We start from the raw sequence: 54597 nt of genomic DNA, 5'->3' as shown, positions 1-54597 counted from the left end.
CGGTACCCACCTGGGTGGTGCTCCTGGAGGCCGCCTCCGAGGCCGACCGGGACGCGCTGGAGCAGCTGGCGGCCGACGCCGGCTTCGCCGCGGAGGACTGGTCGTCGTCGGTGCGGCTGCTGTGCCGCACGTGCTCCGAGAGCCGGATGCCCAGCGACGAGGGCGACGGCGAGCACCTGGACCCGCACGACCACAGCGAGCCGGGCCACCCCGGGCCGCTGGGCCACCGCACGGCGGGCTCCGGCTCGCTGTGGGTCCCCGAGCGCGAGTGCGGCATCGCGGCGCCCGCGGCCCTGGTGCGCGGGCTGCTGGACGGCTGGGTCGCGGACAGCCCGGACACCCGGGAATGGCGTGATCTTGAAGAGGTCTGCTGAGCGGTGACCGCGTCCCCCCGTAGGCTGTAGGGCGTTCCCCGAGGGTTTTGCAGGAAGGCGTACGGCGGAGATGGCCCAGCAGGACAGTGATCAGCAGGAGAGCGTCGAGTTCATCGACGACGTCACGGACGCCAAGGAACGCGAGGCGGCCCACCGGGAGCGCGGCACCTCCCGTCCGATCACCGTGGTCGGCAACCCGGTCCTCCACAAGGAGTGCAAGGACGTCACCGCGTTCGACGACGAGCTGGCGCAGCTGATCGACGACATGTTCGCCAGCCAGCGCACCGCCGAGGGCGTCGGCCTGGCCGCGAACCAGATCGGCGTGGACCTCAAGGTCTTCGTCTACGACTGCCTGGACGACGAGGGCGTCCGGCACGTCGGCGCGGTGTGCAACCCCGTCCTGGACGAGCTGCCCGCCGGCCGTCGGGTGCTGGACGACTCCAACGAGGGCTGCCTGTCCGTCCCCGGCGCGTACGCCGAGCTGCCCCGCCCGGACTACGCGGTGGTCCGTGGCCAGGACGCCAAGGGCGAGCCGATCGTGGTCCAGGGCACCGGCTACTTCGCGCGCTGCCTCCAGCACGAGACCGACCACCTCTACGGCTACCTCTACATCGACCGGCTCTCCAAGCGGGACCGCAAGGACGCGCTGAAGCAGATGGCCGAGCGGGAGCCCCGCTACCCCGTCGTCCCCAACGACTGAGACGACGGCGCGACGGGGCTCCGGCCCCGATCCACCGGACCGGCCCTATGCGACGTTCTGGTAGGCGGCCCAGACCTGGGGCGGGAGCGAGGTGCCCAGCCCGGTGTCGGGGCCGCCGACGCCGTTCAGCGGCAGCAGCTGGGGCGCGCCCGGTTTGTTGCGGAAGAGAGTGATGGCGGTGGTGGGCTCGCCACCGTCCCCCTGACCGGAGGCCCGGTCGGCGCGGACACCGGCCCCGCCGGGACCCGACCCGGCCCACCCCGCGCCCCAGTCGGCGGCGCCGGCCGGCGGCGGGGAGCCGACGAACCACGCCGACTTCATCCGGTCCTTGGCCTCGCTGACCGCGGCCGCGACCGGCTGCCGCACCGGCTTCCCGCCCGGCACGCCCAGCGCCCGCCAGCCCAGCCCCGACAGCGTGTTGGTCATCTCCTGCGCGACCGCCGGGGTGACCACCCGCTGCGGCTCGGTGCGCTCGAACCCGGTCACGGCCCTGCCCTGGTGACTCATCTTCGCCACCGCGTACGGCTCGGCGTGCAGCCCGCCGTTGGCGAAGGTGGTGTACGCGCTGGCCAGCCGGACGGCACTGGGTGCCGAGGTGCCCAGCGGGAAGGTCTGCTCCAGCTGCGCCAGGCTCTCCTTGCGCAGCCCGAGGCCGAGCGTCAGGTCCCGGATCCGCTCCAGCCCGAGCTGCTTCCCGGCCTGCACGAACGGGATGTTGTCGCCCCGCATCAGGGCGCCGCGCAGCTCCTCGGCCCGGCTGGGGGCGTCCACCGGGCGCGGCTGGTCGCCGTACTGCTCGGCCTCCTGCTGGAGGGCGGTGGCCAGCACGAACGGCTTGAAGGCGGAGCCGGCCGGCACCGCCGTGGTGTCGGCGTTGTTGCTGAAGTGCCGGGTGGCGTCGGCGCCGCCGTAGAGCGCGACGATCGCGCCGTCGCCGGGGCGCACCGAGGCCGCGCCGAACTCCACGAAGGTGTCCGCGGCGCGCTTCTTCGGATCGAGGCTCTTCGTCCGGACGCCGTCGACCGCCTGTTCCAGCCGGAGGGTGCGCTGTTTGTCGAACGTGGTGTGGATGCGGTAGCCGCCGCGGGCCAGGTCCTTGTCGGTCAGCCCGGTGGCGCTCTTGACGAACTTGTTGGCGACGTCGACGAGATAGCCGATCTGGCCGGCCTGGCTGGTGGGCTTGGCCACCGGGTGCGGCTCGGGGAAGTCGCGGTACTGCGCCCGCTCCTCCTGGCTCATCGCGCCGGTGGCGACCAGCCGGTCGAGGATCCACTTCCAACGGGCCACCGCCCGGGCGTGGTTGGCCTTGCTCAGCCCCGGGTCGTACTGCTCGGAGCCCTTCAGCACGGCGGCCAGCAGGGCGCCCTGGCTGGGATCGAGGTCCTTGGCGTCGATGCCGTAATAGGCGTGTGCCGCGGCCTGTATGCCGTTCGAACCGCGGCCGAACCAACTGGTGTTGAGATAGCCCCGCAGGATCTCCGGCTTGGACTTCCGGTTGTTGACCTTCAGCGCGATGATGAATTCCTTCACCTTGCGGGCGGCGGTCTGGTCCGGCGAGAGATAGGTGTTCTTCACGTACTGCTGGGTGATGGTCGAACCGCCCTGGGTGTCCCCGCCGGAGAGCATGTTCACCACGGCCCGGCCGATGCCGGTGAGGGAGACCCCGTGGTCCTCGTAGAAGGTGGCGTTCTCCGCCGCTATCACCGCGTTCTGGACGTGCTTGGGCACCTTGTCGAGGGTGACGTTCTGCCGGTTGACGGCGCCGACGCTGACCATCTGGCTGCCGTCCGCCCAGTAGTAGACGGTGGCCTCGCGGGCGGCCAGCGCGTTCTCGTTGGGGATGTCGATCTTCGCGTAGACGAACGCGAACAGCCCCGCCAGACAGGCGAGGACGAAGGTGAACGTGCCCAGCCACAGGCGCCACGACGGCAGCCAGCGGCGCACCCCCTTGCGGCCGAGACGGGGGTAGTCGATGTATCGGCGACTTTTCTTCCTGCCCTCCATATCTGCGTAGATGTGGTGGCACGGGCTCCGGTTGCCGCTCCGGCCACCCGCTAATCGAACGCTCACATTCGGCGGGTGGCCGGACGACAGGTCGGGCGGCCGGGATCAGAAGTCGTCGTCGAACGAGACCGAGCCCTCGACGGCGACCTGGTAGGCCGAGGCGCGCCGCTCGAAGAAGTTGGTCAGCTCCTGGACGTTCTGCAGCTCCATGAAGGAGAACGGGTTCTCCGAGCCGTACACCGGGGCGAAGCCCAGGCGTTGCAGCCGCTGGTCGGCCACGCACTGGAGGTACTCGCGCATCGAGTCGGTGTTCATGCCCGGCAGGCCGTCGCCGCACAGGTCGCGGGCGAACTGCAGCTCCGCCTCCACGGCCTCCTTGAGCATGTCGGTGACCTGCTGCTGGAGCGCGTCGTCGAAGAGGTCGGGCTCCTCCTCGCGGACGGTGTCCACCACCGAGAACGCGAAGTCCATGTGCATGGTCTCGTCGCGGAAGACCCAGTTGGTGCCGGTGGCCAGGCCGTGCAGCAGGCCGCGCGAGCGGAACCAGTACACGTACGCGAACGCGCCGTAGAAGAACAGGCCCTCGATGCACGCCGCGAAGCAGATCAGGTTCAGCAGGAAGCGGCGGCGGTCGGCCTTGCTCTCCAGCTGGTCCAGCTGCTCGACGTGGTCCATCCACCGGAAGCAGAACTCCGCCTTCTCGCGGATGGACGGGATGTTCTCCACCGCGGCGAAGGCGGCGGCCCGGTCGTCCGGGTCGGGGAGGTAGGTGTCCAGCAGCGTCAGATAGAACTGGACGTGCACCGCCTCCTCGAAGAGCTGACGGCTCAGGTAGAGCCGCGCCTCGGGGGAGTTGATGTGCTTGTACAGCGTCAGGACGAGGTTGTTGGCCACGATCGAGTCGCCGGTGGCGAAGAACGCCACCAGACGGCCGATGAGGTGCTGCTCGCCCGGGGAGAGCTTGGCGAGGTCGGCGACGTCGGAGTGGAGGTCGACCTCCTCCACGGTCCAGGTGTTCTTGATCGCGTCCCGGTAGCGGTCGTAGAAGTCCGGGTAGCGCATGGGGCGCAGGGTCAGCTCGAACCCCGGGTCGAGGAGGTTCTTGCGGCCGCCGGTGGTGACGGTGTGGGCGGCGCCGGCGTTCTTCTCGGGTGCAGTGGTCATGATTACTGGCATGCCTCGCAGGACTCGGGGTTTTCCAGGGAGCAGGCGACCGCCTCGGGGTCGGCCACCGGCAGCTGTGCGGGGACGGACGCGGCGCGGGCCGACTGGGCGATCCGGGTCGCCGGCCGCGAGCGCAGGTAGTACGTGGTCTTGATGCCGCGCTTCCAGGCGTAGGCGTACATCGAGCTGAGCTTGCCGATGGTCGGCGACGCCATGAAGAGGTTGAGCGACTGGCTCTGGTCCAGGTACGGCGTGCGGTCCGCGGCCATGTCGATCAGGGCGCGCTGGGGGATCTCCCAGGCCGTGCGGTAGCGGTACCGGACGTCCTCGGGGATCCAGGCCAGCTCCTGGACGGAGCCGTTGGCCTCCCGCAGCGCGTCCCGGGTCCGCGCGTCCCACAGGCCCAACTCCTTGAGCTCCTCGATCAGGTACGTGTTGACCTGGAGGAACTCACCGGACAGCGTCTCGCGCTTGAAGAGGTTGGAGACCTGCGGCTCGATGCACTCGTAGACGCCGGCGATGGAGGCGATGGTGGCGGTCGGCGCGATGGCCAGCAGCAGCGAGTTGCGCATCCCGGTCGCGGCGATCCGGGTGCGCAGCGCCGTCCAGCGGTCCGCCCAGCGCGGCTCTGCGTTCGGGTAGTGGTCCGGGTGCAGCACGCCGCGCGCCGTACGGGTCGCGGACCAGGCCGCGTGCGGGCCGTGCCGCTCGGCGAGGTCGGCGGACGCCTCGTAGGCGGCCAGCATGATCCGCTCGGAGATGCGGGTGGACAGCTCCCGGGCCTCGGCCGAGTCGAACGGCAGCCGCAGCCGGAAGAAGACGTCCTGCAGGCCCATCAGGCCCAGACCGACCGGCCGCCAGCGGGAGTTGGAGGCGGCGGCCTGCTCGGTCGGGTAGAAGTTGATGTCCACGACCCGGTCGAGGAAGGTCACGGCGGTGCGGACGGTGGCGTCCAGCCGCTCCCAGTCCATCTCGCCCTCGGCGCCCAGGTGGGCCGCGAGGTTGACCGACCCCAGGTTGCAGACCGCGGTCTCGCCGTCGTCGGTGACCTCCAGGATCTCGGTGCACAGGTTGGAGGAGTGCACGACCCGGCCGGGCTCGGCGGTCTGGTTGGCGGTGCGGTTGGCGGCGTCCTTGAACGTCATCCAGCCGTTGCCGGTCTGCGCCAGGGTGCGCATCATCCGGGAGTACAGCACCCTGGCCGGCACCTGCTTGAGGGCCTTGCCCGCGGCCTCCGCCGCCCGGTAGGCGGTGTCGAACTCCTCGCCCCACAGGTCGACGAGCTCGGGCACGTCCGAGGGGGAGAACAGCGACCAGTCCGCGTCCGCCTCCACCCGGCGCATGAACTCGTCCGGGATCCAGTGCGCGATGTTGAGGTTGTGGGTCCGGCGGGCCTCCTCGCCGGTGTTGTCCCGCAGCTCCAGGAATTCCTCGATGTCGGCGTGCCAGCTCTCCAGGTAGACGCAGGCCGCGCCCTTGCGGCGGCCGCCCTGGTTGACCGCGGCCACCGACGCGTCCAGGGTGCGCAGGAACGGCACGATGCCGTTGGAGTGCCCGTTGGTGCCGCGGATCAGCGAACCGCGGGCGCGGATCCGGGAGTACGACAGGCCGATCCCGCCGGCGTGCTTCGAGAGCCGGGCCACCTGGTGGTAGCGGTCGTAGATGGAGTCCAGCTCGTCCAGCGGGGAGTCCAGCAGATAGCAGGAGGACATCTGCGGGTGGCGGGTGCCGGAGTTGAAGAGCGTGGGGGAGGACGGTAGGTAGGAGAGCGTGCTGGTCATCCGGTACAGCTCGGCGACGTCCGCGAGCGCCCGCGCCGAGTCGTCCTCGGCGAGCCCGCAGGCCACCCGCAGCAGGAAGTGCTGGGGCGTCTCGATCACCTTGCGGGTGGTGGGGTGCCGCAGCAGATAGCGCGAGTGCAGGGTGCGCAGCCCGAAGTACCCGAACCGGTCGTCGGCGCCGGCCTCCAGTGCCCTGTCGACCAGCGCGTCCAGCCGCTCGGCGTGGGTGTCGACGAACGCGGCGGTGACGTCCGCGATCAGCCCCTCCTGGTGGCCGACCGCGATCGACGCCGAGAAGGAGGTGGCGCCCTGACCGGCGGCCTCCTCGGCGACGGCGAGGGTGAGCAGCCGCGCGGCGAGCTTGGAGTACTGCGGCTCGTCGGCGATCAGCCCGGCCGCGGCCTCGGTGGCCAGCGCCCGCAACTCGGCCTCGTCGGACCCGGGGTGCCGGCCGCGCAGCGCGGCGGCGGCCACCTTGCCGGGGTCGGTCGCGGTCAGGTCCGCGGTCAGCTCGGTCAGCGTCCGCAGCAGGGCGGTGCCCGGCCCGTCCGCGTGCGCGGGAGGCGCGGCCACCACGGGCTGCACGACCTCGGCGTCTGACGCTGGCTCCGTTGGCGCGATGGTCACCTGATGCTCTCCCTCACTCGGCGGGGGCCGGGAGGGGTGGCGGCATGACGGGAGCCGTGCGGGCAGGGGGCACCCCGCGGCGAACCGGGGGTGCGCGGGTCGGCCGCGCGGCGTCCATCTGCCCATCCCTCGGGGCCCGGACGTATCGACGCCGCACCGATGGCGGTGCGGGCGTACCGTCGGCAGGTCCTCGGACTCGGGAGCGCTCGACCGGCCCTTGGGGAAAGGGCCGTGGTCCGCGCTCGCACACCGTTGCGGGACAGTTCCGGATTCGCACCGGATTCCCCTGCGGCGACAGCGAGGACGAGCATACATCTTGTGTCGCTCCCCGCACGCACCCCCACATCTTGTGTCGCCGCCTCATACCATTCCCCCAGGTGTACGAAGCGCCGACTCGCCCGGATCCCCTCCGAAACGCCTCGGAACCCCGCCGAAATCCCGCCGGCGGCCCGCCCGAAGGCGGCTCGGAGCCCGCCGGAACGCCGCTCAGGTCAGCTCGCGGGCGAACGCCCACAGCGTGAGACCGGGCACCGGGGCCCAGTCCCGCTCGGCCGCCCGCGCGAACCCCAGCCGCCGGTAGAGCCGGTGCGCCGGCAGCAGGTGCTGCTGGCTCGACAGCACCATCCCGCGCAGCCCCAGCGCCCGCGCCCGCGTCAGACAGGCCCGCACCAGGGCCTCCCCGATGCCGCGCCCGCGCCCCTCGGGCCGCACCGCCAGCATCCGGAACTCGCCCTCCCCGGGCCCGGCCAACTCCGCGTACGGGCTGCCGTGCGCCGCGAACGTCACCGCGCCCAGCACCGCCCCGTCCACCCCGTCCGCGGCCACCAGCACCTCGGCGTGCTCCGCGCGGTGCGCCACCTTCCGCAGCTCCGCCGCGTACGGATCGTGCGCCCCGCCGTGCAGCAACCCCTCGGCCAGATACACCTCCGCCACGAGCTCCCCGACCGTCTCGAACTCCGCCTGGCGTACGGGTCTGATCGTGATGTCCATGGGGCCAGTGTGACCGAGCCAACGGGCGTGTGCGGCCGGGTCGTTGAGTGCGGTCGTCACTGTCAGTGGCCGTCGTTATGGTCGGTGTCAGAGGTCTCCGCTCCGCCACTCCGCAGCTCTCCGGAAGGAGAAGGTTCCATGACCCCGCCCGGCGATCCGCTCTCCCTCCCGTCACCGGTGGGCAGGGCGTTCGACACCCGGCGGCTGACGGACTGCCCCCTCGGCCGCGTGCGTCCCCTGCACGGCGGAGGGCCGCCGCGCCCCTGGGGGAGCGCGGCGGCCCTCGACCGTAGGTGTCGGCGCGCCTCAGTGCCCCGCCGGCGCACCCGTCGTCGCCGGCGGCAGGTCGGCGACGACGCCCTTGTCGCCGAGGTCGGCGGTGTAGTCGTCGGGGGAGGTCTCGTCGGTGCCCTCAGGGGCCTTGAGGGCCTTGAGGACGACCGTCAGGACGACCGTCACCACCACGTTCAGCACGAACGCGGTGAGGCCGATGTAGCCGATCTCGCCGATCCCGGGGATCTCCGCGCTGGAGCCGCCGAAGTGCTTCTGGGTCGGGCTGGCCACCCCGTACGCGGCGAGGGTGCCGTAGACCATGCCGATCGCCCAGCCGGCCAGCAGCGCCCAGCGGTGGAACCACCGGGTGAAGAGGCCGCCGACCAGCGCCGGCATGGTCTGCAGGATCCAGATGCCGCCCAGCAGCTGGAAGTTGATCGCGACGGTCTTGTCCATGGTGAGGACGAAGACCAGCGCTCCGACCTTGACCAGCAGGGAGACCAGCTTGGCGACCTTGTGCTCCTGCTCGGGCGTGGCGGTGGGCTTGAGGAAGTCCTTGTAGACGTTCCGGGTGAAGAGGTTGGCGGCGGCGATCGACATGATCGCCGCGGGCACCAGCGCGCCGATGCCGATCGCGGCGAACGCCACCCCGGCGAACCAGCTGGGGAACATGTCCGCGAAGAGCTGCGGGATCGCCAACTGCGCATTGCCCCGGGTGTCCGTGCCGGCCTTGATCGCCATGAAGCCGAGCAGCGCGAGGAGGCCCAGCATCAGGGAGTAGAGCGGCAGGATCGTGGTGTTGCGGCGGATGACGTTGCGGCTGCGCGAGGAGAGCGTCGCGGTGATCGAGTGCGGGTACATGAACAGCGCCAGCGCCGAGCCGAGCGCGAGCGTCGCGTACGCCCACTGCGCGTTGGGGCCGCTGGCCAGTTCACCGCGCGGTTTGCCGGTCGGCCCGTGCACGGCGAGCGTTTCCTTGGCCGAGTGGAAGATCTCGCCGAAGCCGCCCAGCTTGATCGGGATGTAGATGATCGCCACCACGATGACGAGGTAGATCAGCCCGTCCTTGACGAACGCGATCAGCGCGGGCGCCCGCAGGCCCGAGGAGTAGGTGTACGCGGCCAGCACGGCGAACGCGATCAGCAGCGGCAGGTCCTTGACGAACCAGTTGGCGTGCTCGCCGCCGCCGACCCCCATCACGTCCAGCACGGCCTGGATGCCGACGAGTTGGAGCGCGATGTAGGGCATCGTGGCGAGCAGGCCGGTGAGCGCCACCGCCAGCGACAGGCCCTTGGAGCCGAAGCGGCCGCGGACGAAGTCGGAGGTGGTGACGTACCCGTGCCGGTGCGAGACCGACCAGAGCCGGGGCAGGAAGGTGAAGATCAGCGGGTAGACCAGGATGGTGTACGGGACGGCGAAGAAGCCGGCGGCGCCGGCCGTGTAGATCGCCGCCGGCACGGCCACGAACGTGTACGCGGTGTACAGGTCGCCGCCCAGCAGGAACCAGGTGATCCAGGTGCCGAAGCTCCGCCCGCCCAGGCCCCATTCGTCGAGGCTGGCGGACTGCTCGGCCCTGCGCCAGCGCGCGGCCAGGAAGCCCATGACCGTGACGGCGAGGAAGAAGAAGACGAAGACGGCGAGCGCCACGCCGTTGACGCCATGGGAGGCGGCGGCGAGCGTCGTGACAGGGGTCGTCATCGGTCCGCACCACCCTTACGGGCGCGCTGCTCACGCTGAACCAGCTTGTAGGCCACGGCGGTCAGCGCCGTCGAGATCAGCACCCACGCCATCTGGTACCAGTAGAAGAACGGGATCCCGATCAGCGTCGGCTCGATCCTGGCGTACGAACTCACCCACAACATCGCGACGAACGGGGCGAGCAGGCACAGTCCGGCCACCACACGCGTGGGGGTGACGACCGGTCTGCGGTCCGGTGGTGCGGCTTTCTCGGCCATGACCGTGGCTCCCGTCCCTGGTGAACTCCTGTGTGATCGGCTGGAAATCTAAGCCAGGGACGTGGCACGCGTCACTAGCTGTCCGCATATCGGTATGCGGCGGTTATCGCGGGGGAGTTGGGCGGAGCAGGCGCCGGGACGGCCCTCGTGGCGTGACGCGGTGGACGGGCGGCGGTGCGGTCGGGGCCCGTACGGCCCGGCCCGGTGCGGCATGCGCGGACGGGTTCAGTCCGTCGGGCGCTGGAGGCGGGCGACGAACTTGTAGCGGTCGCCGCGGTAGACCGAGCGCACCCACTCCACCGGCTGCCCGTGGGCGTCCAGGGAGTGCCGGGAGAGCATCAGCATCGGCAGGCCGACGTCGGTGCCCAGCAGCCCGGCCTCGCGCGGGGTGGCCAGCGAGGTCTCGATGGTCTCCTCGGCCTCCGCCAGCCGGACGTCGTAGACCTCGGCCAGCGCGGTGTAGAGCGACGTGTACTTGACGAGGTTGCGGCGGAGCGCCGGGAACCGCTTGGCCGACAGGTGGGTGGTCTCGATGGCCATCGGCTCGCCGCTGGCCAGCCGCAGCCGCTCGATGCGCAGCACCCTGCCGCCGGGGACGATGTCCAGCAGCCCGGCCAGCCGGTCGTCGGCGGTGACGTAGCCGATGTCCAGCAGCTGGGAGGTCGGCTCCAGGCCCTGGGCCCGCATGTCCTCCGTGTAGGAGGTCAGTTGCAGCGCCTGGGAGACCTTGGGCTTGGCGACGAAGGTGCCCTTGCCCTGGATGCGCTCCAGACGGCCCTCGACGACCAGCTCCTGGAGGGCCTGGCGGACGGTGGTGCGGGAGGTGTCGAACTCCGCGGCGAGGGTGCGCTCGGGCGGCACCGGGGTGCCCGGCGGCAGGGTCTCGGTGATCTCCAGCAAATGCCGCTTGAGGCGGTAGTACTTGGGCACCCGGGCGGTGCGTGTGGCGCTGCCGCCGCTCTCGGCGCTGCCCGCCTCGGTGTCCATGACCCGCCTCTCCGATGCCTGTCGTGCTGCCGTCACCGGCTCCTCCGTACGTAGCGGCTCACATCGTGGCACGGACGGGGTGTCCGGGGGGCCACGCGGGTCCCGCCCCGTCAGATGTCGGTCCGGTAACGGACCTGACAGCGACTCTTATACACCCTTGACACCCCTAAAGGTCTAGGCCAAGCTGCGGGAACTGGTCTAAACCATTAAAGCCAAACCCGTCCTTGAGGGGGAGAGCGCGATGAAGCGTGGGCTCATAGCGGCGACCGCGGTCGCGGGAATGCTGGTGAGTGTCGCTGCCTGTGGGTCGAGCGGCGGAAATGCGGGTGCCGACGGCTTCAAGGGACAGAAGCTGACCGTATGGGTGATGTCCGGCTCCAATCCGGACCAATGGACCAAGCAGGTGTCCGAGCAATTCAAGAAGAAGACCGGCGCCACTGTGGAATTCAAGGTCCAGCAGTGGAACGGAATTCAGCAGAAACTGAGCACCGCGCTTTCCGAGGACACCCCGCCGGACGTCGTCGAGATCGGCAACACCCAGACCGCCGCCTACGCCAAGGCCGGCGCCCTGGTCGACCTCGGCGATCTGAAGAAGGAGATCGGCGCCGACTGGAACGACGCCTTCAACAAGGCCGCGATGGTGGACGGGAAGCAGTACGCCCTGCCGTGGTTCGCCGGCAACCGCGTGGTGATGTACAACAAGAAGATCTGGGCCCAGGCCGGGATCACCAAGCTCCCCACCACCCGCGCCGAGCTCTTCCACGACCTCGATGCCGTCAAGCGGAAGACCGACGCCGAGCCGCTCTACCTGCCCGGCCAGAACTGGTACTTCCTCGACGGCCTGACCATCGGCACCGGTGCGCAACTGGTGAAGAAGGAGGGCGACAAATGGGTCTCGAATTTCTCTGACCCCAAGGTCGCCAAGGCGATGGACATCTACAAGCAGTACCAGGCGTTCAGCACCGCCCCCAAGAATAAGGACGAGGCCACCCCGCAGCAGGGCGAGATCTTCGCCAAGGGGAAGACCGGCGCCATCATCGCCATGGGTTACGAGGCGGCCACCGCCATCAAGGCCAACCCGAAGATCAAGGACGACATCGGATTCTTCACCATTCCGGGGGAGAGTGCCGCCAAGCCCGAGGGTGTTTTCCTCGGCGGCTCCAACTTCGCCGTCGCCGGAATGAGCAAGAACCAGGAACTCGCCAAGGAATTCCTCAAGGTCGCCCTCTCCAAGGACAACGACGCCCAGATGGTCAAGGAATCCGGCTGGACGCCCAAGTCGCCGGCCCTGGCCGGCGCCGCCAAGGACAACCCGGCCGCCGCGGCCGCCGCCCCGGCCGCCGAGAAGTCCGGCGGCACCACCCCGCTGATCCCGCAGTGGGCCGCGGTCGAGAATGTGCCGAACCCGATCAAGAACTACATGACCGCGGTCCTGAACGGTAAGGCCCCGACCGACGCCGCCAAGGACATCGAGTCCGAGCTGAACGCACGGCTCGCCAAGCAGTAGCCGGCCACCGGACGCGTACGGGCCGGGCGTCCCTGCCGCCCCGCCCGTACGCCCGGGACAGCGACCGCGGCCGCCGCCACCGCGCCGGGCCGGCCCCCGCGGGACCGGCGGCCGCCGCCACGGGCACCACAGGCGCATCCACGGGAACGAGGGGACCACACGCTCATGGCAGTGCAGCTCGACGAAGCGGCGGGGAGGACCGTGCCGCGGACCGGCAAGGGCGGCGCACCGCCGGCCCGGAGCGGCGCCGGCGGCCGGCGGGCCGCCCCCTACCTCCTGCTGCTCCCCGCCCTGCTCGCCACCGCGGTCTTCCTGGGCTGGCCGCTCGTCCGCAACCTGGTGCTCTCCTTCCAGAACCTCAACATGAAGGAGCTGATCCAGCACCTCACCGACTGGCGGGGGCTGGGCAACTACCAGGAGGTCCTGGGCAGCGAGCAGTTCTGGCGGGTCACCGTCCGCACCGTCGTCTTCACCGCCGTCAACGTCGTCCTGATCATGGTGCTGGGCACCCTGCTCGGACTGCTGCTGGCCCGGCTGGGCAAGAAGATGCGGCTGACGCTGTCGGTGGCGCTGGTGCTGGCCTGGGCGATGCCGTCGATCGCCGCCACCACCGTCTTCCAGTGGCTCTTCGACTCCCGCTACGGCGTCGTCAACTGGGTGCTGGACCACCTCGGTTGGCACTCCATGGCTCGCTACGACTGGGTCGGCACCCAGCTGTCCACCTTCTTCGTCATCACCGTCCTGATCGTCTGGCAGTCGCTGCCCTTCGTGGCCCTCAACCTCTACGCCGCCACCACGACGATCCCCAAGGAGCTCTACGAAGCGGCCCGGATGGACGGCGCCGGCACCTGGAAGATCTTCACCTCCGTCACCTTCCCCTTCCTGCGCCCCTTCTTCATGGCCACGACGTTCCTCGAAGTCATCTGGGTCTTCAAGGCGTTCCCGCAGATCTTCGCGATCAACCAGGGCGGCCCCGACCGGCTCACCGAGACGCTGCCGATCTACGCCTTCACCGAGGGCGTCGGCAACCTCCACTTCGGGATGGGCGCCGCGATCTCCGTGCTGACCATCGTGGTGCTGCTCGCCCTCACCGCGTACTACCTGCGCCTGACGCTCAAGCAAGAGGAGGACGCGCTGTGAAGCGCTCACTCGCCGGCCGGATCTGGCCCAACGCGACAGCCGCCGTCCTCGCGCTCGTCTTCGCCTTCCCCGTGTACTGGATGTTCGCCACGGCCTTCAAGCCGACCCAGGACATCCTCAGCGAGGACCCGGTGTGGTTCCCGTTCCACGGCACCTTCTCGCACTTCGTGACGGCCGTGGCCGCCCCGAACTTCTGGCGGCTGGCCGGGAATTCCGTCCTGGTGACCGTGGTCGCCGTCGGGCTGTCGCTGGTGATCGGATTGTGCGGCTCGTTCGCCATCGCCCGGATGCGGTTCAAGGGCCGCAAGGGCATCCTGCTGACCTTCATGGTCGCCCAGATGGCGCCCTGGGAGGTCATGGTGATCTCGATCTACATGATCGTCCGGGACGCGGACCTGCTGAACAGCCTGCTGCCGCTCACCTTCTTCTACATGCTGATGGTGCTGCCCTTCACCCTCCTGACGCTGCGCGGCTATGTCGCCGCGGTGCCCAAGGAGTTGGAGGAGTCCGCGATGGTGGACGGCTGCTCGCGCCGCCAGGCGTTCGTCAAGGTCGTCCTGCCGCTGCTGGCCCCCGGCCTGATGGCCACCTCCCTCTTCGGCTTCATCACCGCCTGGAACGAGTTCCCGCTCGTGCTGGTGCTCAACAAGGAGCCCGGCGCCGGCACCCTGCCGTTGTGGCTGTCCCAGTTCCAGACCCAGTTCGGCAACGACTGGGGCGCCACGATGGCCGCCGCCTCCCTCTTCGCCCTCCCGATCCTCGTCCTCTTCCTGTTCCTGCAACGCAAGGCCGTCGGCGGTCTGACCTCCGGCGCGGTGAAGGGATAGCCATGGCCACCGTCACCCGCTCCATCGACACCCTCACCCGGGACGCGCTCGCCGTCCTCCAGCCCGGCTTCACCGGCACCACCGCGCCGGACTGGCTGCTGCGCCGCCTCGACGAGGGCCTCGCGACCGTCGCCCTCTTCGGTCGCAACGTGCACGGCCCCGAACAACTCGCCGCCCTCTCCGGCCGGTTGCGCGACGTCCGCGGTGACCTGCTGATCGCCATCGACGAGGAGGGCGGCGACGTCACCCGCCTCGAAGTGCGCGGCGGCTCCTCCTTCCCGGGCAACCTCGCGCTCGGCGCCGTCGACGACACCGAGCTGACCCGCGCCGTCGCCCGCGAACTCGGCCGCCGCCTGGCCGACTGCGGCATCAACGTCAACTGGGCCCCCTCCGCCGACGTCAACTCCAACCCCGCCAACCCCGTCATCGGGGTCCGCTCCTTCGGCGCCGCCCCCGACCTCGTCGCCCGGCACACCGCCGCCTACATCGAGGGGTTGCAGTCCGCCGGTGTCGCCGCCTGCACCAAGCACTTCCCCGGCCACGGCGACACCGCCACCGACTCCCACCACGACCTCCCCCGCATCACCGCCGATCTGGCGACACTTCAGGAACGCGAACTGGTGCCGTTCCGCGCCGCGGTGGCCGCCGGCACCCGCGCCGTGATGAGCGCCCACATCCTGCTGCCCGCCCTGGACGCCGAACGCCCCGCCACGCTCAGCCCCGCCGCCCTGCACGGCCTGCTGCGCGCACCCGCCACCGAAGGCGGCCTCGGCTTCGACGGCCTGATCGTCACCGACGGCATCGAGATGCGGGCCATCTCCGCCACCTACGGCATCGAACGCGGCAGCGTCCTGGCGCTCGCGGCCGGGGCCGACGCGATCTGCGTCGGCGGCGGACTCGCCGACGAGGACACCGTGCTGCGGCTCCGCGACGCGCTGGTCCGCGCCGTCCGGGAGGGCGAACTGCCCGAGGAGCGGCTCGCCGACGCCGCGGCGCGGGTCCGCGCCCTGGCGCACTGGACCACGGGTGCGGGCGCGGGGGAGGGGATCGCGCCCGCACCCGGGATCGGCCTGACCGCCGCCCGCCGCGCCCTCCGCCTGACCTCCGCCACCCCCTGCCCGCCGCTGACCGGCCCCGCCTACGTCGCCTCCTTCACTCCCCTCGCCAACATCGCCGTCGGCGACGAAACCCCCTGGGGCGTCGCCGCCGAACTCTCCCGGCTCCTCCCCGGCACCGAGACCGCCGCCTACGCCGCAGAGGACGCCGCGGCCGGCACCCGTGCCCTCGTCGACGCCCTGCTCACCGCTGCCGGCGAACGCCCTGTCGTGGCCGTCGTCCGCGACCTGCACCGTCACCCGTGGATGGCCGACGCGCTGCACGCCCTGCTGACCGCCCGTCCCCACACCGCCGTCGTCGAGATGGGCGTCCCCCAGGCACCACCCCAGGGCACCCCCCACCTCGCCACCCACGGCGCCGCCCGCGTCTGCGCGCAGGCCGCGGCCGAGGCCCTCACCGGCCGACGGCCCAACTGACCGGCCCTGACGTCAGCCTCCCTGACGGGTGAGCCGCACCACGCGGCACACCCCTGACGTCAGCGGCCCCGAGGGCGCGCACCCCCTGACGGGTCGTGCGCCCTCCCCGGCGGCCCCTCCCCGACGGGCGGACACGCCCGGGCGGGGGCAGCCGCCAGGCGGGGCGACCGCGTGGGGCGCGTCGCCCCGCCCCGCGACACGCGCAGGGCCCGTACCCGCGCCGGCCTATCGGGGCCCGGCACCGGTACGGGCCCTCGGGCCGCCGGTGGGTTCTTCTAGAGCCCCTGCCACTCCGGCTTGGCGGCGTAGGTCGCGCGGAAGTAGTCGGCCAGCTTCAGCTTCGACGCCGCGGCCTCGTCGACGACCACCGTGGCATGCCGGTGGAGCTGGAGCGCCGAGGCCGGCACCAGCGCGGCGACCGGCCCCTCGACGGCCTGCGCCACGGCGTCGGCCTTGCCCTCGCCGGTGGCGAGCAGCACCAGGTGACGGGCCTCCAGGATGGTGCCGATGCCCTGGGTGATGACGTGGTGCGGGACCTCGTCCAGGCTGTCGAAGAAGCGGGCGTTGTCCTCCCGGGTCTGCTGGGTGAGGGTCTTGATACGGGTACGGGAAGCCAACGACGAGCAGGGCTCGTTGAAGCCGATGTGCCCGTCGGTGCCGATGCCGAGCAGTTGGAGGTCCACCCCGCCGGCGTCGCGCAGCGCCTTGTCGTACGCCTCGCAGGCGGCCTGGACGTCCTCCGCCGTGCCGTCCGGCCCCATGAACGCGCTCTCGTCGAGCCCCAGCGGCTCCACCACCTCGCGCAGCACCACCGAGCGGTACGACTCGGGGTGCCCGGCGGGCAGGCCCACATACTCGTCGAGTTGGCAGATCCGGGCCCGTGAGGCGTCCACCGCACCGGCCCGGACCTTCGTCGCCAGCGCCTCGTAGATGGGCAACGGGGTCGAGCCGGTGGCCACACCGAGCAGCGCCTCGGGCTTGCGGCGCACCAGGGTGGCGATGGCCTCCGCGATGAGCTCGCCGCCTGCCACGGCATCCGGGACGATGACAACTTCCACGCTTGGCCTGCCGTTCTGGAGAGTGGGCTATGTGGTATAGACCAATCTAGCAGAGGCGGGCCAACGCGACCCCGTGGCGCCGCTGAACAAAAGCGCACGTTTTCCCCACTTCTCCCCCTCGCCCCGGCGACCGGCCCGAGGCCCTGAGTCCGGGCACCGAATCCGGTATACGGTCCGGAACCGGCGTACGGGTGGGAGCGACGGGTGGGAACGGGCATGTGGGCAGGATCGGGCGCGTCGATCGGTGTGCCCGGCCGGAGCACGCGCTCGGGGCGCGGCGATTGCGCGGGGCAGCGGGGTCGCGGGGAGGTCGATCCGTCACCCGCCCCCGGCGCCCGTCCCCTGGTGCCCGTCGCCCGGTGCCCGTCGCCCGGTGCCCGTCGCCCGTCGCCCGTCGCCCGTCGCCCGTCAGAGCATGGCGCCGCCGGTGGCGTCTATCCACTGGCCCGTCACCCACCGGCTGTCGTTCGAGGCGAGGAACCCCACGAGGTCGCCGATGTCGGTGGGGTCCGCCACCCGCCCCAGCGGTGAGCGCGCCCCGGTCGCCGTGCGCGCCGCGGCGTTCCCCTCGCCGCGCAGCCAGGCGGCGTTCATGTCCGTGTCGACCGCGCCGGGTGCCACCGCGTTGACCGTGATGCCGCGGGGGCCGAGCTCCCGTGCCAGCGAGCTGGTCAGTATGTCGATCGGGCCCTTGGACATCGCATAGGCGATCAGGTCGGACTTGGCGGCGCCGCGCGTCAGCCCCGTGGAGACGTTGATGATCCGTCCACCGTCCCGCAGGCGGGACAGCCCCTCCTGGATCACGAAGAACGGCGCGGTGGCGTTGACCGCGAAGAGGTGCTCGATATCGCCGCGCGTGATCGCCTCGAACGGGCGCAGGGTGCCGTCCAACGCCTTGTTGATCCCTGCGTTGTTGACCAGGATGTCCAGCCCGTCGGCCTGTGCGTCGAACGCGGCCCACAGTGCCTCGGCGTCCCCCGGCACCCCCAGCTCGGCGCGCACGGTGAACGCCTCGCCGTCCGCCGCCTCGATCGCCGCGACCGTCTCCTTCGCGGCCGTCTCATCGCTTGCGTAGTGCACGCCGACCCGCGCGCCGTCCCGCCCCAGTCGCTCCGAGATCGCCCGGCCGATGCCCCGGCCGCCGCCCGTCACCAGTGCCGTCTTCCCGCTGAGTGCACCCATCTCGGGCCCTCCCCTTCGTCTTCCGTGCCCGTGCGTGTCGTCCGCACGGGCGACAGGCCGTCCGGCGAGCCCTTTCTGTAGTGCTCGCTACACAAAAACCGTAGCACGCATTTCTTATCGACCGCTATAGAATTCACTCCATGGTGGCCAAGGAGACCAAGCAGCGTGGCCGGCCCAGGTCGTTCGACCGGGACACGGCCCTGGAGAAGGCGCTCCGTTCGTTCTGGGAGCACGGATACGAATCGACGTCCATCTCCGACCTCACCCGCGAGATGGGGATCAGCGCCCCCAGCCTCTACGCCGCCTTCGGCGACAAGCGGGCCCTGTTCGACGAGGCGATCGCCGTCTACGGACAGCTGTACGGCGGCTTCATCTCCCGCGCGCTGGCCGAGGAGTCGACCGCCCGCCGCGGCGTCGAGCGGGCGCTGCGCGAGGCCGCCGCCGAGTACACCGTTCCGGACCGCCCGCGCGGCTGCATGGTCATCAGCGCCGCGCTGAACACCGCACCCGCCTCCGCCGAGGTCGCCGCGTCCCTCCGGGAGAAGCGGCAGACGAACGTCCGGGAGATCGAGCGGGCGATCCGGGCCGACATCGCCATCGGCGAGGTCCCCTCCGGCACGGACGCCAACGCGCTGGCCGAGTATGTGAGCGCGATCCTCGCCGGGATGTCGCAGTCGGCGCGGGACGGCACGGACCGGGCGACGCTGGAGGCGGTCGCCGGGCTGGCGATGAACGCCTGGCCGCGCGAGGGGGAGCGGGGCTAGGGCGCTTCTGATGGATCTCCGCGGCGTCGCGGCGCCTGCCACGCACGCTCGCGGCGTTGCCGAAATGCCCCCATAGCTCCGCTATGAAGACATCCCGGCGCCTTGCGATCGCACGCACCAGGCGCCGCTCCTTCTTCCACGGAGATCCATCAGAAGCGCCCTAGGGCGCCGGCCCCGAAAGCACCCGCGGGCCGCGGCGCCGGGACAGGACCCTCAACCTGTCCGGCACCGCAGCCCGGAGCTGACATCGGCCGGCCCCGTACTACGGACAGGAGGCGCCCCCAGTGCGGTAGGGGGCGCGGCCCCGTCCCGGGACCGGTCGATCGGAGGCCCGGGCGCAGTCAGGGCAGAGAGCGCCGTGGGCCTCGATCCGCCCTCCTGTGCGGGGAGAGCGGAAGTTCCAGCGGTCCGGGGTTTCCCCCGGTGTGCCGCACCGCACATTCTGGACTAGACCATTCTGCCGTGTCCATGGCCGTGCAGGCACAACACATACCGTACGCCGGTAGGCTCCAAGGTGTGCCCTCGATGAACGATCTCGTACGCCAGCACACCGCTCTGAGCGACTCCGACCTGGAGTGGCTGCACCTGCTGGTCTCGGAGTGGCAGCTGCTCTCCGACCTCTCCTTCGCCGACCTCGTCCTGTGGGTTCCCACCCTCGACGGCACGCGTTACGTGTCGGTCGCCCAGATGAGGCCCAACACCGGACCGACCTCCTACCAGGACGACATGGTCGGCCATCTCGTTCCCCGGGGCCGCCGCCCGATGCTGGACTCCGCCCTGGACGAGGGCCGCATCGTGCGCGAGGGCGACCCGGAGTGGCGCGAGGAGGTGCCGGTGCGGGTCGAGTCCATCCCGGTCCGCCGGGAGGGCCGGGTGCTCGGGGTGATCGCCCGGAACACCAACCTGCTGACCGTGCGGACCCCCAGCCGGCTGGAGCTCACCTACCTCCAAAGCGCCTCCGACCTGGCCCAGATGATCGCTGCTGGAACGTTTCCCTTCCCTGAGCAGCAGGTCGACATGGACGCCTCGCCGCGCGCCGGCGACGGACTGATCCGCCTCGACGCCGACGGCGTGGTCCAGTACGCCAGCCCCAACGCGCTCTCCGCCTACCACCGGCTCGGTCTCGCCGCCGACCTGGTGGGCCACCACCTCGGCCAGGCCACCGCCGAACTCGCCCCGGCCCGTGGCCCGGTGGACGAGGCGCTGGTCAAACTGGCCAGCGGCTGGGCCCCGCGGGAATTCGAGGTCGAGGGCAACGACGGAGTGATCCAATTGCGGGCCATTCCCCTCAAACCCAAGGGCACGCACATCGGTTCGCTGGTCCTGCTGCGTGATGTGACCGAACTCCGGCGCCGCGAACGGGAACTGATCACGAAAGACGCGACCATTCGGGAAATCCACCACCGGGTGAAGAACAATCTCCAGACCGTCGCCGCCCTGCTGCGGTTGCAGTCCCGCCGGATGGAATCGGAGCAGGGCCGCGAGGCACTCGACGAGGCCGTACGCCGGGTCGGTTCGATCGCGATCGTCCACGAGACGCTTTCCCAGACGCTCGACGAGCGGGTGGAATTCGACGAGATCGCCGACCGGGTGCTGGCCATGGTCGCCGAGATCGCCCCGGGCAAGGTGACCACCCGCCGCACCGGACGCTTCGGTGTCCTGGACGCCGAGGTGGCCACCCCGCTGTCGATGGTGCTCACCGAGGTGCTCCAGAACGCCCTGGAACACGCCTTCGACCAGGAGCAGCACGGCACGGTCGAGGTCACCGCGGTCCGTGGCGGCAGCCGCACCGAACCCCGACTGCTGGTCACCGTCCAGGACAACGGTCGCGGACTGCCCGAGGGATTCGACCCGCACCGTGCCGGAAACCTGGGGCTGCAGATCGTACGGACTCTGGTGGAAGGGGAGTTGGGCGGCACGTTCGACATGGTCCGCCGACCCGAGGGCGGCACCCAGGTGCTCCTCGACATCCCCGTGCGCGCAGAGAAGCAGCACTAGGGCTGTCCGATGGGTCATGGCCCCCCGGGGCGCGGCATGCACTCTCGCCGCATCGGGTGAACGAGCATCGGGTGAACGACGGGACGTCGCGGACCCGGTCCAGGGCCTGACGGCGGATCGGGGCCGGTTTCACCGGAGAGGTCCGGAATCCGGCCGGCCCCTGGAAGGCAGGCCCTCAACAGCAACAAGCCCCGGACCGAAATCGGTCCGGGGCTCAAAGCTGTAGCGATGCGATAACGACCGGGTCTCAGCTCCGGGTAGGCATCGAAGGTACTGCGCGCTGCGGCTCGGGGGCCACGGGGAGGCTGGCTCAGGCGCTGGCGTTGCGCGCCCGGTTGCGAGCTGCACGGCGCTTCATCGCGCGGCGCTCGTCCTCGCTCAGACCACCCCAGACGCCGGAGTCCTGGCCGGACTCAAGCGCCCACTGCAGGCACTGCTCCATGACGGGGCAGCGGCGGCAGACGGCCTTGGCTTCCTCGATCTGCAGCAGCGCGGGACCGGTGTTGCCGATGGGGAAGAAGAGCTCGGGGTCTTCTTCGCGGCAAACGGCGCGGTGACGCCAGTCCATGGCTGCTCCATCTCCTCGTGTGACGGGAACGTTGCTTGTGAATGTGAACGCTTTCACGAATCCCTCCACAAGGGAAGGGCCGGAGGCCAGTCAACGACTGGTGCGGTCCTGTGGGATGAGGAGGAGGATTCGGGCTCTCAAGGGGGCCGGTAGAGCGGCCGTCCCGATCGCCATGAAGAGACTCGCAAACCTCGGCGACGGATACAACCCCTTCCGGAAACTTTTTTTTGATTCCTTGGTGTCGCCTAGCTCACAGCCGTCATTCCAGGGGGTGGAAGCCAGCCTAAACGTTCGAGTGAAAGGACTTTAGGCTCTACTGCTCACACAATCACACGCAGTGCACGGCGAACGCCTGTGAACGTCACACTCGTCCGCAGTCCCAAGTGGTCACCGTCCATCTGAAACGGCAGGGGAACCTGCGAATGCAAGGTGAAGTCGGTGAGGTCGTGGAGCGAGAGAACGTGCTTGCCCCGTGGGCCGCGATCCGGTGTGGAGGCGAGGAGTTGGGACGCATAACGGGTCACCGCGGGCACCGAGAACTTGTCCAGTGCGAAGAGGTCCAGGGCGGTGTCGAAGGACGCCTCGGGGGAGGGGTAGATCGGGCGATTGCCCAGGTAGGACCAGGGCGCGGTGTTGCAGATTATGGACATCGTGAGGTTCTCGATGACCTCAGTGGTGCCCGGCTTCCCGCCCGGTCGCTCCAGCGTGATGGTGCCGCGCCGGCGATTGGCCTCGCCCATGAACTGCCGGACGACCTGGCGCACGTACAGCGCGTGGGTTGACCGCTTGCCGCGCTCGCGCTGCTGTTCGACCCGGCCGACCACGCCCGCGTCGAAGCCGAAGCCGGCGCAGAACGTGAACCAGCGGGCCGGCACCCCCTCGTCCGGGCTGCCCGGTGTGCCCGCGGCCAGGCCCAGGCCCACCGTGCGCTCGCTGCGGTCGCGCAGCGCGTCCAGCAGGGCGCCGGTGGCCTCCACGACGTCGTTGGGCAACCCCAGGGCGCGGGCGAAGACGTTGGTGGAGCCGCCGGGGACCACGGCGAGCCGGGGGTGCGAGTCCGGGTCGGGACCCGTCGTCAGCAGGCCGTTGACGACCTCGTTGACCGTGCCGTCGCCGCCGAGCGCCACCACCAGGTCGGTCTCCCCACCCTCGGCGGCCTCCCGGGCCAGGTCGCGGGCGTGCCCGCGGTACCGCGTCTCGGCGACCTCCAGCTTGAGGTCGCTGGCCAGTGCGTGGGTGAGAACCTCACGGGTGCGGGCACTGGTGGTGGTTGCTGCGGGATTGACCACGAGAAGTGCGCGCATATGCAGCAGCGTACCTACCTGCCGGTACTCCTCTCACTCCTGTCCGGGGTGCGGGCGGGCCCGATCCGGCAGGGGCCCGACGCTACCCTGCTGAGGTGACCAGTCAGCAGAAGCAGTCCCCGAAGCGAGCCGCCGGTACCCCCGCGGTACCCGAGCCGGACGGCCCGCGGCCCACCCGGCTGAGCGCCGCCGCGGCACTCACCGGCATCGAGGGGCTGGCCCTGGCCGCCCTCGGTGCGTACATGCTGATCAACGGCCTGGTCGGGGCGCCGGACAGTCCGCAGCAGGCGGAGATGGGCGGGGCGACGATCCTGGCGCTGGCGGTGCTGCCGCTGGTCGCCGCGCGGGGACTGTGGCTGCGTCGGCGGTGGAGCCGGGGGCCGTCGCTGATCACCCAGATCGTGGCGCTGCCGGTCGCCTGGACGCTCGTCAAGGGCGGCGGTCTGCTGATCGCCGCCGGGGCCGCGCTGGCGGTGGCGGCGCTGGTCGTGCTCGTCCTGCTGGTCAATCCGACGGCGACCGAGGCGCTGGGCATCGGTCCGCGCGAGGCGCCGTAGCCCGCGAGCGGCGGAGTGCGCGGGGCGGCCCGTGGCGAGAGGGGCCCGAAACGACGCGAGGCCCCGTAGGGGAGGGGCGAACGGATCCCGTAGGGGATGCCGGCGCCCCCTGCGGAGCCACAACGGGATGGGGCGGGGTGGGATTCCCGCCCCATCGGGGTTTTCGGGGAGAGGCCGGACTCGACCGGGATTTTTCGGGGAGAGACCGGGCTCGACGGATTGCGAGGCGGATTCCGAGAGGATCCGGGAGGCGGTCCGAGGGGCCCGAGGGGCGGTCCGAGGGGGTCTGAGGGGCGCCGGGCTCTGCGGGTGCGGAGTTCGACGAGTGCGGGGGTCGACGGGGTCGTAGGTGTCGACGGATGCGGAGTTCCAGGGCCCCGGGGGACCGGGGGCCTGGGTTCCGGGCCGGGGGTGGCCGGTTATTCCTCCACGAGGAGCTTGTCGCGCAGTTGGGCCAGGGTGCGGGCCAGCAGGCGGGAGACGTGCATCTGGGAGATGCCGACCTCCTGGGCGATCTGCGACTGGGTCATGTTGCCGAAGAACCGCAGCAGCAGGATCTTCTTCTCGCGCGGCGGCAGGTCCTCCAGCAGCGGCTTGAGGGACTCGCGGTACTCCACGCCCTCCAGCGCCTCGTCCTCCGCGCCGAGGGTGTCGGCGACCGCCGGGGACTCGTCGTCGGTGTCCGGGACGTCCAGCGAGAGGGTGCTGTAGGCGTTCGCCGACTCCAGACCCTCCAGGACCTCCTCCTCGGAGATCCCCAGGTGCTCGGCCAGCTCGTGGACCGTGGGCGCCCGGCCGTGCCGCTGGGACAGCTCGGCGGTCGCCGTGGTCAGCGACAGCCGCAGCTCCTGGAGACGGCGCGGGACCCGGACCGCCCAGCCCTTGTCGCGGAAGTGCCGCTTGATCTCCCCGACGACGGTGGGCGTGGCGTACGTGGAGAACTCCACCCCGCGCTCCGGGTCGAACCGGTCGACCGACTTGATCAGGCCGATGGTGGCGACCTGGGTCAGGTCGTCGAGCGGCTCGCCGCGGTTGCGGAACCGCCGGGCCAGGTGCTCGACCAGCGGCAGGTGCATGCGCACGAGGGTGTTGCGCAGCTCCGCGCGCTCCGGGGAGCCGTCCGGGAGCTTGCGCAGCTCGTAGAACATCGCCCGGGCGCCGCCGCGGTCGTGCGGATCCTCCCCTGCCGGGGAATGCCGCTCCTGGGGCCGGCCGCCGGTGGCCGGCGCTTCCTGCCGGTCCGCCCGTCGGCCCTGCTGCTCGCTGTGGTCCATGTGGTCCGCCCGCTCTGCCTGCTCCGCCGCGGCCAGCCGGCCGCCGTGGTCGTCCGCTCCCACCGGGTGCGGCCGGGCATGCTGCCCGGGGATGACCGCGCCCGCCGCCATCCTCGCGCCGCGTTCGAGATCTTTCACGGGGCCCCCTGTTCGGTCATGACGGTCCGGGACCGGCGCCGCGCTCCTTGTACAGACTGATGGTGACCGTACGGTCCTCGGCGACGGTGGAGTCGACCTTGCCGGCCAGTGCGGAGAGCACCGTCCAGGAGAACGTGTCGCGCTCGGGAGCGCGGCCGTCGGTCGTCGGGGCCGACACCGTCACCTGCAGCGCGTCGTCGATGAGCTGGAAGACGCAGCTGAGCACGCTGCCGGGGACGGCCTGTTGCAGCAGGATCGCGCAGGCTTCGTCGACCGCGATGCGCAGATCCTCGATTTCGTCGAGGGTGAAGTCCAAGCGGGCTGCGAGCCCGGCCGTGGCGGTACGCAGCACGGACAGGTAGGCACCCGCAGCGGGCAGACGGACTTCCACGAAGTCCTGAGTCCCGGGCTCGCCTGCGATCTGGGACACCCTCACCTCCAAGGTGGCACAAGCTGGTAGAGCTGGAATGCGTGATGAAGCTCTTGCGGTTCGCGTTTTTCGCGTACTTCGGGGCATCCGTGCCGGGCGGCTCTCCCGCCAGGTGCTAAGGAGAACGATCCGGCGCGGCTCGTGGTTCGGCTGTGACGCTATCGCGATCCGCGGGCCGGTGTCGCCCAGAAGGAGCAGGGCAGCCGTCCGGAAGGCGACGGACGGCTCGCGGCGGAGCGTCTGTTACAGAGTGTAAAACCTCGGGCACGGACGGTGGTAGGGGTCTGGGGCGCCAAATCGAGGCCGATTACGCTCCGTTGGCAGGTGCCGTATCCGCCAGTGAGTGCAGCGCATCTCCAGTGAGCCGGAAGACCGTCCATTCGTCCATGGGCTCGGCGCCGATGGATCGGTAAAAACCAATGGTCGGTTCGTTCCAGTCCAGGACCGACCACTCGAAACGTTCGTAGCCGCGCGCCACGCAGATCTGTGCGAGGGCCGCCAGCAATGCCTTGCCGTGACCGCCGCCGCGTGCCTCGGGGCGGACGTACAGGTCCTCCAGGTAGACACCGTGCGTGCCCGTCCACGTCGAGAAGTTCCGGAACCACAGGGCGAAGCCGACCGGCTTCCCGGCGTCCTCGGCGATCAGTGCGAAGGCGGCCGGCTGCGGACCGAACAGCGCCTCCTTCAGCTGCGGTTCGGTGGCCCGCGCGGCCTCGGGGACGCGCTCGTAGGCGGCCAGTTCGCCGATCATGGCGAGGATGACGGGGACATCGTCGGGCAGCGCTTCGCGGATCATGCCGCAAGGCTAGACCGGCGCCCCGGAACGCTCCGAGGGGGTCCGCCGCACTCCCCGGCCGGCCTCAGACCAGCACCTCGTCGACGAAGCACCAGCGCCACGACGCGCCCGGTTCGAACGACCGCATCACCGGGTGGCCGGTCTCCTGGAAGTGCCCGGTGGCATGGCGGTACGGCGAGGAGTCGCAGCAGCCGACGTGCCCGCACTGCAGGCAGAGCCGCAGCTGTACCGGGTGGCTGCCGACGGCCAGGCACTCCAGGCAGGTCTCGCTCAGCGGCACCGGTTCGGCGCGCGGGGATTCGGGAACATGCGTGCACTCGCTCATGATGGCCAGGTTAGATCGCCGGGACGGCCGGCGGGGGATGAGTGTGGGGACGGTGCGGGCGTGGACGTGATGCCGCTGTTGCTGCTGGTCGCGTGCAGCGCGGGGGTCGCCGGGCTGGCGCGGCGCACCCCGGTGCCGGCGCCGCTGCTGCTGGTCGCCGTGGGGCTCGGGGCCTCGTACGTCCCCGGCGTCCCGGACTACACCCTCGACCCGCACATCGTGCTGCCGCTCCTGCTGCCCCCGCTGCTGCACACCGCCGCCCTGGACAGCTCCTACCTGGACCTGCGGGCCAATCTGCGGCCGGTGGCGCTGCTCTCCATCGGCTATGTGCTGTTCGCGACGCTGGCCGTCGGGTACGTGGCGTACCTGGTCGTCCCGGACCTGCCGCTGACCGCCGCGCTGGTCCTGGGCGCCGTCGTCGCCCCGCCGGACGCCGTCGCGGCCACCGCGATCGCCCGCAGACTGGGCCTGCCGCACCGGATCACGACGATCCTCCAGGGCGAGTCGCTGGTCAACGACGCCACCGCGATCACCGCGTACAAGGTCGCGCTGGGCGCCGCCGTGGGAGCCAGCGCTTCCTGGGGCGCCGGCCTCAAGGAGTTCGCCGTGGCGTCCCTGGGCGGCATCGGGATCGGCCTGGTGCTGATGGTGCCGCTGCACTGGCTGCGCTGCCGGCTGCGGGAATCGCCGCTCCTGGAGAACACCCTCTCCCTGCTCATCCCGTTCACCGCGTACGCCGCGGCCGAACAGGTCGGGGCCTCCGGGGTGCTGGCCGTCGTGGTCGTCGGCCTCTACCTGGGCCACCGCTCCTGGCAGGTCGACTTCGAGACCCGGCTCCAGGAGGAGGCGGTCTGGAAGATGGTCTCCTTCGTGCTGGAGTCCGCGGTCTTCGCGCTGATCGGACTCCAACTGCCGGTCGTGCTGCGCGGCCTGGGGGAGTTCAGCACCGCCCAGGCCCTCGGGTACGCGGCGATCGTGTTCGGCGCCGTGGTGCTGGCGCGCTATGTGTGGGTCTTCCCCGCGACGTACCTGCCGCGGCTGCTGTCGGCCCGGATCCGGACCCGCGAACCGGACACCACCTGGAACGCGCCGGTCATCGTCGGCTGGGCCGGGATGCGCGGGGTGGTCTCGCTGGCCATCGCCTTCTCCATCCCCGCGACGGTCCTGGACGGCGGCCCCTTCCCGGCCCGCAACCTGGTGCTGTTCCTGACCTTCACCACCGTGATCGGCACGCTGGTCATCCAGGGACTGACGCTGCCGCCGCTGATCCGGGCGCTGCGGCTGCCCGGCCGGGACGCCCAGGCCGAGACGCTCGCCGAGGGGCAGGCCCAGAGCGAGGCGTCGCGGGCCGCCGAGGCCCGGCTCGACGCCCTGCTCCAGGACGAGCGGAACGCCCTGCCGGGGCCGCTGGCCGACCGGCTGCGCACGGTCATGGAACGCCGCCGCAACGCGGTCTGGGAGCGGCTGGGCGCCGTCAACGAGCTGACCGGGGAGTCCGCCGACGACACCTATCGGCGACTGGCCCGGGAGATGATCGAGACCGAGCGGCGGGTCTTCGTCGAGCTGCGGGACGCCCGGCGCATCGACGACGAGATGATGCGGACGCTGTTGCGGCGGCTGGACCTGGAGGAGGCGGCGGCCTACCGGGAGACCGAGGGCTGAGGCCGAGGGCCGGGGCCGGTCGGCGCGTCGGGCCGGGCCCCGCCGGGCGGGCCTCAGGCGGTGCCGGTGACGACGGCGGCGACGGTGCTGCCGGGCGGGAAGGCGCCCCGCTCGGTCAGGGTGGTCAGGGCGAGCAGCAGCTTGGCGACGTAGACCCGCTCGACGGGCAGGCCGTGCCGCTCCTCGAAGGCGTCGGCGAACGCGTCGAGTTCGGGGGTGCGGCGGGCGTAGCCGCCGCAGTGGAATTCCTCCGCCAGCGTCCAGTCGCCGCGGACCTCGCCGAAGGCTGCGCGCTGGAGGTCGGCGACCGTCCCGTGGAGGAAGTGCGGGCTGCCGCCCTTGAGGACCGGTATGCCCAGCGCGCGCTGGCCGGGGCCGAGGCCGGCGGCGAGCCCGGCCAGGGTGCCGCCGGTGCCGCAGGCCACCGCGACCGTGTCGGCCTGCCCGCGCAGCTCCCGGCCCAACTCCGTGCAGCCCTGTGCGGCGAGGGCGTTGCTGCCGCCCTCGGGTATGAGGCGGAAGGCGCCGAACCGCTCGTGGAGGGCGGCGAGCACCTCCGGGTCGGACGCGCGGCGGTAGGTGGCGCGGTCGACGAAGTGCAGTTCCATCCCGTCCGCGACGCAGCGCGCCAGGGACCAGTTGAGCGGGGCGCCGGCGAGCTCGTCGCCGCGGACCACCCCGATGGTCGTGAAGCCGAGCAGCCGGCCCGCGGCGGCCGTGGCGCGCAGGTGGTTGGAGTACGCACCGCCGAAGGTGAGCAGCGCGCGGTCGCCGGCCTCGGTCGCGGCCCGGAGGTTGGGGGCCAGCTTGCGCCACTTGTTGCCCGGCAGGGCGGGGTGGATGAGGTCGTCGCGCTTGAGCACCAGCCGGACGCCGCGGCGGGTGAACCGCTCGTCGTCGACGGGTTGGAGGGGGGAGGGGAGGCGGGGGCGGAGGGCCTGGGGATCGGGGCTGGTCACGGGAGCGGGGAGGGGGATGGGGAAGGGAAGGGAAGGGGGACGGGGGTGCGGTGGTGGTGTGGCGTCAGCCGTGCAGGAAGCCGTCGCCGTGGGCGCTGATGTGGGCTTCGAGGGCGGTGAGGGCGCTCTGGGTGGCATCGGGGGTGCCACTGCCGCGGCGCTCCGCGTAATAGGCCGCGCCGAGCTTCCTCAGGAGGTCGTTGCCCGTGCGCTGCTGCTGCAACTCGTCGACCTTCTGCTTGCCCTGGGCCAGTCCCTGCTTGGCCTGCTCCTTGGCGCGGTCGAGAAACCCTGACATTGCTGCCTCCCTGGCGTACGGGCCGGTGCGACCCGGTCGGTGTCGGTTTCGTAAGGGATCAACGGCGGGGACGGCCGTACGGTTCCCGTGCCAGGCTGGGGGATGTGGGCGAGGAGCGCGACATGGGTGAGCCGGTTGGTGCAGCGGGGGCGGACACCGGCCGGACCGCCCGGGGGACTTACCGGGAGCGGGCGTCGCGGCTGCCGGGGGCGGTGCTGTGGAGCACCACCACGCTGCCCGGGGCGGGGCCGGTGCTGCCCGACGGGTGCACGGACCTGATCTGGAGCGCGGGGCGGCTGCTGGTGGCCGGGCCGGACACCGGGCCGCAGCGCGTGGACGCCGCGGTGCCGGACGGGACGCGCTGGGTGGGGCTGCGGTTCGCGCCGGGGCAGGGGCCGGCGGTCTTCGGGGTGCCGGCCCATGAACTGCGCGACCGACGGGTGCCGTTGGAGGACCTGTGGGGCGCCCGGCGGGCCCGTGAACTGGCGGAGCGGGCGGCGGCCGACGGACCGGGGGCGGTGCTGGAGGAGGCCGCGCGGGACCGGCTGCGGGCGGCCGGGCGGTGGGCCGCCGGGGCCGGTGCGCGCGGTGAGCTGCCGGGGCGGGACGGGCGGACCGCGGCGCTGGTGACCGCGCTCGGGCGCGGCCGACCGGTGGCGGAGGCCGCCCGATTGGCCGGGCTGGGCGAACGGCAGCTGCACCGGCACAGCCTGGCGGTGTTCGGGTACGGACCGAAGACGCTGAGCCGGGTGCTGCGGCTGGTGCGGGCGCTGGACCTGGCCCGCGCCGGCGTCCCGTACGCCGAGGTCGCGGCGCGCGCCGGATACGCGGACCAGGCCCATTTGGCGCGCGAGGTGAAGTCTCTTGCGGGGGCTCCTATGGGAGCGGTCCTCGGCGCGGGTTAGCGTGTCCGCTATGGACTACCAGGCCGTTCTTGAGGAGGTAGCGGCCTATGCGAGGCCGTTCGTGGGGCGCGGGCACGTCGCCGACTACATTCCGGCGTTGGCGGAGGTGTCCCCGGACCGCTTCGGTATCGCGGTAGCGGACATCAACGGCGAGGTGTACGGGACCGGTGACTGGCAGGTCCCGTTCTCCGTGCAGTCGATCTCCAAGGCGTTCTCGCTGGCGCTGGTGATGGCCGGTTCCCATGGGGACGACGACATCTGGCAGCGGGTCGGGCGGGAGCCCTCGGGGACGCCGTTCAACTCCCTGGTGCAGCTGGAGTGGGAGAACGGGATTCCGAGGAATCCTTTCATCAACGCGGGCGCCCTGGTGGTGACGGACCGCCTGCTGACCATGACCGGTGACGCCAGCACCTCGATGCTGGAGTTCCTCCAGGCCGAGAGCGGCAATACGGAGCTGGCGTTCGACCAGGCGGTGGCCGGTTCCGAGGCCGACCACGGGGACCGCAACGCGGCCCTGGCGCACTTCATGGCGTCGTTCGGGAATCTGGAGAACCCCGTGCCGAGCGTCATCGAGCACTACTTCTGGCAGTGCTCGATCGAGATGTCCTGCCGGGACCTGGCTGTGGCCGGCGGGTTCCTGGCCCGGCACGGGCTGCGGGCCGACGGGAGCCGGCTGCTGGAGGCGCGCGAGGCCAAGCGCATCAACGCGGTGATGCTGACCTGCGGCACGTACGACGCCGCCGGGGAGTTCGCCTACCGGGTGGGCCTGCCGGCGAAGAGCGGGGTGGGCGGCGGCATCGTGGCCGTGGTGCCGGGGCGGTGCACGCTGTGCGTGTGGAGCCCGGGGCTGGACGCGCGGGGGAACTCCGTGGCCGGCATGGCGGCGCTGGACCAGTTCACCACGCTCACCGGCTGGTCGGTCTTCTAGGCCGATGGCCGCCCGCCCGGGTGGGCTGGCGTTGTGGGGGCGGGAGCGGCGGCGCATGGTGGGCGGTAGGAGGTGCACCTGCCATGGAGCATGAGATGCGCGCGGAGTATGCGGAGGGCGTGCTGCCGCACGAGGACACGCCGGTCAAGAAGTGGCACATGACCAGGGTGGGCGCGACCATCGCGATGTGCGGCCAGCCGCTGGCCCCGGCCGCCGTCACCCAATCGGCCGGCAAGTGGGGGACGGCCGAGGCGCAGCCGTTCTGCCGCACCTGCGGCGTGATGTACCTGGAGGAGCATCCGCAGGACACCGAATGATCGGCCCGGCCGGCCGGGCCGTCCCTAGGGCAGCGGGGCGAAGAGGTCCACCCCGTGGCCGTCCGGGTCCTGGACGACGGCGTAGCGCTGGCCCCAGTCGGCGTCCCAGGGAGCCTTCCCGCCCCGGTAGCCGGCGGCGGTGAGGTCCGTGTACACGGCGTCGACGTGGGCGGCGTCCGCGCAGGCGAAGGCCAGGCCGGTGGGGGCGCCGGCCGGGAGCGGCGTCCAGTCGGGGTCGAGTGAGCGGGCGGTCTCGTGGGTGTCCCACATCAGGCGGAGGCCCCCGGGGAGCCGTGCCTCGGCGTGCGGGGCGGTGTCGCTGCCGTCGGGGACGGTGAGGCCGAGCCGGCGGTAGAACGCCAGGGAGGCGGCCATGTCGGCCACCACCAGGCCGATCGCGTCGAGGCGGGGTACGGGTGGGGTGTTCATGGCCGCGAGCGTAGGAGCGGCGGCGGGGCGCCGTCTTGAAGGAATCGGACGCCGCCGGGCCGGGGCCGTCAGGGGATGTGGACGACCTGGCCGGCGTAGGAGAGGTTGCCGCCGAAGGCGAAGAGCAGCACCGGGGCGCCGGCCGGGACCTCGCGGCGCTCGACCAGCTTGGCCAGGGCGAGCGGGACCGAGGCGGCCGAGGTGTTGCCGGAGTCGACGACGTCCCGGGCGACGACGGCGTTGACCGCGCCGATGCGCTCCGCGACCGGCTCGATGATCCGCAGGTTGGCCTGGTGGAGGACGACGCCGGCCAGTTCCTCGGGGCGCAGGCCGGCCCGGTCGCAGACCTTGCGGGCGATGGCCGGGAGCTGGGTGGTGGCCCAGCGGTAGACGGTCTGGCCCTCCTGGGAGAACCGGGCCGGGGTGCCCTCGATGCGGACGGCGTTGCCCATCTCCGGGACCGACCCCCACAGCACCGGGCTGATGCCGGGCTCGGGGGAGGCGGTGACCACCGCGGCCGCGGCGCCGTCGCCGACCAGGACACAGGTGGAGCGGTCGGTCCAGTCCACCACGTCGGTGAACTTCTCCGCGCCGATGACCAGGGCGTTCGTCGCCGAGCCGGCCCGGATCGCGTGGTCGGCGGTGGCCAGCGCGTGGGTGAAGCCGGCACAGACGACGTTGATGTCCATCGTGGCCGGCGCGGCCAGGCCCAGGCGGGCCGCGACCCGGGCCGCGGTGTTGGGGCTGCGGTCGGTGGCGGTGCAGGTGGCGACCAGCACCAGGTCGATGTCCTTGGTGGCCAGGCCGGCGGAGGCCAGGGCCTTCTCGGCGGCCGCGGCGGCCATCGCGTCCACCGTCTCCTCCGGCGCCGCGACGTGCCGGGTGCGGATGCCGACGCGGCTGCGGATCCAGGCGTCGTCGGTGTCGACCATGCCGGCGAGCTCGTCGTTGGTCAGCACACGGGAGGGCTGGTAGTGGCCGAGGGCCAGGATGCGCGACCCGATCATGAGGTCCCCTGCGGTACGTGGAGCGGGCGGTACCCGCACAGTCTCGCCGCTCGTCGACGCCGGAAGGATGTGCGAACCGCCAACGTTCGGCGCCGAGAACTGGAGGCTTCCGACGCGTCCCGGCCCCGGCGGCGCGATGCGCGGCCGGGGCCGGGACGGCCCTCGGGGGCTCAGGCCAGGGCGCGGAACCGCCGCAGGCGCAGGCTGTTGCCGACCACGAAGACCGAGGAGAAGGCCATCGCGGCGCCGGCGATCATGGGGTTGAGCAGGCCCGCCGCGGCCAGCGGCAGCGCGGCCACGTTGTAGCCGAACGCCCAGAAGAGGTTGGCGCGGATGGTGCCGAGGGTGGCCCGGGCGAGCCGGATGGCGTCCGCCGCGGCGCGCAGGTCGCCGCGGACGAGGGTGAGGTCGCCGGCCTCGATGGCGGCGTCGGTGCCGGTGCCCATCGCCAGACCGAGGTCGGCGCGGGCCAGCGCCGCGGCGTCGTTGACGCCGTCGCCGACCATGGCGACTGAGCGGCCCTCGGCCTGGAGGCGCTCGACGACGGCCACCTTGTCCTCGGGCAGGACCTCGGCGATCACCTCGTCGATGCCGACCTCCGCGGCGACCGACTCGGCGACCGCCCGGTTGTCACCGGTCAGCAGGACCGGGGTCAGGCCCAGCGCGCGCAGCCGGCGGACCGCTTCGGCGCTGGTGGGCTTGACCGCGTCGGAGACCACCAGCACGGCGCGGGCCGCGCCGTCCCAGCCGACCACGACCGCGGTGTGCCCGGCCCGCTCGGCGGCGTCCTTGGCGGCGGCCAGCGCGGACGGCAGCTGCTGGCCGCGGTCGTTGAGCAGGCGTTCCCGGCCGACCAGGACGGAGTGCCCCTCGACGGAGCCGCGGACGCCGAGGCCGGGGACGTTGGTGAAGCCCTCGGGGGCCGGCAGGGTGCCGGTCGGCTCGGCCTCCTGGGCGGCGGTGGCCAGGGCGCGGGCGATCGGGTGCTCGGAGGAGTGCTCCAGGGCGCCGGCCAGCCGCAGCGCCTGCGTGCGGGTCACCCCGTCGGCGAGGTGGACGCCGGTCAGGGCCATCACGCCGGTGGTGACGGTGCCGGTCTTGTCCAGGACGACGGTGTCGACGGCGCGGGTGGTCTCCAGCACCTCCGGCCCCTTGAGCAGGATGCCGAGCTGGGCGCCGCGGCCGGTGCCGACCATCAGCGCGGTCGGCGTGGCGAGCCCCAGGGCGCACGGGCAGGCGATGATCAGCACCGCGACCGCGGCGGTGAACGCGGCGACCGCGCCGTGGCCGGTGCCGAGCCAGAAGCCGAGGGTGGCCAGGGCGAGTGCGATGACGATCGGGACGAAGACGGCGGAGATCCTGTCGGCGAGCCGCTGGGCCGCCGCCTTGCCGTTCTGGGCGTCCTCCACCAGCCTGGCCATCCGGGCGAGCTGGGTGTCCGCGCCGATCCGGGTGGCCTCGACGACCAGCCGGCCGCCCGCGTTGACGGTGGCGCCGGTGACGGTGTCGCCGGGGGCGACCTCCACGGGGACGGACTCGCCGGTGAGCATCGAGGCGTCCACGGCGGAGGAGCCCTCCACCACCCGGCCGTCGGTGGCGATCTTCTCTCCGGGCCGGAGCACGAACCGGTCGCCCACCCGCAGCTCGCCGACGGGGATCCGGACCTCCTTGCCGGCGCGGAGCACCGCGACGTCCTTGGCGCCCAGTTCCAGCAGGGCCCGCAGGGCCGCGCCGGCCTTCCGCTTGGCGCGGGCCTCGAAGTACCGGCCGGCCAGGATGAAGGTGGTGACGCCGGCCGCGGCCTCCAGGTAGATGGCGCCGCTGCCGTCGGTGCGGGCGATGGTCAGCTCGAAGGGGTGGGTCATGCCGGGCATCCCGGCCGTACCGAAGAACAGTGCCCACAGCGACCAGCCGAAGGCGGCGAGGGTGCCCATGGAGATCAGGGTGTCCATGGTGGCCGCCCCGTGCCGCAGGTTGGTCCAGGCGGCCCGGTGGAACGGCCACGCCCCGTAGGCCACCACGGGGGCGGCCAGGGTGAGCGACAGCCACTGCCAGTTGGTGAACTGGAGCGCCGGGACCATCGCCATCAGGATCACCGGCACGGAGAGCGCCAGGGAGACGAGCAGCCGCTGCCGCAGCGCGGCGAGCGGGCCGTCGGCCTCCTCCGCCGCCGGGCAGGGCTCGGCGCCGTCGGCGGGCGGTTCCGGGGCGGGCGGCGCGGGGACCGCGGCGGTGTAGCCGGTCTTCTCCACGGTGGCGATCAGGTCGGCGGTGCCCACGCCGCTGTCCTCCGCGAGCGTCACCTGCGCCTTCTCGGTGGCGTAGTTGACGGTGGCGGTGACCCCGTCCATGCGGTTGAGCTTCTTCTCGATGCGGGCCGCGCACGAGGCGCAGGTCATACCGCCGATCTCCAGCTCGACCACGGGCCCATCGATCGCGGTGGTCATGACGGCTGCTCCTCCTCCTGTTCGTGGGGCCGTGCGGCACCGGTGGCGGCCGGCGTCCCGTCCACCTTCCGCCGACCCCACCGACACTTTACCCCCCTGGGGTATTCTCGGAAGAGGGTTCCGGCGTGGCGTCGGTCTCGGTGGCGCCGCCCGCCCGCATCATCCGGCCACCCATCTCCCGTACATATCCGGCCAGCTCGGCCGGCTCGTGCACGGTGAACTCCCGGCCCAGCAGCGCCAGCCGCAGCGCCAGCCACTCCAGCGAGTCGGGCGCGCTGTGCCAGCGGCAGCTGCCCTCGTCGAGCGGCTCGACCCGGCCCGCCGCCGGGCCGCCGAGCCGGGCCGCCACCTCCTCGGCCGGCCCGTGGACCGTAGCCACCGCCCGATAGGTCGCCGTCATCCCCGCCATGCCGCGCATCCGCTCACGGACGTACGCTCCGGCGTCGGCGGCCGGCAGCTCGCGCGGCGCGGTCCGCGCACCGGTGGCGAACGGCTCGCTCAGCCGGTCCACCCGGAAGATCCGCCAGTCGTCGCGGTCGTTGTCGAACGCCACCAGGTACCAGCGGCGGCCCGCCGCCACCAGCCGGTGCGGCTCCACCAGGCGCCGGCTGAGGTCGCCCGCGCCGGCGCGGTAGCGGAAGCGCACCCGCTCGTGGTTGGCGATCGCGGCGGCCAGCACCGCCAGGTGCTCCGGGTCGACGGTGGGGCCGTCGCCGGACGGCATCGGGACGGTCGCCGTGCCGAGCGTGGCCACCCGCCGCCGCAGCCGGGTCGGCAGCACCTGCTCCAGTTTGGCCAGCGCCCGGACCGACGCCTCCTCGATGCCCGCGATGGTGTGCCCCGCCGTCGAGCGCAGGCCCACCGCGATGGCCACCGCCTCCTCGTCGTCCAGCAGCAGTGGCGGCATGGCGGTGCCCGCGGCCAGCCGGTAGCCGCCCTCGGCGCCCATCGTGGCGTGCACCGGATAGCCCAGCTCGCGCAGCCGCTCGATGTCGCGGCGGATGGTCCGGGTGGTCACCCGCAGCCGGTCGGCGAGCTCCCGCCCCGGCCATTCCCGGGGCGTCTGGAGCAGCGACAACAGGTTCAGCAGACGTGCCGATGTCTCACTCATGGGGACGATGATGACCGAGGAAGTAGGACGGGAGCTGTCCTAGACGGCGCCTAGTGTCGGGGATGTCCGGGGCGGTACGCGCCGTCAGCGCAGCGCGTGCCGCCCCGGACGTCCCCTTTCCGCTCGCCCACGGCACCACCAGGAGTCCCCGCATGACCCCGTCCGACCCGACCCCCGCCGCACCGGTGGGCGACGCGCCCGCGTCCGCCGACCGCAGGCGGTGGATAGCCCTCGCCGTCGTCCTGACCGCGAGCTTCATGGATTTGGTCGACGCGACGATCGTCAACATCGCGCTGCCCAACATCCAGCAGGACACCGGCGCCGGCTTCGGCGCCCTGCAATGGATCACTGCCGGATACGCGCTGGCCTTCGCCATCGGCCTGATCACCGGCGGCCGGCTCGGCGACATCCACGGCCGTAAGAAGTTCTTCCTGATCGGCATGGGCGGCTTCACCGTCGCCTCGGCACTGTGCGGCCTGGCCGCGGACCCGGCGATGCTGGTCGCCGCGCGGGTGCTCCAGGGCGCGATGGCGGCGCTGATGGTGCCGCAGGTGCTGGCGATCATCCACGTCAGCTTCCCGGCCCACGAGCGCGGCAAGGTCTTCGGGATGTTCGGCGCGGTGGTCGGCCTGGGCGCGGTCTGCGGCCCGCTGATCGGCGCGCTGCTCACCCAGGGGAACCTCTTCGGCCTGGAGTGGCGGCCGATCTTCCTGATCAACCTCCCGGTCGGCCTGGTCGGGATCCTGCTCGGCCGCCGCTTCCTCACCGAGTCACGGTCGGACACCGCGCTCCGCCTCGACCTGGTCGGCACCGCGCTGCTCACCGTCGGGCTGCTGCTGGTGCTCTACCCGCTCACCCACGGCCGCGAGGCCGGCTGGCCCGTCTGGGGCTTCGTCGCCATGGCGGCCGGTCCGCTGGTCCTCGCCGGCTTCGTCCGCTACGAGCGGCACAAGGCCCGCAAGGACGGCTCGCCGCTGGTCGAGCTCTCGCTGTTCCGGATCAGGACCTTCGCGGCGGGCGTCGGCGTCCAGCTCCTCTTCGGCGCGGTCAGCGGACTGTTCTTCCTGATCTGGACGCTCTACATGCAGCTCGGGCTGGGCTGGGGGCCGCTGCACGCCGGGCTGACCGGTCTGCCGTTCTCGCTGGCCTGCTCCGCCGCGGCCGGCCTGTCGGTGCAGAAGCTGGTGCCCCGGTTCGGCCGCGCGGTGCTCCAGGCCGGTGCGCTGATCATGCTCGTCGGCGCCCTGCTCTACCTCTGGCAGGCCGACCACTACGGCACCGCCATGCAGTCCTGGCAGATGGTCCCGGCGATGGTCCTGATGGGCGCCGGCATGGGGCTGATCGTCGCGCCGATCACCGACGCGGTGCTCTCCGAGGTGCCGGTCCGGCACTCCGGCTCGGCCTCCGGCATCTTCAACACCACCGGCCAGGTGGGCATGGCGCTGGGCCTGGCGCTGTCGTCGGTGGCGTTCTTCGGCGCGGTGGACGGGCCGGGGCGCGCGGGCTTCGTGGCCGCCACCACGCACGCCCTGTGGTGGATCGCCGGCGGGCTGGTGCTCGTCCTCGGCCTGCTGTTCCGGCTGCCCCGGCGAGCTCGTGCCGGCGGCCCGGCCCAGGAGGAGCCGGGGGCGCCCGCCGCGGCGGCGTCGGCCCCGGTCGCGGCCGACCAGCCGGCGCTCGTCCCCTGACGGACGCGCGGGGCGCACGCCCGGGGCGTGCGGGCAAACGGACGGCACGGCGCGGCCCACGACCGGGTGCGGAGTCCGCAAAATCGAGCCCCGGCCGTACCGTCCGCGCGCCCCTACGGGCGATACTTGCCGGGTGTCGATGATCAGCAACCTCCGCAAAGCCGCCCGGCTGCCGCAGCCGCGACAGGGCGGGGTGGACCTCAGCCACCCGGCCCGCTCGCCGCTCGGTACGGCCGTGGTGAACTGCGCGGTCTATGTGGCGGGCGCGCGCCAGGACGGCCACCAGCCGGCGCACGAGGCGATCCGGCAGGTCCGGGAGTCCGGTGACGGCTTTGTGTGGATCGGTCTGCACGAGCCGTCCGAGGTGGAGTTCGCCGGCATCGTCGAGCTGTTCGGGCTGCACCCGCTCGCCGTCGAGGACGCCGTCCACGCCCACCAGCGCCCCAAGCTGGAGCACTACGACGACTCGCTGTTCACCGTCTTCAAGACCGTCCGCTACGTCGAACACGACCAGCTCACCGACACCAGCGAGGTCGTCGACACCGGCGAGATCATGGTCTTCACCGGCGTCGACTTCGTGATCACGGTGCGGCACGGCGGTCACGGTTCGCTGGGCCCGCTGCGCGAGCAGCTGGAGCGCGACCCGGAGCAGCTCGCGCTCGGTCCGTCCGCGGTGCTGCACGCCATCGCCGACCTCGTCGTGGACGACTACCTCGACGTCGCCGCCGCCGTCCAGGACGACATCGACGACGTCGAGAGCGAGGTCTTCTCGGTCCGCGGCAGCCGCGGCGCCGACCGGATCTACCAGCTCAAGCGCGAACTGCTGGAGTTCAAGCGGGCGGTGACCCCGCTGGACCGCCCCCTCCAGGAGCTGGCGACCCGCTCGCTGCAGTTCATCGACCCCCGGATCAAGACCTACTTCCGGGACGTCGCGGACCACCTCGACCAGGTCCGCGAGCGGATCACCGGCTTCGACGAACTGCTCAACTCGATACTCCAGGCACACCTCGCCCAGGTCGCCAACGCCCAGAACGACGCGATGCGTCGGATGTCCGCCTGGGCGGCGATCCTGGCCGTCCCCACCATGGTCACCGGCGTCTACGGCATGAACTTCGAGTACATGCCGGAGAAGAGCTGGACCTTCGGCTATCCGCTGGTGATGGTCGTGATGGTGGCGATCTGCGCGCTGATGCACCGCGGATTCAAGCGGAACGGCTGGCTGTAACACCGTTACGGGGCCGGGTGCGGGGCGCTGTGACGGGCGCTCACCGCTCCCCGACGTGCCCTGGCCGGGCGGCCCCGAACCCCGCCGCCACCTGCGGCACCAACAGCACCAGCAGCACCGCCAGCGGCACCGCCCAGGTGCCCGAGGTGTCGTGGACGGCGCCCAGCACCGCCGGGCCGGTGGCGGCCAGGACGTAGCCGAAGCACTGGGCCATGCTGGAGAGTTGGGCGGTGCGCCGGGCGTCCGGGGCGCGCTGGACGATGAACAGCAGCGCCAGGCTGATCGCCGCACCCTGGCCCAGGCCCAGCAGCGTCATCCACAGGTACGCGCCGCCGACCGGCGCCGCCCAGACCCCGGCGAAGCCCGCCGCGCACAGCACCGCGCCCAGCGCGGCCAGCGTCCCGGCCCGCAGCCGGCGGCCGACGATCACCGGCGCCAGGAACGACCCCGCGATCCCCGACAGCGAGGAGAACGACAGCATCCAGCCGGCGTCGCCCGCGCTCATCCCGGCGTCCTTGAGGATGGTCGGCAGCCAGGCGGCGGCCGCGTAGTAGCTCAGCGACTGGAGCCCCATGTAGGCCGTGACCTGCCAGGCCAGCGGGGAGCGCCACAGGCCGCGGACGGGGTGCGCGGCCTGCCGGGCGGCGGCCTCCGTCACCGCGGCGCGGGAGCGGACCTGCGGCAGCCAGGCGACCAGCGCGAGCACCGCCAGCGCGCCCCAACAGGCCAGCGTGGCCTGCCAGGAGAGCCCGGCGGCCTGCCGCACCGGGACGGTGACGCCGGCCGCCAGCGCCGCGCCGCCGAACAGCGACATCGAGTAGAGCCCGGTCATCAGGCCCGCCTTCGCCGGGAAGTCCCGCTTGATCAGGCCGGGCAGCAGGACGTTGGCGACGGCGATGCCGGCGCCGATCACGACGGTCCCGGCGAACAGCGCCACCACCGAGTCCAGCAGCCGCAGCCCGGTGCCCAGGCAGATCAGCACCATGGTGCCGAGCAGCGACCGCTCCGTGCCGAAGCGCCGGCCCAGCCGCGGCGCCACCGGCGCCAGCAGCCCGAAGCAGAGCAGCGGCAGCGCGGTCAGCAGGCTGGTGGCGGCCGCCGACATCCCGCTGTCGGCGCGGATGGTGTCGGCCAGCGGGGAGACCGCGACCAGCGCCGGGCGCAGGTTCAGCGCCAGCAGGACGACGCCGGCGCCGAGGTGGAGGGCCCGCCGGCCGGTGGCGCCGGCGGGCGCGGGGGCGTCCCCGGCCGGGGCCGTCGTCCCGCCGGCCGGCTGCGGCCCGGCCTTGGATATGGCCGATGCCGGTCCGTGTGTCATGACCGGTCTTCCTCCTGTGTCGCGTCGTTACTGTCCGTGCCCGTGCCCGTGCCCGTGCCCGTGCCCGTGTCCGTGCCCGTGCCTTCAGTGCCGTCGTCCGCCGGTCGCGCCGGCGGCTCGCGCAGGGCGTCGGCGGCCTCCGCGAGGTGCGCCAGCGCGGCCCGCTCGGCGGCGTCCGGATCGCGGGCCTCGATGGCGTCGACGATCGCGGCGTGCGCGTCGAACTGGTGGCGGACCGCGTCGGGCAGCAGCGGGGTGTCGACCACGGCCGCCAGCGCCTCCCGCAGGGCGTCGCCGAACTGCTCGTACAGCTCGGCCAGCAGGCTGTTGTGCGCGGCGGCCGCGACCGCCCGGTGGAAGCGCACGTCCGCCTCCACGAACCGGGGCACGTCGCCGGCCTCCCAGGCCCGGCCGCGCACCGCCAGCGCCTCCCGCAGCGCGGCCAGGTCCTCGTCCGTGCGGCGCTCGGCCGCATACCGCGCGGCGTCCCGTTCCAGGCAGGAACGGACCTCGTACGCCTCCAAGTTGGCGGCCCGGCGCAGTCGGCGCTGGACGGCGGCACCGAAACCGCTGCGGGCGCGGACGTAGGTCCCGTCGCCCTGCCGCGGCTCCAGCATCCCGGTGTGCACCAGGGCCCGGACCGCCTCGCGGACGGTGTTCCGGCCGACGTCCAACTGCTCCACGAGCACCGGCTCGGCCGGGATCTTCGCGCCGACCGGCCACTCGCCGTCGGCGATCAGCCGCTCCATCTGCTCGATGACCAGCGCGACGAGGCTGGTGCGGGCGGTGCTGCGCAGCGGCATCGGCGTCGTCCTCTCGTCCGCGTTCCGCGGGTCCGCTCACGGCGGATGCCCGTCGTCAGGGCACCCGATTCCACCGGTGATGGGAACATCCCATGTTTAGCGGTGTCAAATGATCAGGCTTAACCTGGGGGCGGCGGTGGCCCGCCGGACACAGACAGGGAGACCCACGGATCCATGGACGAGCGAGCCCGCCGGCCGTTGCCCTGGCAGGGCGAGTGGCCGGTGATCGGCGTGGTGGCCGTCGGCGGTGCCCTCGGCGCCTCGGCCCGCTACGCCGCCGGCCTGCTCTGGCCGACCCCCGGGGCCGCCTTCCCCTGGACCACGCTCGTGGTCAACGTGGTCGGCTGCGCGCTGATGGGCATCCTGATGGTGCTGATCACCGAGGTGTGGACGGCCCACCGGCTGCTCCGCCCGTTCCTGGGCACCGGCATCCTCGGCGGCTTCACCACCTTCTCCACCTACGCGGTGGACATCGAGCGCCTGGTGGCCGCCGGGCGGCTGCCGCTCGCCCTGGCCTACCTCGCCGGCACCCTGCTCGCCGCGCTGTCCGCGGTGGCGCTGGCCGGCACCGCCACCCGGGCGCTCCTCGGACTGCGGCGGCGACCGGCATGACGGACCACGCGGCGCCCGGTCCGGCGCCTTCGGTCGGGAGCCCGGCGCTGCGGCTGACCGTCGTCGTCGGCGAGCAGGACGCCTGGCACCACCGGCCGCTCTACGCGGAGATCGTGCACCGCGCCCGCGCCGCGGGCCTCGCCGGGGCGAGCGCCTTCCGAGGCGTCGAGGGCTTCGGGGCGACCTCGCTCATCCACACCCAGCGGCTGCTGTCGCTCAGCGAGGAACTGCCGGTGGCGGTGGTCGTGGTGGACACCGAGGAGCGGGTGCGGGCGTTCCTGCCGCAGCTGACCGAACTCCTGGCGGGCGGGGGCCTGGTGACCCTCGACCCGTGCGAGATGATCGCGTTCCGGGGCCGGGCGGACGGGACCGCCGGCGGGGAGGGCACACACGGGTGAACTGGCTGCTGGTGGTGGCCGGTGCCATGGTCGGGGCACCGCTGCGCTTCCTCACCGACCGCTTCGTCCAGGCCCGGCACGACTCCGTCTTCCCCTGGGGGACGTGGGCCGTCAACGCCGTCGGCAGCCTGATCCTCGGCCTGCTGACCGGCGCGGTCGCCACCGGCGCCGCCGGGCCGCACGCCCAACTGCTGCTCGGCACCGGCCTGTGCGGGGCGCTGACGACCTATTCGACGTTCTCCTACGAGACCCTGCGGCTGGCCACCGACGGGGCGCGCCGGTACGCCGCGCTCAACGTCGTGCTGAGCTTGGCGGCCGGACTGACCGCCGCCGGCGCCGGGATGGCCCTCGCCCACGCCCTGTGGTCCTGACCCCGGGGGCCGGTCCGCCCGACTGCCCGCACACACGGAAGCGGTGGGGCTCGACGAGGAGCCCCACCGCGTGGGCGGACGTACGGGGTGCGAGGGCTGGTGGGGGGTACGGAGCCGGCCGCCAGGTACCGGCCCCGTCAGCCCGGGCCCGTCGTCCTCCCGACCACCGTCAGCCCGGCCGGGGGACGGCGGACCGACCGCCGTGCCGCGTCCGGGGACGGCCGGGTGGGTCAGCCGCCGAAGCGGATCCCGGCCAGGCCGTTCGCCCAGAGCTGGTCGACCTGGGCGCGCTCGTTGGCGTCCGGCTGGGTGTTCTGGCAGGACGGGCCGGGCCCGCCACCGGACATCAGCTCGCTGCACGGACCCTCGTAGTGGTCCGGCAGGCCCAGCACGTGGCCGGTCTCGTGCGCCACGATGCGGGTGCGGTTGTACTGCTGGGCCTGGCTGTAGTCGATGAAGACGAAGCCCTTGCCGTGGCCGTCGGTGCTGGCGTACGAACCGCGCGGGTCGTTGCCCTCCTTGTACTGGAAGTCGCCGCCGCTGCCCGATTGCAGCTTGACGTTCTGCACCGCGCTGTTCCAGATCGAGGCGCTCTGGGATATCTCGTTCGCGAAGGTCGGAGCGGCGCTCGCGTCGTAGGTGACGGTGACCGACTTCAGGTGCGGGTTGGCCTTCAGCTTGGCCTGGGCCGACTTCATGACGGCCTGGAAGAACGCCTTGGTGTCCGCCTTCTCGGCCGCCGAGCCGGTGTAGGCGGCGATCGAGGCGGGGGTGCTGTGGTGGGAGGCGGGGTGCGCGGCGGGGGAAGTCGCCGACACCGGGGCGGCCGCGGCGAACGCGGCGGCGAGGCCCAGACCGAGCGCAGCCGACAGCGCCGTCTTGGGAGATCTCATGTGGGGGGCTCCTTAATTTCCGAGAGGCCGTACGGCCGCCGTGTGGGGCGGCGGCCGGGGCCCTGCGGATTTCTTGGTGCCGTTGAGTGTGGACGGAGTTCACCCGTGGGGCGGAGATGCCAGGTGGCGATAGCGCGAGTCAATACCCTTGATGGCCATGGACCAACGCGCTGGTGAAGCCCCGGAGTTCGGACCGCCCTGAGAGTCTGGTGTGAGCCGCGCCTGCGCGTTTATGCTCCGGGCGTGGAGCTTGAGGTAAGGCATCTTCGCGCCCTGTGCGCCATCGCCGACACCGGCAGCGTGCGCAAGGCGGCCCGACAGCTGGGGATGACGCAGCCTTCCTTGACGACCCAGCTCCACCGCATCGAGAAGGCCCTCGGCGGCCAGCTCTTCTTCCGGGAGCCGACCGGTAGCCGGCCCACCCCGCTCGGGCATTCCGTGCTCTGTCGCGCCCGGCCGATAGTGGCCGAGATGCGGGCGCTTGTCGAGGACATCGCCTCGGTCTCGGTCAGGGAGGAGGGCACCCGGCTGCGGATCGGCAGCACCAACAGCCCGGCCGTCGCGGGCTGGTTGCGCCGGCTGCGCGCCCGACTGCCGGAGACCGACACCACGATACGTACCGATGTGTCCGCCAATGCCCTGCTGCACATGGTGGCGATGGGGCAGCTCGACGCGGCCTTCGTGCACGAGGTCGAGGGCGCCCCGCTGCGCGTCCCCGACGGCCTGGTGGAGCGTGAACTGCTCGCCAGGGAACCGCAGTTCATCGCCCTCGCGGAGAGCCACCCGGCGGCCGGGCGGACCGTCGTCCGGGTCGCCGACCTGGCCACCGACCAGTGGATGGTCGATCCGACGGTGGACGGCGAGTGGGCCGGACTGCGCCGGATCTGGTCGGCGGCCGGCATCAACCCCCGGGTGGTGCACGGCGATTACCTCACCGCCGTGGACCTCGTCATCGCCGGCGAGGTGGTCACCCCCTGCCAACCCACCGCCCGCTCCCGCCCCGGCATGGCCATCCGCCCGCTGCACTGCGACCCGCTGGCGGTCCGGCTCTTCATGGCCTGCCGCGCGGACGGCCCGCCGGCCGGCTCCGCCGACGAGCTGTTCGCCGACCTGACCGCCGCGTACACGGAGATCGCCTGGGCCAGCGAGGCATACCACGACTGGCTGGTCCGGCACGGCGGCGTGCTGGCGCCCGGCCACTAGGGCGTCAGGGGCTTATAGGGCAGGGCTATCACCCACCCGTGGCCGGCGGATCCGCCTCTCCCGCCCCGAAGGCGGCGCCCTCGCGCACCCGACCGCGAACGACCGCAACCGACCGCGAACGACCGCACCCGGCCCGCCAGGGCCGCCGGATTGCGGCGGTTCGCGGACCGGGTGCGGTCAGGGGACCAGACGGTCGGGGAGACCGCCGGCCGAAGGGGGTGAGCCGGGCTCAGCCCTTCTTCGTCTCCCAGAAGATCTTGTCGATCTCGGCGATGAGCTCCAGGGCCTTCGTGCCCGTCTTCGGGTCGTTCGAAGCCTTGGCCGCGCTGAGGGCCTTGAGCGTGTCGTTGACCAGCTGGTGGAGCTGCGGGTACTTCTCGAAGTGCGGGGGCTTGAAGTAGTCGCTCCACAGCACCGAGATGTGGTGCTTGGCCAGCTCGGCCCGCTGCTCCTTGATCAGGACGGCGCGGGTGCGGAAGTCCGCGTCCTCGTTGGCCTGGTACTTCTCCTGTACGGCCTTGACCGACTCGGCCTCGATGCGGGCCTGGGCCGGGTCGTACACGCCGCAGGGCAGGTCGCAGTGCGCGCTGACCTTGACCTTGGGGGCGAACAGGCGGGAAAGCATGTTCAGTCCTTCCTCGTGATCGTCTTCTCACGTGCGAGATTACTCGGTGCGGGAAGGCTTTTCTCGGGTGCCCCGGGGGTCTTAGGGCAAAAGTCCGGTGGCGGGCCGGGACTGATGGAGGATGGTCTGGTGAAGGTCGCACGGGGGCTGGACCGGGAGGTACGAATGCCGGAGCGGGTGCGCGAGCCGGAGCAGGACAGCGGCGGCGGCGCGGGGCCGGTGCGGGGCGGGCCGCTGCGGTCGTTCGGGTTGGCGGAGGTCTACAACCCGTCGATGGTGCCGACGCTCCGGCCGGGGGACCATCTGGTGGTCCGGTACGGGGCGGTGGTGCGCCCCGGTGACGTGGTCGTGCTGCGGCATCCGTTCCGGCAGGACCTGCTGATCGTCAAGCGCGCGGTGGAGCGGCGGGACGGCGGCTGGTGGGTGCGCGGCGACAACCCGTACGTGGAGAACGACAGCCGGGAGTTCGGCACGGTCCCCGACGACCTGGTGATCGCCCGGGCGTGGCTGCGGCTGCGGTCGCCGCGTGGGCTTCAGCGCTCGCCGCGGGCCGCGCTCGCCTGGGGCTCCTGGGCGCTGTCGGCGGTGCGGCCGCTCTCCAGGCGCTTGCGGGCGCGGTAGGCGGCGACGTTGGCGCGGGTGGCGCAGCGGTCGGAGCAGTAGCGCCGCGAGCGGTTGGTCGAGGTGTCCAGGTACGCGTTGCGGCAGGGCTTGGCCTCGCAGATGCCCAGCCGGTCCACGCCGAGCTCGGTGAGGTGGAAGGCCAGGCCCATGCAGGCGGTCGCGGTGAAGCCGGCGGTGGCGTTGGCGGCGTGGTCGGCGATGTGCATGTGCCACTTGGGGCGCCCGTCGTCGTCGCGGTACTCATGGCCGGAGACCTGTGGGCTGACCGGGAACTCCATCATCAGCGCGTTCAGCAGGTCCACGGCGAGCACCTCGTCGCCGCGGTCGGCGGCCTCGAAGACCGCGCGGAGCCGGGCGCGGACCGTGCGCAGCCGCGTGACGTCGCTCTCGGTGGCCCGCCGGGCGGCCTGCTGGGCGCCGCCGAAGAGCTCGCGGACCGCCTCGACCGACGTCAGGGTGTCCTCGCCGCGCTCGGGCTGCTCGGTGTTGACCAGTCGCACGGCGTAGTCCGAGTAATAGGTCAGTTCCACTTGTAGTCCTTACGGGACGCGTCCAGGGTGCGGTGTCCACCTGCGTAATGGGTGTTGTCACTACGAGGGTATTACGACCCTTCTGCTGCGCTTGGTTGCCCTCCCACGTTGTCGGCTGCCCCCCCGCCGTGGGGGTTGCCCGTTTTGCGCCTGCGGCGCCGGGCCCGCCGGGCCCGCCTGGCGGCGGGGTCTTGCGTTGTCCGCTGCGCGGGGCGGATCCGCTGCGCGGGGCTGTTGGGTGCGGTGACGGGCCTGCGGGGGTGGTGTGCAGGACTGCTGGCGCTTTACGTCCTGCACACCACCCCCTCCGGCCCGTCCCCTCCCGTTGTGGGGTGAGGAAACAGGTGAGCGGGGGCTGATGCCGGTGGTCCGGTGACGGTCACCACTCGACAACGAACTCGCAGGGGGCCACCGGCATGCGCCCCCACTCACCGTTTTCATGACCACCTACGGGAGGGGACGGGGGTGCGGGGTTGGGGTTGTCCGGACGTAAAGCGACAGCAGTCCGGACAACCCCAACCCCGCACCCCCGGCACCGCTGTCGAACCGCCCCGCGCAGCGGAACCGCCCCGCGCAGCGGAACCGCCCCGCGCAGCGGACCCGCCCCGCGCAGCGGACCCGCAACCATCCGCCGTCAGGCGGACAGGCGTATCGGGACCACCCCGCCGTCAGGCGTCAAAGCACCTTGGACAGGAACGACTGGGTCCGCTCGTGCTGGGGGTTGGTGAGGACGTCGCGCGGGTGGCCGGATTCCACCACCACGCCGTTGTCCATGAACACCAGGGAGTCGCCGACCTCGCGGGCGAAGCCCATCTCGTGGGTCACCACGACCATCGTCATGCCGTCGGCCGCCAGGTCCTTCATGACGTCCAGGACGTCGCCGACCAGCTCCGGGTCGAGGGCCGAGGTCGGCTCGTCGAAGAGCATCAGCTTCGGCTCCATGGCCAGGGCCCGGGCGATCGCCACCCGCTGCTGCTGGCCGCCGGAGAGCTGCGAGGGGTAGTTGCCGGCCTTGTCGGCCAGCCCGACCCGCTCCAGCAGTGCGCCCGCCCGCTCCCGCGCGGCCGTCTTGGACTCGCCCTTGACCTGGACCGGCGCCTCCATGATGTTCTCCAGCGCGGTCATGTGCGGGAAGAGGTTGAAGCGCTGGAAGACCATGCCGATGTCCCGGCGGCGGGCGGCGACCTCGCGGTCGCGCAGCTCGTAGAGCTTGCCGTTGTGCTCGCGGTAGCCGACCAGTTCGCCGTCGACCGACAGCCGGCCGGCGTTGATCTTCTCCAGGTGGTTGATGCACCGCAGGAACGTCGACTTGCCGGAACCGGACGGGCCGATCAGGCAGAAGACCGCGCCGGGCGCCACCTCCAGGTCGATGCCCTTGAGGATGTGCGCGGTGCCGTAGGACTTGTGGACGCCCTCGGCCTTCACCATCGGGACGGTGGCCTCGGCGGAGTCCTTCTCCGCGGTGGTGCTCGTGGTCTTGCTCATGCCGTACCTCCGGCGCGGTTCGGGCCGGCCAGCTTCGCCTTGACGCGCTGGAACGGGGTGGGCGGAAGCTGGCGGCTGGAGCCGCGGGCGTAGTAGCGCTCCAGGTAGTACTGGCCGATGCTGAGCACCGTCGTGGCGATCAGGTACCAGGCGGCGGCCAGGATCAGCATCTCGACCACCACGCCGGAGTCCCGGCCGACGTTCTGCGCGGCCTGGAGGAGGTCGTAGTACTGCACCGCGATCACCAGGGACGAGGTCTTGAGCATGTTGATGACCTCGTTGCCGGTCGGCGGCACGATCACCCGCATCGCCTGCGGCACGACGATCCGGCGCAGCGTCTTGCCGTGGCTCATGCCCAGCGCGTGCGCCGCCTCGGTCTGGCCCTCGTCGACGGCGTTCAGGCCGGCCCGACAGATCTCGGCCATGTACGCGGCCTCGTTGAGGCCGAGGCCGAGCAGTGCGCACAGGAACGGGGTCATGAAGTCCGACCACTCGTCCTTGTAGATCGGCATGATGTCGATGTACTGGAAGACCAGGCCGAGGTTGAACCACAGGAAGAGCTGGACGTAGACCGGGGTGCCGCGGAAGAACCAGACGTAGAACCACGCGACGGACTTGGTGACCGGGTTCTTGGACTGCCGCATGACGGCCAGGACCACGCCCAGCACGATGCCGATCACCATCGACAGCACGGTGATCCACAGGGTGTTGCGCAGGCCCTTGAGGATGTCCGCGTTGAACATGTACTCCGGTATCGCGCCCCAGTTGACCTTCCCGGAGGCGAAGGCCCGGACGAGCAGGACCAGCAGCCCGATGACGACGAGGGCGGCGACCCAGCGCCCGTAATGGCGGACCGGTATGGCTTTGATGGGCTCGGGCTGGGCCGGCGGAGCGGACGCCGGCGGCTCGGCCGGCTTGTCGACGTCGACTGACACGAAGGTTGCCTTTCAGCGTGTGGCGGGAGAGGCGTGGGGGCGGCCGCGCGGAGCGCGCGGGCGAGGGGGACGGGCCGCCGGCTCAGGTGCCGCCGTTGATCTGCACTTCCTTGACCCCGGCGTCCTTGACGTTCCACTTGGCCAGGACGCCGTCGTACGCGTGGTTCTTGATCACCAACTCCACGGCCGCCTTGAGCGCGTCGCGCAGCTGCTCCTGGCCCTTGGGGACGGCGATGCCGTACGGGGCCGCCTTGAGCGGGGCGCCGCCGACCATCTGGAAGTCGTTGCCGCCGCCGGAGACCTTCACCGCGTAGGCCGCGACCGGGTAGTCGCTGGAGACCGCGTCCACACCGCCGGTCCGCAGCCGGGTCTGGGCCTCGGAGTCGTTGTCGAACGCCTCGATGGAGATCGGCTGTTCGCCGCCCGTCTCACATGCCTTGGACTTGTCCTTGGCCAGGTCGTGGGAGACGGTGCCACGCTGCACGGCGAGCTTCTTGCCGCACATGGTCTCCCAGCCGTCGATGCCCTTGGTCTTGCCCTTCTGGGTGTAGAGCGAGACACCGACGTTGAGGTAGTCCACGAAATCGACGCCCTCACCGATCTTCTTGCCGGTGGTGGAGTCGATGCCCTGCTGACGGTCCTTGGTGTCCGTCATGGCCGACATCGCGAGGTCGTAGCGCTTGGACTTCAGGCCGCCCATGAGGGTGTCGAAGGTGGCGTTGTTGAAATTGAGCTTGATGCCCAATTCCTTGCCGATTGCCGCCGCGAGATCCGGATCGATGCCTTCCACGGCGCCGTTCGAGCGGAACTCCACCGGCTTGTAGGTGATGTCCGAGCCGACCTGGAGCATCCCCTTGTCCTGGACGTCCTTGGGGAGCTTGCTGAAGAGCGGGGCGTGCGGATTGCGGTTCTTCGCCGCCTCCCGTCGGGCGATCGCCGCGTCCGTCTGGTCACCGCAGGCGCTGAGCAGCAACAGCGATGCGGTGACCGTGGCTATCGCGGCGGCAGTCTTGGCGGACTTACCGGACTTACCGGACCTGCCGGCCGCCGCGCGACGGGTGGTGTCTGCGGTCATGCGGATCCTCCTGCAGATGGGTGACCGACGTGCCAGTGTGGGCAGCCGATGTGCTGGTGAGAAGGGGGTGTGCACACACCTTTGGGCACCTTTGAGCGTCGCGCCCTCGGTCGGTGACGGAATCCTGCCATCCGCACTCCGGTATTCGGACTGTTGCGCAGGTCAAAATCGGATAACGGACGAGCGGGGGCGATCGTCGGCCGCGTCCGACAAGGGGAAACGCCGCTCACCGGCCCGGAAGGCGATGATCGCGAGTGCGGGGGTGTCTCGGAATTCGGACAGTCGCGGGGGATCTTCGGGGATTTCCGCCATTCCATCACTAATGTCGGAGCTCTGTACCGGCAGGTAACGAATCTAACTCGTCGCGCCGGACGCACGTCCGGTAGAAAGGTTCGTTACACCCCTCATCCGGGGCTCAGGGCGCGTGTGCGGCGCGCCCGGCGTCCGTACCTCCCCCCGCGCGGCGGCTATCCGCGGCGCAGGGCGCGGGCGCGGTGCCCGCCCACTCCCCAACCAGGGAGTGGCCACCCTCAACAGATTTACGACAAAGGGGTCAGAGAAAAGTGGCAGCGGAGATCGTCAATCCTCGCAGCGACAGTGAGACAGGCGTCGAAGGAGGCGCGGACGGCACGTCCGGCGAACTCTTCGACCCGGCCTTCGCGCTGCATCGCGGCGGCAAGATGGCCGTCCAGGCAACTGTGCCGGTGCGCGACAAGGACGACCTGTCCCTCGCGTACACGCCGGGCGTGGCCAAGGTGTGCAGCGCCATCGCCGAGCGTCCCGAGCTCGTGCACGACTACACGTGGAAGTCCCAGGTCGTGGCAGTGGTCACGGACGGCACCGCGGTGCTCGGCCTGGGCGACATCGGGCCGGAAGCCTCCCTCCCCGTGATGGAGGGCAAGGCCATCCTCTTCAAGCAGTTCGGCGGCGTGGACGCGGTCCCGATCGCGCTCGCGACCACCGACACCGACGAGATCGTGGAGACCGTCGCCCGGCTCGCGCCGTCCTTCGGCGGCGTCAACCTGGAGGACATCTCGGCGCCCCGGTGCTTCGAGATCGAGCGCAAGCTCCAGGAGCGGCTGGACATCCCGGTCTTCCACGACGACCAGCACGGCACCGCCGTGGTCACCCTGGCCGCGCTGCGCAACTCCGCCAAGCTCACCGGGCGCGAGCTCGGCGACCTGCGGGCGGTCATCTCGGGTGCCGGCGCGGCCGGTGTCGCCATCGCCAAGATCCTGGTCAACGCCGGCATCGGCGACGTCTCGGTCTGCGACCGCAAGGGCATCGTCTCGGCGGACCGTGAGGACCTCACCGACGTCAAGCGCGAGCTGGCCGGCTTCACCAACAAGGCGGGCCTGACCGGTTCGCTGGAGACGGCGCTGGACGGCGCCGACGTCTTCATCGGCGTCTCCGGCGGCACGGTGCCGGAGGAGGCGGTGGCGAAGATGGCGAAGGACTCGCTGATCTTCGCGATGGCCAACCCCACCCCGGAGATCCACCCGGACGTCGCCCACAAGTACGCCGCCGTGGTCGCCACCGGGCGCAGCGACTTCCCGAACCAGATCAACAACGTGCTCGCCTTCCCGGGCATCTTCGCCGGCGCCATGCAGGTGCGCGCCTCGCAGATCACCGAGGGCATGAAGCTCGCCGCCGCGGAGGCGCTGGCCGCCGTCGTCGCCGACGAGTTGAGCGCGGACAAGGTCATCCCCTCGCCGTTCGACGAGCGGGTGGCCCCGGCGGTCACCGCCGCTGTCGCGGCCGCCGCCCGTGCGGAGGGCGTCGCCCGGCGCTGACCTGCCACCGTCGCGGACACCACTGACGGGCCGGGCCGGCATCCCTCGCGGGTGCGGGCCCGGCCCGTCGGGCATGTGCGGCGATGGCCGGAAACGGTGGGCGGAATCCGGCCGTCCGCGGCCCGTGCGGGCGGCGCGCGTCACACCCGCGCCCGCTGTCGCCGGGCGCGCCCGCGCCCTACGTTGGGATCATGTTTGCTGCCTACGCCGCCCGCATCGACCGCGACCAGCCGCTGAACGGCCTCGAATTGGGGGACCGCCCGGCCCCCGCCGCCCGCCCCGGCTGGACCACCGTCGACGTCAAGGCCGCCTCCCTCAACCACCACGACCTGTGGACGCTGCGCGGCGTCGGGATCACCGAGGACTCGCTCCCGATGATCCTCGGCTGCGACGCCGCCGGCATCGACGAGCACGGCAACGAGGTCGTCCTGCACTCCGTGATCGGGCAGACCGGCCACGGCGTCGGACCCGAAGAGAAGCCCTCGATCCTCACCGAGCGCTACCAGGGCACCTTCGCCGAGCGGGTCACCGTGCCGACCTGGAACGTCCTCCCCAAGCCCGCGGAGCTCTCCTTCACGGAGGCCGCCTGTCTGCCCACCGCCTGGCTGACCGCGTACCGGATGCTGTTCACCAACGCCGGGGTCCGGCCCGGGGACAGCGTGCTGGTCCAGGGTGCCGGCGGCGGCGTGGCGACCGCCGCCATCGTCCTGGGTGCCGCCGCGGGCCTGCGGGTCTTCGCCACCAGCCGGGACGAGGTCAAGCGCAGGCGCGCCGTGGAGCTGGGCGCCGAGGCGGCGTTCGCGAGCGGCGAGCGGCTGCCCCGGCGGGTGGACGCGGTGATCGAGACGGTCGGCGCCGCCACCTGGTCGCACTCGGTGAAGTCGCTGCGGCCCGGCGGCACCCTGGTCATCTCGGGTGCCACCAGCGGTTTCACGCCCAAGAACGGAGAGCTCAACCGGATCTTCTTCCTGGAGCTGAAGGTCGTCGGCTCGACGATGGGCAGCAAGGAGGAGCTGGCCGGACTGCTCGACTTCTGCGCCGCCAAGGGCATCCGGCCGGTGATCGACTCCACGCTGCCGCTGGACCGGGCCCGCGAGGGCTTCGCGAGGATGGCCGAGGGGGAGCTCTTCGGAAAGATCGTGCTGACGGTCTGACGGCCGGGCGCGTCGGGTGCGGGGAAGGAGCGGGGACGTGCGGATCCTTCGGGCGGACGGGCGGGCGGCCGTGCCGTGGCGCAACGGCGGCGGGCTCACCCGCGAGGTCGCCGCGCACCCACCGGGCGCGGGCTGGGACGCCTTCGCCTGGCGGGTGAGCCTGGCCGAGGTGACCCGGGACGGGCCGTACTCCCCGCTGCCCGGCGTCCGGCGGATCCTCACCGTCGTCGACGGCGCCGGGCTGGAACTGACGGTGGACGGCGCCGTGCACCCGCTGCCCGGCCGCTACCGCCCCTTCGCCTTCCCCGGCGCCGCCGAAACCGACTCCCGCCTGCTCGACGGCCCGGTGGTCAATCTGAACGTGATGGTCCGGGAGGGGCGGACGGCGGCGCGCGTCACGATGGTGCGCGGGAGCCGGGAGCTGACGGGGGCGCGGACCGCGGTGGTGGTTGCGCTGGACGGCGGGACCCGGATCGATGCCGCGGCGGCGGGGGAGCCGGGCGTGCGGCTGGCGCGGTACGACGCGGCCGTGTGGGAGCCGAGGGGGGACGCGGCGGCGCCCGTGGTGGTGCGGACGGACGGCATCGCGGCGGTGATCGAGCTCTCCGACGTCGTCCCCGATGCCCCGTCCGACGTCAACGGGGCCGCGGGGACGGGACGTTGACCAGGGTTTTGTACAGCCGGTAGCCGGAAACCGGTGGGCGGGCCGGACCGCCGGCCGTCGCGTGTTCCGCGTGTTCCGCGTGTTCTACGGGGACGGCGGGTACGGCCGTGACGCCGGCCAGGGCGTCGATCGCCGCCCGCAGCCGGTCCGCGGTGCCCCCGGCGAGGAATTCCCGCCGGGCCGAAGCATCCGCCCACTCCGCGTAGTTGAGCACCCGTCCGCCGTCCTGGGCGAGGTGGAAGTGGGCGCCGAGCAGCCCCGGGACCCGTGCGCGGCCCAGGAGGTCGACGACGGTGTCGGCGAGGGCGCGCTGGGCGTCCGGGCCGGTGGTGGCGAAGACCGGGGTGGCCAGGAAGCCGGGGCGGGCCGCGGGGCGTTCCTCGGGGACGTGGCTGCGGTAGCGGCGATAGCGGGTCGGGCCGGGGCGGCGGATGCCCGGGACGGCCTCGTCGACCGGGGCGATGGCCGCGGGGCGCCGGGTGCGCACCCACTCCCGGTGGGCCCGGTCGTCCGTCCACTGCGCGTAGTTGAGGACATGGCTGCCGTCGGTGCTCAGGAAGGTGGCGAGCGCCAGCATCGCGTCGGGGCGCGGTTGGTCCTCCCAGGCGGCGAGCACCGCGTCCGCCGCCGGGCGCTGGAAGCGGGCCTCCGGTACGAGCCAGGGGCTGACGAGGACGGTGGCGGCGTCGGGGCGGCGGACGTCGGGGAAGTCGGCGGTGGGCGGCATACGGGCTCCGTGGTGTCTGGGTGGCGGTGCTCGAAGCCTCGTCCCTCAAGTGCGGTTGAGGTCAAGGGGGTTGAAGAGGGGTCACCCCACCTGTCAATGATGGTTGACAGGTGGGGTGCGTCAACCTAGATTGACAGACATGACCGAGGCAACGGA

Annotated in this window: 54 protein-coding genes and 1 riboswitch (2 of these 55 running past the window's edge); of the genes, 24 read left to right on the top strand and 30 right to left on the bottom strand. The window is 71.9% G+C overall.

All coding sequences use genetic code 11. The features are described from left to right. On the top strand, positions 1-374 hold the 3' end of the coding sequence (locus tag SNOUR_RS14645) for a tetratricopeptide repeat protein (RefSeq protein WP_039632926.1). 625 nt of this gene lie to the left of the window's left edge; the window shows 374 of its 999 coding nt (coding positions 626-999); the start codon falls outside the window, past its left edge; the stop codon is at positions 372-374. Positions 375-444: 70 nt separating this feature from the next. Further along, a complete protein-coding gene (def, locus tag SNOUR_RS14640) occupies positions 445-1074 on the top strand; it encodes a peptide deformylase (protein WP_067347088.1) in 630 nt (209 codons plus the stop codon). 45 nt (positions 1075-1119) lie between these two features. Here the strand turns inward: def and SNOUR_RS14635 are convergent, their stop codons facing one another. From SNOUR_RS14635 to SNOUR_RS14605, 7 genes are all read right to left on the bottom strand, one after another. Next, positions 1120-3078, bottom strand: coding sequence for a transglycosylase domain-containing protein (locus SNOUR_RS14635; protein ID WP_067347086.1), 1959 nt, complete (start codon positions 3076-3078; stop codon positions 1120-1122). Positions 3079-3183: 105 nt separating this feature from the next. Further along, positions 3184-4242: a ribonucleotide-diphosphate reductase subunit beta gene (locus SNOUR_RS14630; RefSeq protein WP_067347084.1), complete on the bottom strand. Its 1059-nt coding sequence runs from the start codon at positions 4240-4242 to the stop codon at positions 3184-3186. 2 nt (positions 4243-4244) lie between these two features. Next, positions 4245-6650 carry a ribonucleoside-diphosphate reductase subunit alpha gene (locus SNOUR_RS14625; protein WP_067347082.1) on the bottom strand — a complete coding sequence of 802 codons (2406 nt, stop codon included), beginning with the start codon at positions 6648-6650 and terminating at the stop codon, positions 4245-4247. A gap of 164 nt (positions 6651-6814) precedes the next feature. Continuing rightward, positions 6815-6967, bottom strand: a riboswitch (cobalamin riboswitch). Positions 6968-7136: 169 nt separating this feature from the next. Further along, on the bottom strand, positions 7137-7640 hold the full coding sequence (locus SNOUR_RS14620; protein WP_067358316.1) for a GNAT family N-acetyltransferase: 504 nt from the start codon (positions 7638-7640) through the stop codon (positions 7137-7139). Positions 7641-7946: 306 nt separating this feature from the next. Next, the gene (gene mctP, locus SNOUR_RS14615) at positions 7947-9611 is read right to left on the bottom strand and encodes a monocarboxylate uptake permease MctP (protein WP_067347080.1); all 1665 of its coding nucleotides are present in this window, start codon (positions 9609-9611) and stop codon (positions 7947-7949) included. After that, a complete protein-coding gene (locus SNOUR_RS14610) occupies positions 9608-9868 on the bottom strand; it encodes a DUF3311 domain-containing protein (RefSeq protein ID WP_067347078.1) in 261 nt (86 codons plus the stop codon). Before SNOUR_RS14610 ends, mctP begins: the two co-directional genes overlap by 4 nt. A gap of 225 nt (positions 9869-10093) precedes the next feature. Next, on the bottom strand, positions 10094-10855 hold the full coding sequence (locus SNOUR_RS14605) for a GntR family transcriptional regulator (RefSeq protein ID WP_067347076.1): 762 nt from the start codon (positions 10853-10855) through the stop codon (positions 10094-10096). Between the two features lie 241 nt (positions 10856-11096). Between SNOUR_RS14605 and SNOUR_RS14600 the strand changes: the two genes are divergently transcribed. The 4 genes from SNOUR_RS14600 (at position 11097) to SNOUR_RS14585 (ending at position 15861) form a co-directional block, all read left to right on the top strand. Continuing rightward, positions 11097-12362, top strand: coding sequence for an extracellular solute-binding protein (locus tag SNOUR_RS14600; RefSeq protein WP_067347074.1), 1266 nt, complete (start codon positions 11097-11099; stop codon positions 12360-12362). Positions 12363-12527: 165 nt separating this feature from the next. Next, complete coding sequence (locus tag SNOUR_RS14595; RefSeq protein WP_067347072.1) at positions 12528-13502, top strand: carbohydrate ABC transporter permease; 975 nt, start codon at positions 12528-12530, stop codon at positions 13500-13502. Beyond that, complete coding sequence (locus SNOUR_RS14590) at positions 13499-14329, top strand: carbohydrate ABC transporter permease (protein WP_067347070.1); 831 nt, start codon at positions 13499-13501, stop codon at positions 14327-14329. The genes SNOUR_RS14595 and SNOUR_RS14590 overlap by 4 nt, the downstream gene beginning before the upstream one ends. 2 nt (positions 14330-14331) lie before the next feature. Further along, positions 14332-15861: a glycoside hydrolase family 3 protein gene (locus SNOUR_RS14585; protein WP_067347068.1), complete on the top strand. Its 1530-nt coding sequence runs from the start codon at positions 14332-14334 to the stop codon at positions 15859-15861. Positions 15862-16136: 275 nt separating this feature from the next. Here the strand turns inward: SNOUR_RS14585 and nagB are convergent, their stop codons facing one another. After that, positions 16137-16919: a glucosamine-6-phosphate deaminase gene (gene nagB / locus SNOUR_RS14580; protein WP_067347066.1), complete on the bottom strand. Its 783-nt coding sequence runs from the start codon at positions 16917-16919 to the stop codon at positions 16137-16139. A gap of 408 nt (positions 16920-17327) precedes the next feature. Beyond that, positions 17328-18101: an SDR family oxidoreductase gene (locus SNOUR_RS14575; RefSeq protein WP_067347064.1), complete on the bottom strand. Its 774-nt coding sequence runs from the start codon at positions 18099-18101 to the stop codon at positions 17328-17330. Positions 18102-18241: 140 nt separating this feature from the next. On the opposite strand from SNOUR_RS14575, the gene SNOUR_RS14570 reads away from it, so the two are divergent. Next, positions 18242-18865, top strand: a complete 624-nt coding sequence (locus tag SNOUR_RS14570; protein ID WP_067347062.1) for a TetR/AcrR family transcriptional regulator — start codon at positions 18242-18244, stop codon at positions 18863-18865. Between the two features lie 525 nt (positions 18866-19390). Next, the gene (locus SNOUR_RS14565; protein ID WP_067347060.1) at positions 19391-20863 is read left to right on the top strand and encodes a sensor histidine kinase; all 1473 of its coding nucleotides are present in this window, start codon (positions 19391-19393) and stop codon (positions 20861-20863) included. Between the two features lie 310 nt (positions 20864-21173). On the opposite strand, the gene SNOUR_RS14560 is transcribed toward SNOUR_RS14565, so the two are convergent. Together SNOUR_RS14560 and SNOUR_RS14555 are read right to left on the bottom strand one after the other, a co-directional pair. Further along, positions 21174-21431, bottom strand: coding sequence for a WhiB family transcriptional regulator (locus SNOUR_RS14560; protein WP_003983230.1), 258 nt, complete (start codon positions 21429-21431; stop codon positions 21174-21176). A 320-nt stretch (positions 21432-21751) separates the two neighbouring features. Beyond that, positions 21752-22735 (bottom strand): diacylglycerol/lipid kinase family protein, encoded by a 984-nt coding sequence (locus tag SNOUR_RS14555; RefSeq protein ID WP_067347058.1) that lies wholly within the window; start codon positions 22733-22735, stop codon positions 21752-21754. 95 nt (positions 22736-22830) lie between these two features. Here SNOUR_RS14555 and SNOUR_RS14550 point away from each other — a divergent pair, with 95 nt between their 5' ends. After that, positions 22831-23292 (top strand): hypothetical protein, encoded by a 462-nt coding sequence (locus tag SNOUR_RS14550; RefSeq protein WP_067347056.1) that lies wholly within the window; start codon positions 22831-22833, stop codon positions 23290-23292. 419 nt (positions 23293-23711) lie between these two features. On the opposite strand, the gene SNOUR_RS14545 is transcribed toward SNOUR_RS14550, so the two are convergent. The 4 genes from SNOUR_RS14545 to SNOUR_RS14530 form a co-directional block, all read right to left on the bottom strand. After that, on the bottom strand, positions 23712-24677 hold the full coding sequence (locus tag SNOUR_RS14545) for an RNA polymerase sigma factor SigF (RefSeq protein ID WP_067347055.1): 966 nt from the start codon (positions 24675-24677) through the stop codon (positions 23712-23714). 43 nt (positions 24678-24720) lie between these two features. Beyond that, the gene (locus SNOUR_RS14540; protein WP_039632890.1) at positions 24721-25134 is read right to left on the bottom strand and encodes an ATP-binding protein; all 414 of its coding nucleotides are present in this window, start codon (positions 25132-25134) and stop codon (positions 24721-24723) included. Between the two features lie 307 nt (positions 25135-25441). Then, on the bottom strand, positions 25442-25930 hold the full coding sequence (locus SNOUR_RS14535; RefSeq protein ID WP_067347053.1) for a GNAT family N-acetyltransferase: 489 nt from the start codon (positions 25928-25930) through the stop codon (positions 25442-25444). 64 nt (positions 25931-25994) lie between these two features. Continuing rightward, a complete protein-coding gene (locus tag SNOUR_RS14530; protein ID WP_067347051.1) occupies positions 25995-26255 on the bottom strand; it encodes a UBP-type zinc finger domain-containing protein in 261 nt (86 codons plus the stop codon). A 69-nt stretch (positions 26256-26324) separates the two neighbouring features. On the opposite strand from SNOUR_RS14530, the gene SNOUR_RS14525 reads away from it, so the two are divergent. Further along, on the top strand, positions 26325-27917 hold the full coding sequence (locus SNOUR_RS14525) for a Na+/H+ antiporter (protein WP_376738586.1): 1593 nt from the start codon (positions 26325-26327) through the stop codon (positions 27915-27917). A gap of 53 nt (positions 27918-27970) precedes the next feature. Here SNOUR_RS14525 and SNOUR_RS14520 read toward each other — a convergent pair whose 3' ends face one another. Together SNOUR_RS14520 and SNOUR_RS14515 are read right to left on the bottom strand one after the other, a co-directional pair. After that, complete coding sequence (locus SNOUR_RS14520) at positions 27971-28876, bottom strand: 1-aminocyclopropane-1-carboxylate deaminase/D-cysteine desulfhydrase (RefSeq protein WP_067347048.1); 906 nt, start codon at positions 28874-28876, stop codon at positions 27971-27973. A 64-nt stretch (positions 28877-28940) separates the two neighbouring features. Then, complete coding sequence (locus SNOUR_RS14515) at positions 28941-29174, bottom strand: hypothetical protein (protein ID WP_067347046.1); 234 nt, start codon at positions 29172-29174, stop codon at positions 28941-28943. A 122-nt stretch (positions 29175-29296) separates the two neighbouring features. On the opposite strand from SNOUR_RS14515, the gene SNOUR_RS14510 reads away from it, so the two are divergent. The 3 genes from SNOUR_RS14510 (at position 29297) to SNOUR_RS14500 (ending at position 31324) form a co-directional block, all read left to right on the top strand. Next, positions 29297-30079, top strand: coding sequence for a helix-turn-helix domain-containing protein (locus SNOUR_RS14510; RefSeq protein ID WP_067347045.1), 783 nt, complete (start codon positions 29297-29299; stop codon positions 30077-30079). 10 nt (positions 30080-30089) lie between these two features. After that, positions 30090-31007: a glutaminase gene (locus tag SNOUR_RS14505; protein WP_067347043.1), complete on the top strand. Its 918-nt coding sequence runs from the start codon at positions 30090-30092 to the stop codon at positions 31005-31007. 83 nt (positions 31008-31090) lie between these two features. Further along, entirely contained in the window at positions 31091-31324 is a 234-nt protein-coding gene (locus SNOUR_RS14500; protein ID WP_067347041.1) for a hypothetical protein, read from the top strand. Positions 31325-31348: 24 nt separating this feature from the next. On the opposite strand, the gene SNOUR_RS14495 is transcribed toward SNOUR_RS14500, so the two are convergent. From SNOUR_RS14495 to SNOUR_RS14480, 4 genes are all read right to left on the bottom strand, one after another. Further along, a complete protein-coding gene (locus tag SNOUR_RS14495; protein WP_067347039.1) occupies positions 31349-31753 on the bottom strand; it encodes a VOC family protein in 405 nt (134 codons plus the stop codon). A 68-nt stretch (positions 31754-31821) separates the two neighbouring features. Then, positions 31822-32760: a beta-ketoacyl-ACP synthase III gene (locus SNOUR_RS14490; protein ID WP_067347038.1), complete on the bottom strand. Its 939-nt coding sequence runs from the start codon at positions 32758-32760 to the stop codon at positions 31822-31824. Positions 32761-32930: 170 nt separating this feature from the next. Beyond that, on the bottom strand, positions 32931-35207 hold the full coding sequence (locus tag SNOUR_RS14485; RefSeq protein WP_067347036.1) for a heavy metal translocating P-type ATPase: 2277 nt from the start codon (positions 35205-35207) through the stop codon (positions 32931-32933). Between the two features lie 88 nt (positions 35208-35295). Continuing rightward, positions 35296-36318, bottom strand: a complete 1023-nt coding sequence (locus SNOUR_RS14480; protein WP_067347035.1) for a helix-turn-helix transcriptional regulator — start codon at positions 36316-36318, stop codon at positions 35296-35298. A 152-nt stretch (positions 36319-36470) separates the two neighbouring features. Here SNOUR_RS14480 and SNOUR_RS14475 point away from each other — a divergent pair, with 152 nt between their 5' ends. After that, positions 36471-38006 (top strand): MFS transporter, encoded by a 1536-nt coding sequence (locus SNOUR_RS14475; RefSeq protein WP_067347033.1) that lies wholly within the window; start codon positions 36471-36473, stop codon positions 38004-38006. A 139-nt stretch (positions 38007-38145) separates the two neighbouring features. Beyond that, positions 38146-39231, top strand: coding sequence for a magnesium/cobalt transporter CorA (corA, locus tag SNOUR_RS14470; RefSeq protein WP_067358315.1), 1086 nt, complete (start codon positions 38146-38148; stop codon positions 39229-39231). Positions 39232-39271: 40 nt separating this feature from the next. Here corA and SNOUR_RS14465 read toward each other — a convergent pair whose 3' ends face one another. Both SNOUR_RS14465 and SNOUR_RS14460 read right to left on the bottom strand, forming a co-directional pair. Beyond that, positions 39272-40549 (bottom strand): CynX/NimT family MFS transporter, encoded by a 1278-nt coding sequence (locus tag SNOUR_RS14465; protein ID WP_099055691.1) that lies wholly within the window; start codon positions 40547-40549, stop codon positions 39272-39274. Next, on the bottom strand, positions 40546-41352 hold the full coding sequence (locus SNOUR_RS14460; RefSeq protein WP_067347031.1) for a FadR/GntR family transcriptional regulator: 807 nt from the start codon (positions 41350-41352) through the stop codon (positions 40546-40548). The genes SNOUR_RS14465 and SNOUR_RS14460 overlap by 4 nt, the downstream gene beginning before the upstream one ends. A gap of 174 nt (positions 41353-41526) precedes the next feature. On the opposite strand from SNOUR_RS14460, the gene crcB (SNOUR_RS14455) reads away from it, so the two are divergent. Genes crcB (SNOUR_RS14455) through crcB (SNOUR_RS14445) form a run of 3 tightly spaced genes read left to right on the top strand, consistent with a single transcriptional unit; the run spans position 41527 to position 42733 of the window. Continuing rightward, on the top strand, positions 41527-41964 hold the full coding sequence (gene crcB / locus SNOUR_RS14455) for a fluoride efflux transporter CrcB (RefSeq protein ID WP_067347030.1): 438 nt from the start codon (positions 41527-41529) through the stop codon (positions 41962-41964). Next, positions 41961-42362 carry a DUF190 domain-containing protein gene (locus SNOUR_RS14450; protein ID WP_067347028.1) on the top strand — a complete coding sequence of 134 codons (402 nt, stop codon included), beginning with the start codon at positions 41961-41963 and terminating at the stop codon, positions 42360-42362. Before crcB (SNOUR_RS14455) ends, SNOUR_RS14450 begins: the two co-directional genes overlap by 4 nt. Further along, positions 42359-42733 carry a fluoride efflux transporter CrcB gene (gene crcB / locus SNOUR_RS14445; RefSeq protein ID WP_067347026.1) on the top strand — a complete coding sequence of 125 codons (375 nt, stop codon included), beginning with the start codon at positions 42359-42361 and terminating at the stop codon, positions 42731-42733. Before SNOUR_RS14450 ends, crcB (SNOUR_RS14445) begins: the two co-directional genes overlap by 4 nt. Before the next feature lie 230 nt (positions 42734-42963). On the opposite strand, the gene snpA is transcribed toward crcB (SNOUR_RS14445), so the two are convergent. Further along, the gene (snpA, locus tag SNOUR_RS14440) at positions 42964-43626 is read right to left on the bottom strand and encodes a snapalysin (RefSeq protein WP_067347024.1); all 663 of its coding nucleotides are present in this window, start codon (positions 43624-43626) and stop codon (positions 42964-42966) included. A 243-nt stretch (positions 43627-43869) separates the two neighbouring features. Between snpA and SNOUR_RS14435 the strand changes: the two genes are divergently transcribed. Then, a complete protein-coding gene (locus tag SNOUR_RS14435; RefSeq protein WP_067347022.1) occupies positions 43870-44829 on the top strand; it encodes a LysR family transcriptional regulator in 960 nt (319 codons plus the stop codon). A 229-nt stretch (positions 44830-45058) separates the two neighbouring features. On the opposite strand, the gene sodN is transcribed toward SNOUR_RS14435, so the two are convergent. Beyond that, the gene (sodN, locus tag SNOUR_RS14430) at positions 45059-45454 is read right to left on the bottom strand and encodes a superoxide dismutase, Ni (RefSeq protein WP_039632850.1); all 396 of its coding nucleotides are present in this window, start codon (positions 45452-45454) and stop codon (positions 45059-45061) included. Positions 45455-45619: 165 nt separating this feature from the next. Between sodN and sodX the strand changes: the two genes are divergently transcribed. Then, positions 45620-46075: a nickel-type superoxide dismutase maturation protease gene (gene sodX, locus SNOUR_RS14425; RefSeq protein ID WP_067358311.1), complete on the top strand. Its 456-nt coding sequence runs from the start codon at positions 45620-45622 to the stop codon at positions 46073-46075. Here sodX and SNOUR_RS14420 read toward each other — a convergent pair. The 4 genes from SNOUR_RS14420 to SNOUR_RS14405 all read right to left on the bottom strand — a co-directional run bounded on the left by SNOUR_RS14420 (position 45988) and on the right by SNOUR_RS14405 (position 50103). Continuing rightward, positions 45988-46608 (bottom strand): CGNR zinc finger domain-containing protein, encoded by a 621-nt coding sequence (locus SNOUR_RS14420; RefSeq protein ID WP_067347021.1) that lies wholly within the window; start codon positions 46606-46608, stop codon positions 45988-45990. The genes sodX and SNOUR_RS14420 overlap by 88 nt on opposite strands. 675 nt (positions 46609-47283) lie before the next feature. After that, complete coding sequence (locus tag SNOUR_RS14415) at positions 47284-48036, bottom strand: amino acid ABC transporter ATP-binding protein (protein WP_067358309.1); 753 nt, start codon at positions 48034-48036, stop codon at positions 47284-47286. Between the two features lie 53 nt (positions 48037-48089). Further along, entirely contained in the window at positions 48090-49028 is a 939-nt protein-coding gene (locus SNOUR_RS14410) for an amino acid ABC transporter permease (RefSeq protein ID WP_067347019.1), read from the bottom strand. Positions 49029-49110: 82 nt separating this feature from the next. Next, positions 49111-50103, bottom strand: coding sequence for an ABC transporter substrate-binding protein (locus tag SNOUR_RS14405; protein WP_067347017.1), 993 nt, complete (start codon positions 50101-50103; stop codon positions 49111-49113). A 563-nt stretch (positions 50104-50666) separates the two neighbouring features. Between SNOUR_RS14405 and SNOUR_RS14400 the strand changes: the two genes are divergently transcribed. The 3 genes from SNOUR_RS14400 (at position 50667) to SNOUR_RS14390 (ending at position 53714) form a co-directional block, all read left to right on the top strand. Next, positions 50667-51896: an NAD(P)-dependent malic enzyme gene (locus tag SNOUR_RS14400; RefSeq protein WP_067347015.1), complete on the top strand. Its 1230-nt coding sequence runs from the start codon at positions 50667-50669 to the stop codon at positions 51894-51896. Positions 51897-52087: 191 nt separating this feature from the next. Further along, the gene (locus SNOUR_RS14395) at positions 52088-53050 is read left to right on the top strand and encodes a zinc-binding dehydrogenase (protein ID WP_067347012.1); all 963 of its coding nucleotides are present in this window, start codon (positions 52088-52090) and stop codon (positions 53048-53050) included. Between the two features lie 37 nt (positions 53051-53087). Beyond that, positions 53088-53714, top strand: a complete 627-nt coding sequence (locus SNOUR_RS14390; protein WP_067347010.1) for a HutD/Ves family protein — start codon at positions 53088-53090, stop codon at positions 53712-53714. Here the strand turns inward: SNOUR_RS14390 and SNOUR_RS14385 are convergent. Next, entirely contained in the window at positions 53686-54441 is a 756-nt protein-coding gene (locus SNOUR_RS14385) for an antibiotic biosynthesis monooxygenase (RefSeq protein ID WP_067347008.1), read from the bottom strand. The two genes, SNOUR_RS14390 and SNOUR_RS14385, sit on opposite strands and share 29 nt — an antisense overlap. A gap of 139 nt (positions 54442-54580) precedes the next feature. On the opposite strand from SNOUR_RS14385, the gene SNOUR_RS14380 reads away from it, so the two are divergent. Continuing rightward, positions 54581-54597 carry the beginning of a helix-turn-helix domain-containing protein gene (locus SNOUR_RS14380; protein ID WP_039640853.1) on the top strand. It continues 193 nt past the right edge of the window, so only the first 17 of its 210 coding nucleotides appear in the window; its start codon is at positions 54581-54583; its stop codon lies beyond the right edge, outside the window.

This window comes from Streptomyces noursei ATCC 11455 (assembly GCF_001704275.1).
Classification (GTDB): Bacteria; Actinomycetota; Actinomycetes; order Streptomycetales; family Streptomycetaceae; genus Streptomyces; species Streptomyces noursei.
Note: the sequence above shows the minus strand (reverse complement) of the source record. Positions and strands in the feature narration are given on the sequence as shown.

Excerpts from the sequence above, each read along its gene's own strand:
- SNOUR_RS14570 (WP_067347062.1), top strand. The coding sequence starts at position 18,242 with ATGGTGGCCAAGGAGACCAAGCAGCGTGGCCGGCCCAGGTCGTTCGAC.
- SNOUR_RS14465 (WP_099055691.1), bottom strand. The coding sequence starts at position 40,549 with ATGACACACGGACCGGCATCGGCCATATCCAAGGCCGGGCCGCAGCCG.
- SNOUR_RS14500 (WP_067347041.1), top strand. The coding sequence starts at position 31,091 with ATGGAGCATGAGATGCGCGCGGAGTATGCGGAGGGCGTGCTGCCGCAC.
- SNOUR_RS14460 (WP_067347031.1), bottom strand. The coding sequence starts at position 41,352 with ATGCCGCTGCGCAGCACCGCCCGCACCAGCCTCGTCGCGCTGGTCATC.
- SNOUR_RS14510 (WP_067347045.1), top strand. The coding sequence starts at position 29,297 with ATGGGTGAGCCGGTTGGTGCAGCGGGGGCGGACACCGGCCGGACCGCC.
- SNOUR_RS14480 (WP_067347035.1), bottom strand. The coding sequence starts at position 36,318 with ATGAGTGAGACATCGGCACGTCTGCTGAACCTGTTGTCGCTGCTCCAG.
- def (WP_067347088.1), top strand. The coding sequence starts at position 445 with ATGGCCCAGCAGGACAGTGATCAGCAGGAGAGCGTCGAGTTCATCGAC.
- SNOUR_RS14525 (WP_376738586.1), top strand. The coding sequence starts at position 26,325 with ATGCCGCTGTTGCTGCTGGTCGCGTGCAGCGCGGGGGTCGCCGGGCTG.
- sodN (WP_039632850.1), bottom strand. The coding sequence starts at position 45,454 with ATGCTTTCCCGCCTGTTCGCCCCCAAGGTCAAGGTCAGCGCGCACTGC.
- crcB (WP_067347030.1), top strand. The coding sequence starts at position 41,527 with ATGGACGAGCGAGCCCGCCGGCCGTTGCCCTGGCAGGGCGAGTGGCCG.
- SNOUR_RS14535 (WP_067347053.1), bottom strand. The coding sequence starts at position 25,930 with ATGATCCGCGAAGCGCTGCCCGACGATGTCCCCGTCATCCTCGCCATG.
- SNOUR_RS14450 (WP_067347028.1), top strand. The coding sequence starts at position 41,961 with ATGACGGACCACGCGGCGCCCGGTCCGGCGCCTTCGGTCGGGAGCCCG.
- SNOUR_RS14395 (WP_067347012.1), top strand. The coding sequence starts at position 52,088 with ATGTTTGCTGCCTACGCCGCCCGCATCGACCGCGACCAGCCGCTGAAC.
- snpA (WP_067347024.1), bottom strand. The coding sequence starts at position 43,626 with ATGAGATCTCCCAAGACGGCGCTGTCGGCTGCGCTCGGTCTGGGCCTC.
- SNOUR_RS14555 (WP_067347058.1), bottom strand. The coding sequence starts at position 22,735 with ATGCGCGCACTTCTCGTGGTCAATCCCGCAGCAACCACCACCAGTGCC.
- SNOUR_RS14610 (WP_067347078.1), bottom strand. The coding sequence starts at position 9,868 with ATGGCCGAGAAAGCCGCACCACCGGACCGCAGACCGGTCGTCACCCCC.
- SNOUR_RS14600 (WP_067347074.1), top strand. The coding sequence starts at position 11,097 with ATGAAGCGTGGGCTCATAGCGGCGACCGCGGTCGCGGGAATGCTGGTG.
- SNOUR_RS14595 (WP_067347072.1), top strand. The coding sequence starts at position 12,528 with ATGGCAGTGCAGCTCGACGAAGCGGCGGGGAGGACCGTGCCGCGGACC.
- SNOUR_RS14560 (WP_003983230.1), bottom strand. The coding sequence starts at position 21,431 with ATGGACTGGCGTCACCGCGCCGTTTGCCGCGAAGAAGACCCCGAGCTC.
- SNOUR_RS14475 (WP_067347033.1), top strand. The coding sequence starts at position 36,471 with ATGACCCCGTCCGACCCGACCCCCGCCGCACCGGTGGGCGACGCGCCC.
- SNOUR_RS14415 (WP_067358309.1), bottom strand. The coding sequence starts at position 48,036 with ATGGTGAAGGCCGAGGGCGTCCACAAGTCCTACGGCACCGCGCACATC.
- corA (WP_067358315.1), top strand. The coding sequence starts at position 38,146 with ATGATCAGCAACCTCCGCAAAGCCGCCCGGCTGCCGCAGCCGCGACAG.
- SNOUR_RS14530 (WP_067347051.1), bottom strand. The coding sequence starts at position 26,255 with ATGAGCGAGTGCACGCATGTTCCCGAATCCCCGCGCGCCGAACCGGTG.
- SNOUR_RS14490 (WP_067347038.1), bottom strand. The coding sequence starts at position 32,760 with ATGATCGGGTCGCGCATCCTGGCCCTCGGCCACTACCAGCCCTCCCGT.
- sodX (WP_067358311.1), top strand. The coding sequence starts at position 45,620 with ATGCCGGAGCGGGTGCGCGAGCCGGAGCAGGACAGCGGCGGCGGCGCG.
- SNOUR_RS14565 (WP_067347060.1), top strand. The coding sequence starts at position 19,391 with ATGAACGATCTCGTACGCCAGCACACCGCTCTGAGCGACTCCGACCTG.
- SNOUR_RS14485 (WP_067347036.1), bottom strand. The coding sequence starts at position 35,207 with ATGACCACCGCGATCGATGGGCCCGTGGTCGAGCTGGAGATCGGCGGT.
- SNOUR_RS14405 (WP_067347017.1), bottom strand. The coding sequence starts at position 50,103 with ATGACCGCAGACACCACCCGTCGCGCGGCGGCCGGCAGGTCCGGTAAG.
- SNOUR_RS14575 (WP_067347064.1), bottom strand. The coding sequence starts at position 18,101 with ATGGGTGCACTCAGCGGGAAGACGGCACTGGTGACGGGCGGCGGCCGG.
- SNOUR_RS14620 (WP_067358316.1), bottom strand. The coding sequence starts at position 7,640 with ATGGACATCACGATCAGACCCGTACGCCAGGCGGAGTTCGAGACGGTC.
- SNOUR_RS14605 (WP_067347076.1), bottom strand. The coding sequence starts at position 10,855 with ATGGACACCGAGGCGGGCAGCGCCGAGAGCGGCGGCAGCGCCACACGC.
- SNOUR_RS14630 (WP_067347084.1), bottom strand. The coding sequence starts at position 4,242 with ATGACCACTGCACCCGAGAAGAACGCCGGCGCCGCCCACACCGTCACC.
- SNOUR_RS14505 (WP_067347043.1), top strand. The coding sequence starts at position 30,090 with ATGGACTACCAGGCCGTTCTTGAGGAGGTAGCGGCCTATGCGAGGCCG.
- SNOUR_RS14545 (WP_067347055.1), bottom strand. The coding sequence starts at position 24,677 with ATGGCGGCGGGCGCGGTCATCCCCGGGCAGCATGCCCGGCCGCACCCG.
- SNOUR_RS14495 (WP_067347039.1), bottom strand. The coding sequence starts at position 31,753 with ATGAACACCCCACCCGTACCCCGCCTCGACGCGATCGGCCTGGTGGTG.
- SNOUR_RS14585 (WP_067347068.1), top strand. The coding sequence starts at position 14,332 with ATGGCCACCGTCACCCGCTCCATCGACACCCTCACCCGGGACGCGCTC.
- SNOUR_RS14385 (WP_067347008.1), bottom strand. The coding sequence starts at position 54,441 with ATGCCGCCCACCGCCGACTTCCCCGACGTCCGCCGCCCCGACGCCGCC.
- mctP (WP_067347080.1), bottom strand. The coding sequence starts at position 9,611 with ATGACGACCCCTGTCACGACGCTCGCCGCCGCCTCCCATGGCGTCAAC.
- SNOUR_RS14635 (WP_067347086.1), bottom strand. The coding sequence starts at position 3,078 with ATGGAGGGCAGGAAGAAAAGTCGCCGATACATCGACTACCCCCGTCTC.
- SNOUR_RS14515 (WP_067347046.1), bottom strand. The coding sequence starts at position 29,174 with ATGTCAGGGTTTCTCGACCGCGCCAAGGAGCAGGCCAAGCAGGGACTG.